The organism is Pseudacidovorax sp. 1753, assembly GCF_040544975.1.
Classification (GTDB): Bacteria; Pseudomonadota; Gammaproteobacteria; order Burkholderiales; family Burkholderiaceae_C; genus Xenophilus.
Genome location: NZ_JBEPKY010000004.1, coordinates 224,440 through 281,001, shown reverse-complemented (window position 1 = coordinate 281,001; position 56,562 = coordinate 224,440). Strand labels below are relative to the sequence as shown.

Annotated in this window: 48 protein-coding genes (2 of these 48 cut by a window edge); 18 read left to right on the top strand and 30 right to left on the bottom strand. The window is 70.4% G+C overall.

From position 1 onward, the window contains the following. The 3 genes from ABIC63_RS07070 to ABIC63_RS07060 form a co-directional block, all read right to left on the bottom strand. Positions 1 to 217, bottom strand: partial view of an ammonium transporter gene (locus ABIC63_RS07070; RefSeq protein WP_354319199.1) — the beginning only. Its footprint begins 1,322 nt before the window's first position; only the first 217 of its 1,539 coding nucleotides appear in the window; it begins with the start codon at positions 215 to 217; the stop codon falls past the left edge of the window. 36 nt (positions 218 to 253) lie between these two features. Further along, positions 254 to 592 (bottom strand): P-II family nitrogen regulator, encoded by a 339-nt coding sequence (gene glnK / locus ABIC63_RS07065; protein WP_017762018.1) that lies wholly within the window; start codon positions 590 to 592, stop codon positions 254 to 256. A 70-nt stretch (positions 593 to 662) separates the two neighbouring features. After that, a complete protein-coding gene (locus ABIC63_RS07060; protein ID WP_294376794.1) occupies positions 663 to 1,520 on the bottom strand; it encodes a TorF family putative porin in 858 nt (285 codons plus the stop codon). A 207-nt stretch (positions 1,521 to 1,727) separates the two neighbouring features. On the opposite strand from ABIC63_RS07060, the gene ABIC63_RS07055 reads away from it, so the two are divergent. Next, positions 1,728 to 3,266, top strand: a complete 1,539-nt coding sequence (locus ABIC63_RS07055) for a YifB family Mg chelatase-like AAA ATPase (protein WP_295379039.1) — start codon at positions 1,728 to 1,730, stop codon at positions 3,264 to 3,266. Between the two features lie 11 nt (positions 3,267 to 3,277). Here the strand turns inward: ABIC63_RS07055 and ABIC63_RS07050 are convergent, their stop codons facing one another. The 11 genes from ABIC63_RS07050 to ABIC63_RS07000 form a co-directional block, all read right to left on the bottom strand. Beyond that, positions 3,278 to 7,210, bottom strand: coding sequence for a molybdopterin cofactor-binding domain-containing protein (locus tag ABIC63_RS07050; RefSeq protein ID WP_354319198.1), 3,933 nt, complete (start codon positions 7,208 to 7,210; stop codon positions 3,278 to 3,280). After that, on the bottom strand, positions 7,207 to 7,698 hold the full coding sequence (locus ABIC63_RS07045; RefSeq protein WP_354319197.1) for a (2Fe-2S)-binding protein: 492 nt from the start codon (positions 7,696 to 7,698) through the stop codon (positions 7,207 to 7,209). The genes ABIC63_RS07050 and ABIC63_RS07045 overlap by 4 nt, the downstream gene beginning before the upstream one ends. Before the next feature lie 20 nt (positions 7,699 to 7,718). Further along, complete coding sequence (pncA, locus tag ABIC63_RS07040; protein WP_294376771.1) at positions 7,719 to 8,453, bottom strand: bifunctional nicotinamidase/pyrazinamidase; 735 nt, start codon at positions 8,451 to 8,453, stop codon at positions 7,719 to 7,721. 30 nt (positions 8,454 to 8,483) lie between these two features. Continuing rightward, positions 8,484 to 9,218: an ABC transporter ATP-binding protein gene (locus ABIC63_RS07035; protein WP_234193469.1), complete on the bottom strand. Its 735-nt coding sequence runs from the start codon at positions 9,216 to 9,218 to the stop codon at positions 8,484 to 8,486. Between the two features lie 865 nt (positions 9,219 to 10,083). Beyond that, entirely contained in the window at positions 10,084 to 10,848 is a 765-nt protein-coding gene (locus tag ABIC63_RS07030; RefSeq protein ID WP_354319196.1) for an ABC transporter ATP-binding protein, read from the bottom strand. A 52-nt stretch (positions 10,849 to 10,900) separates the two neighbouring features. Beyond that, a complete protein-coding gene (locus tag ABIC63_RS07025; protein WP_354319195.1) occupies positions 10,901 to 12,856 on the bottom strand; it encodes an ABC transporter permease in 1,956 nt (651 codons plus the stop codon). A gap of 30 nt (positions 12,857 to 12,886) precedes the next feature. Continuing rightward, complete coding sequence (locus ABIC63_RS07020) at positions 12,887 to 14,101, bottom strand: ABC transporter substrate-binding protein (RefSeq protein WP_354319194.1); 1,215 nt, start codon at positions 14,099 to 14,101, stop codon at positions 12,887 to 12,889. Positions 14,102 to 14,171: 70 nt separating this feature from the next. Further along, positions 14,172 to 14,756, bottom strand: coding sequence for an amino acid synthesis family protein (locus ABIC63_RS07015; RefSeq protein ID WP_294365982.1), 585 nt, complete (start codon positions 14,754 to 14,756; stop codon positions 14,172 to 14,174). Positions 14,757 to 14,793: 37 nt separating this feature from the next. Continuing rightward, complete coding sequence (locus ABIC63_RS07010) at positions 14,794 to 15,435, bottom strand: amino acid synthesis family protein (RefSeq protein ID WP_354319193.1); 642 nt, start codon at positions 15,433 to 15,435, stop codon at positions 14,794 to 14,796. A gap of 24 nt (positions 15,436 to 15,459) precedes the next feature. After that, on the bottom strand, positions 15,460 to 16,350 hold the full coding sequence (locus tag ABIC63_RS07005; protein WP_354319192.1) for a UPF0280 family protein: 891 nt from the start codon (positions 16,348 to 16,350) through the stop codon (positions 15,460 to 15,462). 21 nt (positions 16,351 to 16,371) lie between these two features. After that, positions 16,372 to 18,000 carry a 6-hydroxynicotinate reductase gene (locus ABIC63_RS07000; RefSeq protein WP_354319191.1) on the bottom strand — a complete coding sequence of 543 codons (1,629 nt, stop codon included), beginning with the start codon at positions 17,998 to 18,000 and terminating at the stop codon, positions 16,372 to 16,374. 289 nt (positions 18,001 to 18,289) lie between these two features. Between ABIC63_RS07000 and ABIC63_RS06995 the strand changes: the two genes are divergently transcribed. Genes ABIC63_RS06995 through ABIC63_RS06985 form a run of 3 tightly spaced genes read left to right on the top strand, consistent with a single transcriptional unit; the run spans position 18,290 to position 20,975 of the window. Further along, entirely contained in the window at positions 18,290 to 19,063 is a 774-nt protein-coding gene (locus tag ABIC63_RS06995) for a ferredoxin--NADP reductase (protein WP_017758775.1), read from the top strand. 5 nt (positions 19,064 to 19,068) lie between these two features. Beyond that, positions 19,069 to 19,830, top strand: a complete 762-nt coding sequence (locus ABIC63_RS06990) for a TetR/AcrR family transcriptional regulator (RefSeq protein WP_294366010.1) — start codon at positions 19,069 to 19,071, stop codon at positions 19,828 to 19,830. Continuing rightward, positions 19,776 to 20,975, top strand: a complete 1,200-nt coding sequence (locus tag ABIC63_RS06985) for an amidohydrolase family protein (protein WP_294366012.1) — start codon at positions 19,776 to 19,778, stop codon at positions 20,973 to 20,975. Before ABIC63_RS06990 ends, ABIC63_RS06985 begins: the two co-directional genes overlap by 55 nt. Positions 20,976 to 20,993: 18 nt before the next feature. On the opposite strand, the gene ABIC63_RS06980 is transcribed toward ABIC63_RS06985, so the two are convergent. The 5 genes from ABIC63_RS06980 to ABIC63_RS06960 all read right to left on the bottom strand — a co-directional run bounded on the left by ABIC63_RS06980 (position 20,994) and on the right by ABIC63_RS06960 (position 27,669). Then, entirely contained in the window at positions 20,994 to 21,389 is a 396-nt protein-coding gene (locus ABIC63_RS06980; protein WP_234193479.1) for a GtrA family protein, read from the bottom strand. Between the two features lie 34 nt (positions 21,390 to 21,423). Then, positions 21,424 to 22,371, bottom strand: coding sequence for a glycosyltransferase family 2 protein (locus tag ABIC63_RS06975; protein WP_294366017.1), 948 nt, complete (start codon positions 22,369 to 22,371; stop codon positions 21,424 to 21,426). A 49-nt stretch (positions 22,372 to 22,420) separates the two neighbouring features. Then, positions 22,421 to 24,190, bottom strand: a complete 1,770-nt coding sequence (locus ABIC63_RS06970; protein WP_354319190.1) for an ArnT family glycosyltransferase — start codon at positions 24,188 to 24,190, stop codon at positions 22,421 to 22,423. Positions 24,191 to 24,239: 49 nt separating this feature from the next. Further along, on the bottom strand, positions 24,240 to 26,957 hold the full coding sequence (metH, locus tag ABIC63_RS06965; protein ID WP_354319211.1) for a methionine synthase: 2,718 nt from the start codon (positions 26,955 to 26,957) through the stop codon (positions 24,240 to 24,242). Between the two features lie 271 nt (positions 26,958 to 27,228). Then, entirely contained in the window at positions 27,229 to 27,669 is a 441-nt protein-coding gene (locus ABIC63_RS06960) for a PACE efflux transporter (RefSeq protein WP_294366021.1), read from the bottom strand. Positions 27,670 to 27,777: 108 nt separating this feature from the next. Here ABIC63_RS06960 and ABIC63_RS06955 point away from each other — a divergent pair, with 108 nt between their 5' ends. Next, positions 27,778 to 28,686 (top strand): LysR family transcriptional regulator, encoded by a 909-nt coding sequence (locus tag ABIC63_RS06955; RefSeq protein ID WP_354319189.1) that lies wholly within the window; start codon positions 27,778 to 27,780, stop codon positions 28,684 to 28,686. Positions 28,687 to 28,881: 195 nt separating this feature from the next. On the opposite strand, the gene moaC is transcribed toward ABIC63_RS06955, so the two are convergent. Next, on the bottom strand, positions 28,882 to 29,364 hold the full coding sequence (gene moaC / locus ABIC63_RS06950; protein WP_354319188.1) for a cyclic pyranopterin monophosphate synthase MoaC: 483 nt from the start codon (positions 29,362 to 29,364) through the stop codon (positions 28,882 to 28,884). A 92-nt stretch (positions 29,365 to 29,456) separates the two neighbouring features. On the opposite strand from moaC, the gene ABIC63_RS06945 reads away from it, so the two are divergent. Then, a complete protein-coding gene (locus ABIC63_RS06945; RefSeq protein ID WP_502935852.1) occupies positions 29,457 to 31,064 on the top strand; it encodes a M48 family metalloprotease in 1,608 nt (535 codons plus the stop codon). 167 nt (positions 31,065 to 31,231) lie between these two features. Here the strand turns inward: ABIC63_RS06945 and ABIC63_RS06940 are convergent, their stop codons facing one another. The 3 genes from ABIC63_RS06940 to ABIC63_RS06930 form a co-directional block, all read right to left on the bottom strand. Further along, on the bottom strand, positions 31,232 to 31,579 hold the full coding sequence (locus ABIC63_RS06940; protein WP_043114101.1) for a phage holin family protein: 348 nt from the start codon (positions 31,577 to 31,579) through the stop codon (positions 31,232 to 31,234). Between the two features lie 61 nt (positions 31,580 to 31,640). Next, positions 31,641 to 32,114, bottom strand: a complete 474-nt coding sequence (locus ABIC63_RS06935) for a hypothetical protein (RefSeq protein ID WP_354319187.1) — start codon at positions 32,112 to 32,114, stop codon at positions 31,641 to 31,643. Positions 32,115 to 32,196: 82 nt separating this feature from the next. Continuing rightward, entirely contained in the window at positions 32,197 to 32,922 is a 726-nt protein-coding gene (locus ABIC63_RS06930; protein ID WP_354319186.1) for a TerC family protein, read from the bottom strand. 396 nt (positions 32,923 to 33,318) lie between these two features. On the opposite strand from ABIC63_RS06930, the gene ABIC63_RS06925 reads away from it, so the two are divergent. Together ABIC63_RS06925 and ABIC63_RS06920 are read left to right on the top strand one after the other, a co-directional pair. Then, on the top strand, positions 33,319 to 33,795 hold the full coding sequence (locus tag ABIC63_RS06925; RefSeq protein ID WP_294366036.1) for a DUF3717 domain-containing protein: 477 nt from the start codon (positions 33,319 to 33,321) through the stop codon (positions 33,793 to 33,795). Positions 33,796 to 33,813: 18 nt separating this feature from the next. After that, positions 33,814 to 34,119, top strand: a complete 306-nt coding sequence (locus ABIC63_RS06920; protein ID WP_294366037.1) for a putative signal transducing protein — start codon at positions 33,814 to 33,816, stop codon at positions 34,117 to 34,119. A 164-nt stretch (positions 34,120 to 34,283) separates the two neighbouring features. Here the strand turns inward: ABIC63_RS06920 and ABIC63_RS06915 are convergent, their stop codons facing one another. Both ABIC63_RS06915 and purB read right to left on the bottom strand, forming a co-directional pair. Then, positions 34,284 to 34,844 carry a YaeQ family protein gene (locus ABIC63_RS06915; protein WP_354319185.1) on the bottom strand — a complete coding sequence of 187 codons (561 nt, stop codon included), beginning with the start codon at positions 34,842 to 34,844 and terminating at the stop codon, positions 34,284 to 34,286. Beyond that, a complete protein-coding gene (gene purB / locus ABIC63_RS06910; protein WP_076504976.1) occupies positions 34,844 to 36,238 on the bottom strand; it encodes an adenylosuccinate lyase in 1,395 nt (464 codons plus the stop codon). The genes ABIC63_RS06915 and purB overlap by 1 nt, the downstream gene beginning before the upstream one ends. Before the next feature lie 114 nt (positions 36,239 to 36,352). Between purB and ABIC63_RS06905 the strand changes: the two genes are divergently transcribed. Both ABIC63_RS06905 and ABIC63_RS06900 read left to right on the top strand, forming a co-directional pair. Next, positions 36,353 to 36,967, top strand: coding sequence for a glutathione S-transferase N-terminal domain-containing protein (locus ABIC63_RS06905; protein WP_294366043.1), 615 nt, complete (start codon positions 36,353 to 36,355; stop codon positions 36,965 to 36,967). 416 nt (positions 36,968 to 37,383) lie between these two features. Then, on the top strand, positions 37,384 to 38,247 hold the full coding sequence (locus ABIC63_RS06900; protein ID WP_294366045.1) for a ferritin family protein: 864 nt from the start codon (positions 37,384 to 37,386) through the stop codon (positions 38,245 to 38,247). 58 nt (positions 38,248 to 38,305) lie between these two features. Here the strand turns inward: ABIC63_RS06900 and ABIC63_RS06895 are convergent, their stop codons facing one another. Both ABIC63_RS06895 and glnE read right to left on the bottom strand, forming a co-directional pair. Next, positions 38,306 to 39,559 (bottom strand): septal ring lytic transglycosylase RlpA family protein, encoded by a 1,254-nt coding sequence (locus tag ABIC63_RS06895; RefSeq protein ID WP_354319184.1) that lies wholly within the window; start codon positions 39,557 to 39,559, stop codon positions 38,306 to 38,308. Between the two features lie 31 nt (positions 39,560 to 39,590). Next, entirely contained in the window at positions 39,591 to 42,326 is a 2,736-nt protein-coding gene (gene glnE, locus ABIC63_RS06890; protein ID WP_354319183.1) for a bifunctional [glutamate--ammonia ligase]-adenylyl-L-tyrosine phosphorylase/[glutamate--ammonia-ligase] adenylyltransferase, read from the bottom strand. A gap of 127 nt (positions 42,327 to 42,453) precedes the next feature. Here glnE and ABIC63_RS06885 point away from each other — a divergent pair, with 127 nt between their 5' ends. The 4 genes from ABIC63_RS06885 to ABIC63_RS06870 are packed head-to-tail and all read left to right on the top strand — an operon-like array spanning position 42,454 to position 50,048. Further along, complete coding sequence (locus ABIC63_RS06885) at positions 42,454 to 46,503, top strand: YhdP family protein (protein ID WP_354319182.1); 4,050 nt, start codon at positions 42,454 to 42,456, stop codon at positions 46,501 to 46,503. Beyond that, on the top strand, positions 46,500 to 47,318 hold the full coding sequence (locus tag ABIC63_RS06880; RefSeq protein ID WP_354319181.1) for a carbon-nitrogen hydrolase family protein: 819 nt from the start codon (positions 46,500 to 46,502) through the stop codon (positions 47,316 to 47,318). Before ABIC63_RS06885 ends, ABIC63_RS06880 begins: the two co-directional genes overlap by 4 nt. 16 nt (positions 47,319 to 47,334) lie before the next feature. Beyond that, a complete protein-coding gene (locus ABIC63_RS06875) occupies positions 47,335 to 49,407 on the top strand; it encodes an ATP-binding protein (RefSeq protein WP_502935851.1) in 2,073 nt (690 codons plus the stop codon). 5 nt (positions 49,408 to 49,412) lie between these two features. Next, the gene (locus ABIC63_RS06870) at positions 49,413 to 50,048 is read left to right on the top strand and encodes a response regulator transcription factor (protein ID WP_354319180.1); all 636 of its coding nucleotides are present in this window, start codon (positions 49,413 to 49,415) and stop codon (positions 50,046 to 50,048) included. Between the two features lie 110 nt (positions 50,049 to 50,158). On the opposite strand, the gene ABIC63_RS06865 is transcribed toward ABIC63_RS06870, so the two are convergent. After that, a complete protein-coding gene (locus tag ABIC63_RS06865; protein ID WP_294366055.1) occupies positions 50,159 to 50,827 on the bottom strand; it encodes a YiaD family glycine zipper/OmpA-like lipoprotein in 669 nt (222 codons plus the stop codon). Positions 50,828 to 51,079: 252 nt separating this feature from the next. Then, positions 51,080 to 51,208 carry a hypothetical protein gene (locus ABIC63_RS06860; protein WP_354319179.1) on the bottom strand — a complete coding sequence of 43 codons (129 nt, stop codon included), beginning with the start codon at positions 51,206 to 51,208 and terminating at the stop codon, positions 51,080 to 51,082. Here ABIC63_RS06860 and mltA point away from each other — a divergent pair. Continuing rightward, on the top strand, positions 51,207 to 52,487 hold the full coding sequence (gene mltA, locus ABIC63_RS06855; protein ID WP_354319178.1) for a murein transglycosylase A: 1,281 nt from the start codon (positions 51,207 to 51,209) through the stop codon (positions 52,485 to 52,487). The genes ABIC63_RS06860 and mltA overlap by 2 nt on opposite strands. Before the next feature lie 156 nt (positions 52,488 to 52,643). Then, on the top strand, positions 52,644 to 54,647 hold the full coding sequence (locus ABIC63_RS06850; protein ID WP_354319177.1) for a PhoX family protein: 2,004 nt from the start codon (positions 52,644 to 52,646) through the stop codon (positions 54,645 to 54,647). Between the two features lie 79 nt (positions 54,648 to 54,726). On the opposite strand, the gene ABIC63_RS06845 is transcribed toward ABIC63_RS06850, so the two are convergent. Then, on the bottom strand, positions 54,727 to 55,023 hold the full coding sequence (locus ABIC63_RS06845; protein WP_244917632.1) for a hypothetical protein: 297 nt from the start codon (positions 55,021 to 55,023) through the stop codon (positions 54,727 to 54,729). A gap of 259 nt (positions 55,024 to 55,282) precedes the next feature. Between ABIC63_RS06845 and ABIC63_RS06840 the strand changes: the two genes are divergently transcribed. Together ABIC63_RS06840 and ABIC63_RS06835 are read left to right on the top strand one after the other, a co-directional pair. Beyond that, complete coding sequence (locus ABIC63_RS06840; protein ID WP_043117100.1) at positions 55,283 to 55,786, top strand: hypothetical protein; 504 nt, start codon at positions 55,283 to 55,285, stop codon at positions 55,784 to 55,786. 212 nt (positions 55,787 to 55,998) lie between these two features. Continuing rightward, positions 55,999 to 56,562: the beginning of a metallophosphoesterase gene (locus tag ABIC63_RS06835; RefSeq protein ID WP_354319176.1), read on the top strand. 621 nt of this gene lie beyond the right edge of the window; the window shows 564 of its 1,185 coding nt (coding positions 1-564); its start codon is at positions 55,999 to 56,001; its stop codon lies beyond the right edge, outside the window.

The following is a 56,562-nucleotide window of genomic DNA, read 5'->3' as shown; positions in this document are numbered from 1 at the left end:
TCTTGGGAGCAGGTGCGGCAGCAGCGGCGGCATCGGCCGGTGCTGCAGCGGGTGCTGCGGCGGCGGGCGCGGCCGGAGCGGCGGCTGCAGGCGCAGCGGCGGCCGGCGCGGACGCCGCCGGGGCCTCGGTGCTGGCGGCGGGCGCCTGCGCGAAGCTGGACACGCCAGCCGTAAGGACGCTCAGGCCGAGCGCCAGGGATACAAGGAACTTCTTCATCTTGGTCTTTCTTGTGCCTTCTTCTGCTGCGTCGGTTTAGAGCGCCTCGCGGCCGGTCTCACCCGTGCGGATGCGGACGACCTGCTCCAGGTTGAACACGAAGATCTTGCCGTCGCCGATCTTGCCGGTGCGCGCAGCGCTTTCCACGGCCTCGATGACGCGGTCGACCAGCTCGTCGGCAACCGCCGCCTCGATCTTGACCTTGGGCAGGAAGTCGACGACGTATTCGGCACCGCGGTAGAGCTCGGTGTGGCCCTTCTGGCGGCCGAAGCCCTTCACCTCGGTCACGGTGATGCCCTGCACGCCGATGGCGGAAAGGGCCTCGCGCACCTCGTCGAGCTTGAAGGGTTTGATGATGGCTGTGATCAGCTTCACGATTTCTCTCCTCTGGGATGAACCGGGCGCGGCAGCCGCCGCGCCCACCTGTCGGCTGGCTGGCGCGACCTCAGAAGGTCTTGGTCAGCGTGGCGATGAAGCGTGCCTTGTTGGGCGACTCGCTGTAGGTGAAGGTGCCCAGGCCGATGGCGCTGTAGTCGTAGACGGCGGTGGTGGCCTGGTAGGCATCCTTCTTGTTGGCACCCACGATGGCGCCCGTCAGGCTCAGGCCGCCACCGAAGTCGTAGGTGGCACCCACGTTGTAGTCGACGTAGCTCTTGTAGGGCGTGTTGCGGCGGATGTCGCTGGACAGGTGCGTGTAGCCCACGGCGGCCTTGAGCGTCAGGTTGGGCAGCACGGCCTTGCTGTACGACACGTTCAGATAGCCGGTGCCGCGGCCCTTCCAGCCCGTGGTGCGGTTGCTGGCGAAGCCGAAGTAGTCCTTGGAGACGGTGCTGGAGTACTTGACGGTGAACGAGCCGATGGCGTCGTCGCTCCAGGTGGCGGCGCCGTACAGCTCGGTGGTGTTGCCGTTGCGGTTGCCCGGGTAGATGTAGGTCAGGGCACCGAAGTCGAGGTCGAAGGGGCCGGCCTTGAACTTGTAGCCGCCGTAGATGTCGCTCTCGATGGAATTGCCGGCGAGCCAGTTGACGCTGGAGTTCCAGTTGCCGACGTAGAAGCCGCTTTCGTGGGCGTAGTCAAAGCCGCCCTGGATGGCGGGCTTGAGGGCCTTGGTCTTGTAGTAGCCGTTGTTGCCGATGACGTCCTGGTCCTGGCCCCGGAACTTGTAGTTGGTGGTCAGCGAGATGTTGGCAGTGATGGGCGAGGCCTCGGGGGCAGCGGCGGGCGCCGTCTGGGCGCTGGCCGCACCGGCGGCAGCAGCCAGGCAGAAGGCAATCGTTGCCGTCTTGATCGTGGCCGGACGGATCTTCATCGGGTAACTCCTCGCAAGTGGTGTTCGTTGGAGTTCCCCTCAAAGCAGGGAGCGTGCCAAAAGACAGCCGCGTCCTACGCATGTGAAGTGCTCCACACCCCCACAAGAAAAATTCGCGAGCGCTTCATGCAGGGGCCGGGCTCCTGTTCAATGCATGAAACAGGATCGGTGCAACGCACCAAATCAGGGAGAAGATGAGCGATGAGCCTTTCTTTGGTGCAGACGCGCGCTTTGGTGGCGCTTGAATCGGCGCCAGTCACCGTCGAGGTGCATCTGGCCAATGGCCTGCCCAGCTTCACGCTGGTCGGATTGGCCGATGTGGAGGTCAAGGAGGCCCGCGAGCGGGTCCGCTCCGCCATCCAGAACTCGGGGCTGGCCTTTCCGCACGACCGCCGCATCACGGTGAACCTGGCGCCGGCCGACCTGCCGAAGGATTCCGGCCGCTTCGACCTGCCCATCGCACTGGGCATCCTCGCGGCGAGCGGGCAGATCGATGGGGCGCGACTCGCGGGCCACGAATTCGCGGGTGAGCTGTCGCTTTCGGGTGACCTGCGCCCCGTGCGCGGCGCCCTGGCCACCGCGCTGGCGGCCGAGGGCCCGTCGCCACGCCCCGTCCTGGTGCTGCCACTGGCCAGCGCGCGGGAGGCCGCGCTGGTCCCCGGCGCCGCGGTCTATGGCGCGGCGCACCTGCTCGATGTGGTGCGCCCCTTCCTGCCGCCCGACACGCTGGCGCAGGTGGAAGACGGCCCGGGCTGGGTGCGCATGGTTCCGCCAGAGCTGGCCGGTCATGCGCCCGACGGACCGGACCTGGCGGACGTGAAGGGCCAGGCCGCCGCTCGCCGCGCGCTGGAGATCGCGGCCGCCGGCGGCCACAGCCTGCTGATGGTCGGCCCACCCGGCGCCGGCAAGTCGATGCTGGCGCAGCGGCTGGCCGGCCTGCTGCCACCGATGGACGTGCAGGAGGCGCTGGAGAGCGCCGCCATCGCCAGCCTGGCCGGTCGCTTCGACCCGCAGCGCTTCATGCAGCGGGTGGTGGCCAGCCCGCATCACACGGCCAGCGCGGTGGCGCTGGTGGGGGGCGGCTCGCCGCCAAGGCCGGGCGAGATCTCGCTGGCGCACCATGGCGTGCTCTTCCTGGACGAACTGCCCGAATTCCCCCGCGCGGCCCTGGAAGCGCTGCGCGAGCCGCTGGAGAGCGGCACCATCTCCATCGTGCGCGCCGCGCGGCGGGCGCAATTCCCGGCGCGCTTCCAGCTGGTGGCGGCGATGAACCCCTGTCCCTGCGGCCATCTGGGCTCGCGCCTACATGCCTGCCGCTGCTCGCCCGACCAGGTGGCGCGCTACCAGGCGCGCATCAGCGGCCCGCTGCTGGACCGCATCGACCTGCATGTGGACGTGCAGGCCATCGACCCGCGGGAGCTGCTGGGCGCCCCCGCCGGCGAGTCGAGCGCCGCCGTACGCGAACGCGTGGCCGCGGCGCGCGCCATCGCGCTGCAGCGCCAGGGCAGTGCCAACCAGGCCCTGGCCGGCCAGGCGCTTGATGCCCATGCCGGCGCCGATGCCGCCGCCCTCGCCTTCCTGCAGAAGGCGGCCACGCGCCTGGGCTGGAGCGCACGGGCCACGCACCGCGCCTTGCGGGTGGCCCGCACCATCGCCGACCTGGCAGGTGCCGAGACCATCGGCGCCCTGCACGTGGGCGAGGCGATGCAATACCGGCGCACGCTGAGCGCGGCGCCCTGATCCGGCCGGCGTCAGTGCCCGGCCGGCGCGCCATGCCCCGGCGCCGCCCGCACCCGCGCCACCTGCGCGGGCAGGTCGGCCCAGGCCGGCGCCTGCGGGGCGAAGCGGGCGCGCATGTAGCCCGCCAGTTCGGCGACCTGCGCATCGTCCAGCGCGTCGCGGAAGGCGGGCATGAAGCCGATGTCCCGCGTGGGCGGCGTGCGCACGCCGTCGAGGATGGTGCGGATCAGGTTGTCGGGCCGGGTGCTGGTGAGCTGGCTGTTGAGGGCCAGCGGCACGTTGGCGCCCAGCAGCGTGGGGCCGTCGCCGTCGTGGTGGCAGGCGGCGCAGGCCGACTCGAACATGCGCTGGGGCGCGCCCAGCAACGCACCCTGCCCGGCCGCGGCACGCTGCACCGCCTGCGTGGCGATGGCCTGCGGATCGGCCGCGGGCGCCGGGTTGAAGCTGGCCAGGTAGGTGGCCATGGCACGCACGTCGGTGTCGGGCAGCTCCTGCAGCCCGTGGACGACCTCGGCCATGGGCCCGCCCGCGATGCCGTGCCGCGGCGAATGGCCGTGGCGCAGGTAGGCGTAGAGGCTGTCCGCATCCCAGGGCACGGCGTTGGTGGAGCGGGCCGTGAGGGCCGGCGCCTCCCAGCCGTCGATCAGCGCGCCGGACAGGAAGTCAGCGCCGGCTTTCTCCGCACCCAAGGTGTTGCGCGGGCTGTGGCAGGCGGCGCAGTGGCCCAGGCCGTTGACCAGGTAGGCGCCGCGGTTCCATTCGGCGCTCTGGCCGGCGACGGGCTGGTAGGGCGTGGCGTCGTGGAACAGGCCGTTCCAGCCGGCCATGAGCGGGCGCAGGTTGAAGGGGAAGCGCAGGTCGTTGGCCGGCATGAGGGCCGGACCGCCATCCTCGCGCGCGCCGGCCTTCACCGGCGGCAGGGACATGAAGTAGGCGTAGAGCGCCTGCAGGTCGTCGTCGCTGGTCTTGGCGAAGGCGGTGTACGGGAAGGCCGGGTACAGGTGGCGGCCGTCGCGCGAGATTCCCTCACGCATCGCGCGCTGGAAGGCGGTGAAGGACCAGCGGCCCAGGCCCGTCTCGGCATCGGGCGTGAGGTTGGTCGTGTGGATCGTGCCGAAGGGGGTGTGCATGGCCCGGCCACCGGCATTCGGCAGGCCGCCGTCGGCCGTGTGGCAGACGGCGCAGTCGCCGGCCGCGGCCAGTTGGCGGCCGCGTTCGATGGTCTGGGCGCTGTAGGCGGGTGCGCTGAAATTGACGGGCGCGATGGCCGGCCGCCAGCCGAGCAGGCCCGCCACCGCGCCGATGGCGCCGACGAGCAGGCCGGCAATGAGGGCCGGCCAACCTTTGCGACGCGGGGCGAGGGTCTGGCTCCTTCCCCCGCTGGGGGAAGGCTGGGATGGGGGCTGCGGCGCTCGATCAGGCGACGGCGTGGTGGACTGGCCCCCACCCCCGCCCTCCCCCAGCGGGGGAAGGAGTGAAGACAGCGCCGCCAGCACCTTCTCCGGCGTGAACGGCGGCTCGCGCAGACGCACGCCCGTCGCATCGAAGATGGCATTGGCGATGGCCGCCGTGCCCGGCACCGAGGCCGATTCGCCCGCGCCCAGCGGCGACTCGCCGGGGCGCGGCATCTGCAGCACCTCGATGACCGGCACCTCGCGGAAATGCAGGATCGGATAGCTGCCCCATTCGCGCGCGGCGACCACACCCGCAGGCGGCATGCCGGGCAGTGGCGTCTTCATCGGGAGCTGGGAGGCCGCACTGCCGGCCGGCGGCGCGGCGGGCGCGAAGCGCACCTCCTCCTTCAGCGCGCGGCTGGTGGTCTGGATGACATTGCCGTGCACCTGGTGCTCGACGCCGGCCGGGTTGACCGTCAGACCCGCATCGTGGCCGACGACCACGCGGCGCACATGCACCTCGCCGGTCCGGCGGTTGACCTCCACGTCGGCCACCCAGGCCGCCCAGGCCGCGCCGAAGCCGGGCCACTTGCTGTGGATGTAGCGGGCGTACGCGAAGCCCTGTCCAAAAAGGATGTCGCCCCCCGGGCCCACCCGGGACTGCACCGGCCGCGAGGGATGGTCCCCATGCGCATCCTCCTGCGGCCCGGTGCGCCAGCGCCAGCCGGCTTTCTGCGCCGTGGCCTGGATCAGCTCGCGCGCCCGCTCGTCGGGCAGGTGGCGCAGACGGAACTGCACCGGGTCCACGCCCGCGGCCGTGGCCAGCTCGTCGATGAAGCTCTCGTGCGCGAAGGAATTGGGCAGGGCCGAGACGCCGCGCAGCCACGAGGCGCGCACGATGGGCGCCATGTCGCGCACCTGCACCCGCAGGTGGTCGTAGGCATAGGGCGGCCGCGCGGTGCGGTCGCCCATCTCGTAGGCCTGGGCCAGCGGCTCCACGGTGCGGGTGAGCAGCAGGGCCAGTGTGGGCGCACCGTTGCTCGGGTAGCTGGTCTGGAAGTCGTAGGCCGCGATGCCGCCTTCGGGCGACAGGGCGCCGGCCACTTCCATCAGTTGGGCCGTGCCCTTGGGCTCCCACAGGTGCTCCTGCTCGCGGCTGAGCTGCACACGCACCGGCGCGCGGGCCGCGCGGGCCAGCAGCGCGGCATCGGCCGCCACGTCGTCGGCGCCGTTGCGGCCGTAGCAGCCGGCGGCCTCCAGGCGGACCACGTCGACTTCGACGTCCTGCAGGTCCAGCAGGCGGGCGAGGTCGGCACGCAGCACATGGGGGTTCTGCGTGCCGGCCCAGCAGCGCAGGCGCACGCGGCCGGGTCCGGCGCTGGGCCCGCCTTCGCGGCCGGCGCCCTTCTGGCCGTCACCTGCGCCACGCCCATCGGCGCCGCCCTGGCTGCTGCCGTCGCCGTCGTCCGGCTCCCACTGCGCCACCGCGCATGAAGGCCCGATGGACGCATGCAGCTGGTACGGCCACAGGTAGGTGCGGCGCAGCGTGCCCTCGCCCGCCAGGGCGGCCTCGACATCGCCCTCGTCCACCAGCGTGCGCGTGGTGGCGGGGTTGGCGCGGATGGCATCCGCCACCTTGCCCGCGCCAGCCAGATCGGGCATGCCGGGCCAGGCCTTCCAGCGGACGCGCAGCTCGCGCATGGCCTGCTCGGCGTGTTCCTCGCGCTCGGCCACCACGCCGACGAAGTCGCGGATGACCACCACGGCGCGGATGCCGGGGATGTGGGCGATGGACGACTCGTCCACCGACTCCAGCGTGTTGCCGATGAAGTCGCCATGGTCCGCGCCGGCATAGGGCGGGCGGATCACGCGGCCGTGCAGCATGCCGGGCAGGCGCATGTCGTGCACGAAGGCCAGCTCGCCAGCCAGCTTGGCGGGGATGTCGATGCGCGGCTGCGGCGTGCCGACGATGCGGTAGTCCTGGGGACGTTTGAGCGGCGTGGTCGGGTCCAGCCGCAGCAGGGTGCGCTGGCCGGCCAGCAACTCCGCGAAGGGCAGCGCCACACCCTCGGCCACGATGCGTCCGCCGTCGATGGCGAGTTCGTCCGCCGGCCGGCCGAGCCGCTCGGCGGCGCGCGCCAGCAGCCACTGCCGCGCCTGCGCCGCCGCCAGCCGCAGCGGTTGCGCATGGATCTGGATCGACGCGCTGGCAATGGTGGCGCCCTGGTTGGGCACCTGCGCCGTGTGGCCCAGCGCCATGGCGATGCAGGCCATGGGCACGTCCAGTTCCTCGGCCACGATCTGGGCCAGGGCCGTCTGGATGCCCGTGCCCAGGTCCACATGGCCGTTGAGGGCCGTGACGCTGCCGTCGTCCCAGACGGCGAGCAGGACTTCGTCGCCCTCCGCCGGATTGCCGGGCACGGCGGCGGGCTGGCCCTTGGCGGGCGGCGGCGGGAGCGGCGTGTCGCGCACGACGACCAGCACGCCCTCGGCGCCGAGGAAGTCGGCGCGCGTGCGGGGCTGGGCGGCGCGGCGCGGGTCGGCGGTCAACGCGGCGCCTCCGGCATGGCCGCGGCGCCGAGCCGGGCCGCGGCCAGGCTCACCGCACGCAGGATCTCCACATGCGTGCCGCAGCGGCACAGATTGCCCGACAGCTCGCTGCGGATGCGGGCCTCGTCGGCCTGCGGCTCACGCGCGAGCAGTGCCGCGGCCTGCATCACCATGCCGTTGAGGCAGTAGCCGCACTGGGCGGCCTGCGCCTCCTCGAAGGCCTGCTGCACGGGATGGAAGTGCCCGCGCCGGCCCAGGCCTTCCAAGGTGGTGATGGCGCGCCCCGCCACGCCATGCGCGGGAATGACGCAGGCCCGCGCCGCGGTGCCGTCCACATGCACCGTGCAGGCGCCGCACTGGCCCAGGCCGCAACCGTACTTGGGCCCGTTCAGGCCGAGGTCGTTGCGCAGCAGGTGCAGCAGCGAGGCCTGGCGTGGCACCTCGCCCGCGAAGGGCTGGCCGTTGACGGTGAGCTGAAGCGCGGGCAAGGCAGGTCGCTCGAACCTTCTCAGGCGACGTCGGCCGACTGGATGCGCTTGACGCCCTTGGCCTGCATCTGCTGCCAGGCCTTGGCGAGCGAGCCGTTGAGGTCGATGGCGCGGGTCGCGTCCTCGATCACGTAGACGTTGAAGCCGGCGGCCCGCGCGTCGAGCGCCGTCCAGGCCACGCAGAAGTCCGTGGCCAGGCCCGTGACGTACACGGTCTTGATGCCGCGCGCCTTGAGGTAGCCCGCCAGGCCGGTGACGGTCTTGCGGTCGGCCTCCTGGAAGGCGGAGTAGCTGTCCACGCCCTTGTTGTAGCCCTTGCGGATGATGAGCTGGGCGGTGGGCAGCTTCAGGTCCTTGTGCAGGGCCGCGTCGTCGGTGCCCTGCACGCAGTGGTCGGGCCACAGCACCTGGTTGCCGTAGTTCAGCTTGATGCTGTCGAAAGGCTTGGTGCCGTTGTGGGCGCTGGCGAAGGAGGTGTGGCCGGGCGTGTGCCAGTCCTGCGTGACGACGATGTTCTGGAACTTGGGCGCCAGCGCGTTGATGACGGGCACCACGTCGGCGCCGCCCTTGACCGGCAGCGTGCCGCCATCGACGAAGCAGTTCTGCACGTCGACCACGATCAGCGCGGCCTGGGCGCTGGGGCTGATCTTCTTCGCGTCGGCCGCCAGCAGCGGCGGCGCGATGGCGGCCGCGCCGAGGGCGGCGGCGGCCTGCAGGAAATGGCGGCGTGGGTTGGCGGTGCGCAGCATGGTCATCATCGGTCCCTCCGAGGACAGGTTTGGAAATCAGACGCTGAGGTAGGCCCGTCGCACTTCATCATTGGCCGCCAGCTCGTCCATGGTGGCCTGGTAGCGGATCTGGCCTTTTTCCAGCACGTAAGCACGGTCCGAGACGAGTTCGGCGAAGTGCATGTTCTGCTCCGACAGCAGGATGGACACGCCCTGGGCCTTGAGCTCCAGGATCATCTGCGCCATCTGCTCCACGATGACCGGCGCGACGCCTTCGGAGGGCTCGTCGAGCAGCACGAGGTAGGGGTTGCCCATGAGCGTGCGCGCGACGGTGAGCATCTGCTGCTCGCCGCCGCTCATGCGGCCGCCGGGGCGGTCGGGCATCTCGCCGAGGTTGGGGAAGAGCTTGAACAGCTTCTCGGGCGTCCACAGCGGCGCGGCGCCGCCGTCGGCCCATTGGCGGCCGGCCTGGCGGCCCACTTCGAGGTTCTCCATGACCGTGAGGTCGGTGAAGACACGCCGGTCCTCGGGCACGAAGCCCAGGCCCAGGCGGGCGGCGTGGTGCGGCTCGGTCTTCGAGATGTCGTGGCCCAGGAAGCGGATGCTGCCGCGGCGCTTGGCGAGCATGCCCATCAGGGCCTTGAGCGTGGTCGACTTGCCGGCGCCGTTGCGGCCCATGAGGGCGACGACTTCGCCGCGGCGCACTTCCAGGTCCACGTCGTAGAGGATCTGGGCAGCGCCGTACCAGGCGCAGAGGGACTTGGCTTCGAGCAGGACGGGCGGGGTGCTCACTGGTGGGGCCTTGTTGTGGGTGTCGTTGCGAACGGTGGGAGCGTCCGGTTCTGAATGACTTTCGCAGTGGTGCGCGTGCTCGCAGCTTCACTGGCGGTGGGGGCGGCGCGGCGGGGCCGGGCTGCCAGGGGCTCAGACGGTGGCGGTCGATGCTGCGCATCGACTCCGCTGCGATGCGCGGTCAGGGGGCGCGTCGCATAACTCGCTGCGCTGCCTGCGGCAGCTCCGCTCAGACAAATGCGACAAGTCAGATCACGAAGCGCGCGTGTCTTCGCACGCGCGCCGCCCCCTGCCCTGCGCTTCTCGCCACCACCGAAATCGCCCCTGGCAGCCCAGCCCCGCCGCGCGGATACGTTGCGCTCGATGGGGCGCACAACTGCCTGCGCCTCTGGCGAGGCAACAGCGCGAACTGAGGTCGGGGCCGGGGCGCAGGTGGGGGCGGAGGAGGAAGCGCCGATGGGGATGGAGATGGCGGCGAACGCAACGGCCCGCGCCGACGCACGCACATGCACACGCACCTGGGCGCAGGCAGAGGCGGAAGCGCCAGCGTCACCGCCGTCACTGACCACCGCGTGTCCCGCCCTGGTCGGGGCCTGGCCTGGGGCGGCTGCGTGTGCGTCGCCGAGAAGCGCAGGGTGGCCGGGCTGCGGGCCTGCCGGAGGACAGGCCCGCTTCGTGAACTGACTCGCGGCGTTTGTTTGAGCGGAGCTGCCGCAGGCAGCGCAGCGAGTTATGCCGCGGCCCGGCTGCCCGAGCATCGCAGGGGAGTCGGCCCGCTGGGCCGACCGACGAACTCGCAGCCGCCCCAGGCCAGGCCCCGGCCAGGGCGCGCCCCGAACAGTCCCGACGACGAGGCCCAAAAACATCAAGCCGCCTTCTTCTCGAAAGTCTTGCCCGAGCCGAAGTACACCTCCTGCACCTTCGGATGGTCCCGGATCTCCAGCGGCTTGCCTTCGGCGATCAGGCGACCGCGCGCCAGCACGATCATGCGGTCGGCGTACGCGAACACCACGTCCATGCTGTGCTCGGTGAACAGCACCGCCATGCCGCGGTCGATCACCAGCTGCTTGGTCAGCGCCATCAGCGAATTGCGCTCCTTCGGCGCCATGCCGGCCGTGGGCTCGTCCATGAGCAGAAGCTTGGGGTCGTTGGCCATGGCGATGGCCAGCTCCACCCGCTTGACGTCGCCATAGGCCAGCACGCTGCAGGGCCGGTCGGCCTGCGACTTCATGCCCACCTGGTCGAGCAACGCCAGCGCCTCGTCGCGCTTGTGGTCGGACGCCCGCCGCCACATGGCGAACAGCTTGGCGTCGTGCGACAGCAGCGCCATCTGCACGTTCTCGGCCACCGTCAGCGACGAGAAGGTCTCGGCGATCTGGAAGGTGCGGCCCACCCCCAGTCGCCAGATCTCGCGCGGCCTCTTGCCGACCAGCTCGGTGCCGTCCAGCGTGATGGAACCCTGGTCGGCCTTGAGCTGGCCGTTGACCATGTTGAAGGTGGTGGACTTGCCGGCGCCATTGGGCCCGATCAGCGCCAGCAGCTCGCCCTTGGCCAGCGTGAAGCTGATGCCGTCGACGGCCTTCACGCCGCCGAAGGACTTGCCCAGGTTCTGGACATGCAGCAGGGACATCAGAGCACCTCCAGGCCGATGAAGAACACGAAGAAGCAGGACGACAGGCGGCTCATCGCGCACCCTCCCCCGCCGCAGCTGCGGCCTGCATCGGCGCCTTGGCCGCCTCGTCGGCCGCCACATCGTCGCGCCGGCCACGCCACTTGTCGGCCAACTGCTTGATCGAGCCTGCGATGCCCTGCGGGAACAGCAGCACCAGGATCAGGATGATGGCGCCCAGCATGGCACGCCAGTAGTCGGTGTTGCGCGCCACCATGTCGTGCAGCCAGGTGAAGGTGAAGGCACCCACCACCGGGCCGGCCAGCGTCTGGATGCCGCCCAGCAGCACCATCACCAGACCATCGACCGAGCGGCCCACCGCCAGCGTCTCCGGCGAGATGCTGCCCTTGGAATACGCGAACAGCCCGCCCGCCAGGCCCGCCACCGCACCGGCCACCACGAAGGCCGCCCATTGCATGCGCTTGACGTCGATGCCGATGGCGTCGGCGCGCAGCACCGAGTCGCGCCCGGCCCGCAGCGCATAGCCGAAGGGCGAGAACAGCACGCGGCGCAGCCACCACAGGCCGCCGCCCACCAGCACCAGCGTGAGCCAGTAGTAGGCGCGCTTGTCATTGAGCCATTCCGATGGCCACACGCCCGTGAGGCCGTTGCTGCCGCCGGTGAAGCTGTCCCACTGGTAGACGATGGCCCAGGTGATCTGCGCGAAGGCCAGCGTCAGCATGGCCAGGTACACGCCCGACAACCGCACGGCGAACCAGCCATAGACCAGCGCCCCGAGGCCCGCCACCACCGGTGCCAGCACCAGCGTGAGTTCCATCGGCAGGCCGGCGGCGCGCGCCAGCAGCGCCGCGCCATACGCGCCCAGGCCAAAGTACGCCGCATGGCCGAAGGAATGCATGCCCGCCGGGCCCATGATGAAGTGCAGGCTGGCCGCGAAGAGCGCCGCGATCAGCAGGTCGATCATCAACACCGTGGTGTAGGGCGAGCTGGCCGTCAGCACCGGCATGGCGGCCAGCACCAGGGCCAGCACGCCCACGGCCGCCACGTAGGAGCCGCCCGCGCGGCGCAGCGGCTCTTCCTGCATGCCCACATAGCGGCTGGGCGCCTGCGGTCGGCCCATCAGGCCCCAGGGCCGCCAGACCAGCACCGCGGCCATGACCAGGAAGTCGACCACGAGCGTGAGCTTGGAAAAGGAAATGGCGATGCCCGCGATCTCGACCACGCCCAGCCAGATGCACAGGGCCTTGATCTCGGCGATGAGCAGGGCGGCCACATAGGCGCCGGGCAGCGAGCCCATGCCGCCCACCACCACCACCACGAAGGCGGCGCCGATGGTGTTGAGGTCCATCTCCAGCGTGGCGGGTTCGCGCGGCAGTTGCAGCGCGCCGCCCAGGCCGGCCAGCAGGGCGCCCAATGCGAACACGGCGGTGAACAGCCAGGCCTGGTTGACACCCAGGGCGCTCACCATCTCGCGGTCCTGCGTGGCGGCGCGCACCAGCGTGCCGAAGCGGGTGCGGGTGAGCAGCAGCCACACCAGGCCCAGCACGACCGGACCGACGACGATCAGGAACAGGTCGTAGGCCGGGAACTGCCGGCCCAGGATCTCGACCGAGCCACGCAGGCCCGGCGCCCGCGGGCCCAGCAGTTCGTCGGGGCCCCAAAGCCACAGCACCGCGTCCTTGATGACCAGCACCAGCGCGAAGGTGGCCAGCAGCTGGAAGAGCTCGGGCGCCTTGTAGATGCGCCGCAGCAGCAGCACCTCGATGGCCGCACCGAGCACGCCCACCGCGACGGCCGCCAGCGGCAGCGCCACCCAGAAGCCCGCGCCGCCCAGCTTGTCGGCCAGGGTGTAGGCGACGTAGATGCCCACCATGAAGAAGGAGCCATGCGCGAAGTTGACGATGCGCGTCACACCGAAGATCAGCGACAGGCCCGCCGCCACCAGGAACAGCGAGGACGCAGACGCCAGCCCGTTGAGGAGCTGGACGATCAGGCCGGAAAAACTCATGGCAAGGCTCTCTTCAGGGGGCAGCAGTGGTCAGTCCGCGCTGCGCGACTTCTTCACGTCGGCGGCGGGCGGCTGGAAGCGCGCATCGGCGCCGTCGTAGTAGACGTAGTCCACCATCACGCCCTTGCCGCCGTCGTTCTTGGTCTTGCCCACGAAGGCGCCCATGGTCGATTGATGGTCTTCGGCGCGGTAGCTGATCTTGCCGAAGGGGCTGTCCACCTGCAGGCCCTTGAAGGCGGCGACGAGCTTGTCGGCGTCGGTGCTGCCGGCCTTGGCAATGCCGGCGGCGGCCGACTTGATCATCGAATAGCCCACCACCGAGCCCAGGCGCGGATAGTCCTTGAACTTGGCCTGGTAGGCATCGAGGAAGGCCTTGTGCTCGGCGGTCTTGATGCCGTAGTACGGGTAGCCGGTCACGATCCAGCCGTCGGGCGCCTCGTCCTTGAGCGGGTCGAGGTACTCCGGCTCGCCGGTCAGCACGCTGACCACGGTGCGGTCCTTGAACAGGCCACGGGTGTTGCCCTCGCGCACGAACTTCGACAGATCGGCGCCGAACAGCACGTTGAAGATGGCGTCGGGCTTGGCATCGGCCAGGGCCTGCACCACGCTGCCGGCGTCGACCTTGCCCAGCGGCGTGGCCTGCTCGGTGACGAACTCCACGTCGGGCTGCGCGGCCTTCAGCAGGTTCTTGAAGGCGGCCACGGCCGACTGGCCGTATTCGTAGTTGGGGTAGACCAGCGCCCAGCGCTTCTTCTTCTGCTTGACGGCCTCGGGCACCAGCATGGCAGCCTGCATGTAGGTGCCGGGGCGCAGGCGGAAGGTGTACTGGTTGCCGCCCTGCCAGGTCATCTTGTCGGTCAGCGGCTCGCCGGCCAGGTAGAAGAACTTCTTCTGCTTGGCGAAGTCGGCCAGCGCCAGGCCGGTGTTGGACAGGAAGGCACCGGCCAGCACGTCCACCTTCTCGCGCGAGACCAGCTCCTCGGCCATGCGAACGGCGTCGCCCGGGTTGGCGTTGTCATCGCGGGTGATCAGCTCGATCTTCTTGCCGTTGACGCCGCCCTTGGCGTTGATCTCGTCCACGGCCAGCTCCATGCCCTTCTTGTAGGGCTCCAGGAAGGCCGGCTGGGCCTTGTAGCTGTTGACCTCGCCGATCTTGATGACGTTCTGGGCGTGGGCCGGCATCAGCGTGCCGGCAGCCAGGGCCAGCGCCGCGGCGGCACCGAAATGGAGGCGGAAGGGTTGCATGGGGAACTCCTCGTCGGATGGGATGGAAAACCGGGGGAAATGAAGCAGGCGAAGAATAGCCGCGCCGCGTTCAGCGAAGACCGTCCACGCCCTTGATCTCGGACACCTGCAGCCCGCCGATGCGCGGCAGCGGCCGGCCGCTGTCGGTCACCGCCACGGCCACCACGATCTCGCCCGCGCGCGGCGCGTCGCTCACGCGGGCCTCGACGGCGTCGAAATGGCTGCGCACGAAGGCTGCATCCTTATGGCCCAGCGGCACGTCGATGGCCGTGCCCAGCGTGCCCTGCTTCTTGGCCGAAGGCACCAGCGCGGCACCCTTCTCGACCGCCACGCGCAACGGCGCGCCCAGCTTGGGATGCAGGATGGCGGCGGCATGCTCCAGCTCGCCGGCCTCGCCGACGATGGCGGCCTTGCCGTAGCTCTGGGCCTGGCCGGGCTCGATGCCCAGCGCGGCCACGGCCTTCTGGCCGAGCAGGCCGCCGAGCTCCTCGCCGATGGCGATGAGCTCGTCCAGGTTCTCGCTGTAGCGGCCGGCATAGGGGTTGGCGATGACGGCGATGGCGACGGCACGGCGCGTGGGCGGGTCGATGGTCTGACCCATCTCCTTGCGCGTCTCATCGACTTGCACGATCAGTTTGCGAATGTCTGCTGGCATGGGTGCTCCTCGTTCTGCGGGATGTGTGGCCAGCGCCTCAGCGCAGGCCGTTCCATTGGCTGATGTCCTCGGCCTTGAGGCCGCCGACGCGGGCATGCACACGGTAGCCGGTGCTCATGGCGAGGATGAAGACGATCTCGTCGGCCGCAGGCGCGCCGGGCACGCGTACCTCGATGGCATCGAACTGGCCGCGCACATAGCTGGCGTTGATGTTGGTGAGCGGCACATCGAGCGCGGCGCCAGGCGGACCGACCTTCTTGGTGGACGGCACGATGGACAGCGCGTTGCCGGGCTGGCCGCTCTTGGCCTCGCCCTGGCCGGCGGTGTAGGCCGCACGGTCGCCCTTCCAACCCAGCAGCTCGCGCATGGCGTAGCCGCCGGGCACATGCCAGAGGGCACCATGCTCCAGCTCGCCCGCCGCGCCGACGATGGCGCCCTTGCCGTAGGTGGCGATGGCCTCGCGGGGCACGTCCATGGCGGCCAGCAGGCGCTGGGCCATGTCCACGCCCACCGGGTCCAGCAGCGCCATCATGGGCAGGATGTCCGGCTCGTAGCGGCCGGCGAACGGGTTGGCGAGCACGGCTGCGATGGCGCCGCGCACCAGCGGCTGCTCGGCGCGGGGGCCGAACTCGTGGTGGATGTGCTCGACCTGGGTGAAGACGCGGCGGATGTCGATCATCGTGGTGAAGGGGTGTGCAATTCGTTAAGCAAATACTGAACCAACGGCCGGCGCCAGGACGGCCTCGTCGCGTGCCGACAGCACTCTCCATTGCCCTTGGCACACGATCACGGCGGCGTGGATGAGGCCGTGCGACTGCAGTTCCGTCGCGCGTCGCAGCCCCGATTCGACCGCATCGCGCACCACGGTGGTGGGCAGCGGCGGCACCTGCACGGTGACGGGCAGCGCACCGAGGTCGCTGTCGTCCTTGCATTCGTTGGCGGGGCAACGCTCGATGGCGGGGTGGTCCGCATCGACGGCGTTGGCGACGATGGATGCCGCCGCATCAGCCTGCGCGGCAGTCGCCGCCAGGATGGTCACGCTGTCGGCGATGCCCAGGGAGAAGCTGCGGCCGCGCCAGCCACTGGTGGCGATGCCCCGCACCGGGTCTGCGGCGGCAACGCGGAACTGCCCGTCGGTGCGCAGGCGCTCGGCGTCGCGCGGGTCGAAGCGGGCGAGGTCCGCGTAGAGGCCGACCCGCACCTCGGTGCCGGGCGCGAGATGCAGTGCGATGTCACCGCCGTTGTTGATCCAGGCCCGCGCAATGTCAGGCCGCTGGTAGAAGGCGATCAGCTCCTGCGCCACCGAGCCCGCCACGGCCGCCATCGGCGTAATGAAGGCGGGCAGGAAGGGCAGGCAGGCCGCCTGCATGCGTCGCGCCACGGGTCCATGCAGGCTGGCATGCTCGGATACCGGGCGACGCAGCGCGGGCAGCTCGGCCACCAGTTCGTCCAGCAGGCCTTCGAAGCGCGCCCAGGCCGCCTCGTGCGCCTCGGCCACGGTGCGCGGCTCGCCCTCGGCCTGGACCACGAGGTCCATGGGACCGTGGTGCCAGTGCCAGCGCTGGGCATCGAGGGCTTGGCGTTGGGCGGGCATGCGTGGCTGCGGCGCGAGAGATCAGCCCAGCATGGGCTTGTGGCCCAGCGGCCACGGGTTGTCGCTGGCCTGGCCGACAAAGCGGCGAGCAAGCGGCGCGCCGTCGTCCTGCCAGGCGCCGCGGCGCAGTGCCTGCTCCAGCGACATCACATGCTCCATGTGGCCACCCAGGTCTGCGTAGTCCTGCAGCCGCATGCTGAATTCGATGGGCGCGATGATGGCCGGCGTGGGCACGGTGCCGAAGCTGTTGTCGGGCATGCGCATGACATCGGCCATCACCGTGATGCCACCCCCTGGCCACACATAGGCCGGCGCGCCGCCGCAGGTCACGTTGACCAGCGCGCGCTTGATCGCCCGCGTGAGCAGGATCGGGTTCTCGGTCACGCCCGCACGCAGACTGCCGCCCGCGCCGCCCAGGAAGAGCACCGTGGTAAGCGAGGGCTCGCAGTTCTCGCCGATGCGCTCGACCACCTTGCGCACGGCTTCGGGCATGGGCTGCGGCACGGGGCGCAGCGCGTCGTCCAGCACGTACCACTCGGCCTGCTCGCCGGTGGTGGAGGTCATCAGCAGCTTGAGGCCCGGCCTGGCCACGCCGGGCTCCCAGCCTTCGATGATGGCCAGCGGGTCGGCGATGTCGGTGCCGCCCCAGCCACTGCCCGGATTGGCGACCTGGAAGTAGCGTCCGGGCGTGGACTTGCGCCCACGCATCTGGATGCCCGAGGGCGGCATGGCCAGGCAGCGGCCGGCCTGGTGCTCGGTGAGCACGCCGGTGATGTGGTCGTCGACCACCACCACCTCGTCGGCCAGGCCCAGCAGCTGCTTGGCGAAGATGCCCACCGTGGCCGAGCCGCAGCCCACGCGCATGCGCTGCTCTTCGACGCCGTTGACGATGGGCGCGCGGCCGGCCTGGATCACAAGGCTGGCGCCGCCGTCGATGGTGCATTCGGCCGCCTGCTTGTTGCACAGCCGCTGCATCATCTCCAGCGTCATGCGGCCTTCCTTCTTGCTGCCGCCAGTGAGGTGGTGCACGCCGCCCAGCGACAGCATCTGCGAGCCGTACTCGGCCGTGGTCACATGGCCCACCACCTCGCCCTTGTAGCGCACGTTGGCCTGCTCGCTGCCGAGGAAGCGGTCGGTGTCGATCTTCACCTTCACGCTGCAGTAGCTGAAGATGCCTTCGGTGACCACGGTGACCATGTCCACGCCCTGCGCCTTGGAGGCCACGATGAAGGGCGCGGGCTTGTAGTCGGGGTAGGTGGTGGAACTGCCGATGCCGGTGACGAAGACCTGGTCGGCCAGCAGCAGGTCGCCGTTCCAGTCGTCCTGCGGTGCATCGGCCGCGGCGGCTTCGACGGTGTCGGCCGCCGGCCGGGCGAAGGGCACCAGGGCCGGCTCGGGCGAGTCGAGCTCGCGCCGCAGCATCACCACCGGGTCGGTGCGCACCAGCACGCCCTCGCGGTTGGCGTAGCGGTCGCATGCGCCGGTGCGGCCTTCGGAGATCTGGCACAGCACCGGGCAGGCATTGCATTCGACCTTGCTCGTGCTCATGCGCTCGTTGCGCGCGGGGGCGCGGCCCAGGCCGTCGGGCGTGGTGGGCAGGGCCGGCACGTCGATGCCGGGCAGGCCGTCGGTCTTGGTGTGTTCTGTCATCGTGGGCTTTCGTGCAACGCGGCCTGTGTGTGCAACAAGCATGCCGGAAATCGGCTTGGCGGCGATGCACCGTTTGTGTAGCATCCGCTCCATATTCATGTTGTGATCGCTACATGAAACGAATCTAGCGGCCCGGCGCGATGCTTGCATGGGTGTTTTCCAGAGTGCACGACTCCCCTTCCTGGTGCGTCGTGAACGAAAATGGGCAGCACCAGCCAGTGGCGCCGCAAGCCTGATGCGCATGCCCTCGTGCCACCCGCCAGCTTCCCTTTCATTTGGTTATTAGCTTATGAGTGCCTTCGCCGAAGAACGCGTCCTGACCGTCCACCACTGGACCGACCGCCTGTTCAGCTTCACCACCACGCGCGACCCTGCCCTGCGCTTTTCCAACGGGCACTTCACGATGATCGGCCTCAAGGTCGACGGCAAGCCGCTGCTGCGTGCCTACAGCATCGTGAGCGCGAACTACGAGGAGCACCTCGAGTTCCTGAGCATCAAGGTGCCCGACGGCCCGCTCACCTCCCGGCTGCAGCACATCAAGGTCGGCGACACCATCGTGGTGGGCCGCAAGCCCACAGGCACGCTGCTGATCGACTACACCCTGCCCGGCAAGCGCCTGTACCTGTTCGGCACCGGCACCGGCGTGGCGCCCTTCCTGAGCGTGATCCGCGACCCCGAGACCTACGAGAAGTTCGAGAAGGTGATCCTGGTGCACGGCGTGCGCGAGGTGGCCGAGCTGGCCTACCACGACACCATCACGCAGGACCTGCCGCACCACGAGTTCCTGGGCGAGATGGTGAGCGAGCAGCTGCTGTACTACCCCACCGTCACGCGCGAGCCCTTCCGCAACCAGGGCCGCATCACGGACCTGATCACCAGCAACAAGCTCACCGACGACCTGGGCCTGCCGCCGCTCAACCCCGCGGAAGACCGCGTGATGCTGTGCGGCAGCCCGATGCTGCTGGCCGACATGAAGCTGATCCTGGAGCAGCGCGGCTTCCACGAAGGCAACACGACCACCCCCGGCGACTACGTTGTCGAACGTGCCTTTGTAGAGAAGTAACCCAGGTGGCCACGCGCAAGACGCCCGCCAAGCCGCAGCGCAAGACCGGCGTGCGCGAGGCGCAGGCGCAGGCCTCGCGCGAGGCCATCCTGCGTGCGGCCACCAAGGTGTTCGCCAGGTACGGCTACGAGGGCGGCAGCGTGGAGAAGATCTCGCGCGCGGCCAAGTCGTACGACCGGATGATCTATTACTACTTCGGCAGCAAGGAAGGCCTGTTCGTGGCCGTGCTGGAGGGCATCTACCAGCGCATGGACGAGGCCGAGGCCGCCATGGCGCTGGACATGGCCCGCCCGGTCGAGGCGCTGACCGAGGTGATCCGCTTCGTGCTGGGCTACTACCGGCGCAATCCCGACTTCGTCACCCTGCTCAACACCGAGAACCTGCACAAGGGCCGGCACATCGCCAAGTCGGTGCGCGCGCGCGAATACTCGTCGCGGGCGGTGGCGGTGATCGCCTCGATCCTGGAAAGCGGTGCGGCCCAGGGCCTGTTCCGTCCCGACCTGGCCGCGCGCGACGTGTACCTGCTGATCGCGGCGACGGGCTACTTCTACATGTCCAACCGCTACACGCTCGCCAGCTTCCTGGGCGAGCAGCTCGATGCGCCCGACGCCGCCCAGCACTGGGAGGTCTTCGTGACCGAGACGGTGCTGCGCGCAGTGCGGCAGGACGACACGAACGAATCCCCATCCCCCCACGACAAGGACATCCAAAAATGGCAGAAGTCGCCGCCGCCGGCAAGTCGGGCAAGGTCGTCATCCAGAACATAGGGCTGCTGCTCTCGGGCGACATCGACCAGCCCATCCTGCAGGCCGACACCATCGTGGTCGAGGACGGCCTGATCGCCGCCGTCGGCCGCTACAAGGATTGCGATGTCGAAGGCGCCACCACCGTCATCGACGCGCGCCAGACCTGCGTGGCGCCGGGCCTGATCGACAGCCACGTGCACCCCGTGGCCGGCGACTGGACGCCGCGCCAGAGCCAGCTCAACTGGATCGAGTCCAGCATGAATGGCGGCGTCACCACCATGATCTCCGCCGGCGAGGTGCACTACCCCGGACGGCCCAAGGACATCGTGGGCCTCAAGGCCCTGGCCATCACCGCGCAGCGCGCCTTCGACGCCTTCCGCCCCGGCGGCGTGAAGGTGCTGGCCGGCGCGCCGGTCATCGAAAAGGGCATGGTCGAGAGCGACTTCAAGGAACTGGCCGAGGCCGGCGTCGGCCTGCTGGGCGAAGTGGGCCTGGGCAGCGTCAAGGCCGGCTACGAGGCCAAGGAGATGGTGGCCTGGGCCCGCAAGTACGGCATCCAGAGCACCATCCACACGGGCGGCCCGTCGATCCCGGGCTCGGGCCTGATCGACAAGGACGTGGTGCTGGAGGCCGACGCCGACATCATCGGCCACATCAACGGCGGCCATACCTCGCTGCCCGAGGCGCATGTGTGCGAGCTGTGCGAGAAGAGCACCCGCGGCATCGAGATCGTGCACAACGGCAACGAGCGCGTGGCCATCGCGGCGGCCAGGGCGGCGCTCGAACTCAAGTGCCCGCACCGCGTGATCCTGGGCACCGACGGCCCGGCCGGCTCGGGCGTGCAGCCGCTGGGCATCCTGCGCATGATCGCCATGCTCTCGTCGCTGGCCAACATCCCGGCCGAGCTGGTGTTCTGCTTCGCCACCGGCAACACGGCCCGCATGCGCAAGCTCAACTGCGGCCTGATCGACAAGGGCTATGCGGCCGACTTCGTCTTCCTGGACCGCGCCCAGCACACGGCCGGCCGCACGCTGCTCGAAAGCGTGCAGCTGGGCGACCTGCCGGGCGTGGGCATGGTGATGATCGACGGCATCGTGCGCTGCGGCCGCAGCCGCAACACGCCGCCCGCCACGGAAGTGCCCGTGGTCGTGTCCGGCGCGCATTGAGTCGGCGCGCCGCCCGGCTCAGCGTCTGAAGACCAGGTAGCGCGCCGACAGGTAGTTGACGCCCATGCCGGCGATGCTGCCGGCGGCCACGCCGAGCAGCGGTGCCGCCGGGCCCTGCAGCGCATGCAGCACGGCCACGTAGGCCGCGTAGTTGACGAGGGCGCCGCCCAGCATGGCGGCGAGGTAGCGCAGGTATTCGTGCCACAGCGGCAGGCGCCGCGCGCCATCGGCAAAGGTGAAGCGCCGGTTGATCAGCCAGGTGGCCGTGGCCGCGCCCCAGAAGGACAGCACCCGCCCCGCATACCAGCCCACATGCGGCGCCAGCAGGTACAGCAGGCCGGCATCGACGGCGAAGCCGATGACGCCCGCGATGCCGAAGCTCAGCAGGCGGCGCAGCAGCGGGCCGGAGATCACCGCAGCACTTTCGCCGGACCAGCCGGGCGGACGTTCACTGCACGCTCGCCGGCGTTGCCAGCCGCGCCGCGCCGGGAATGGCGAGGTAGGCGATGCGCTTGACCTCGCGGCGACCCAGCGTGACGGTGCGCAGCACGGCGCCGCAGCTGGCCGACAGCATGGCGGCGAGCATCAGGCCGGTGGCCAGCACCGCGGTGGGCAGGCGCGGCACCAGCCCGGTGTGCAGGTAGGTCAGCAGCAGCGGGAAGGCCAGGCCCAGCGAGGCCAGCGCCAATACCGCCGTCACGATCATGAAGAACAGCAGCGGCCGCTCGCTCACGAACAGCTTGGTGATGGTGACCAGGATGCGCCAGCCGTCGCGGTAGGTCGACAGCTTGCTTTCCGAGCCTTCGGGACGCGCGAGATAGCGCACCGGCAGCTCGTCCCAGGGCATGCGCAGTTCCAGCGCATGCACCGTGAGCTCGGTCTCGGTCTCGAAGCCCTGCGACAGCGCCGGGAAGGACTTCACATACCGGCGCGAGAAGACGCGCAGGCCCGACAGCATGTCGCTGAACTCTCCGCCGAAGAGCTTGACCACGGCCCCCGTCAGCATGCGGTTGCCGAGGCGATGGCCGCGGCGGTAGGTCTGCGCGTCTTGTTGATCGTCCTGCCGGGCGCCCACCACCATGTCGAGGTTGCCCTGCACCAGCATGTCGATCATCTCGGGCAGCCGGGCCAGGTCGTAGGTGGCGTCGCCGTCGACCATGATGTAGATGTCGGCCTCGACGTCGGCGAACATGCGCCGCACCACGTTGCCCTTGCCGCGCAGGCGCACGGTGGTCACCCGCGCCCCATGGGCCCGGGCCACGGCGGCGGTGTCGTCGCTGGACGCGTTGTCGAACACATGCACCTGGGCCTGCGGCAGATGGGTGCGGAAGCCTTCGATCACCTGGGCGATGGCCAGGGCTTCGTTGTAGCAGGGAATGACGGCGGCAATGCGCATGCGGGCAGATCGGTGGTGGTGACGAGGCAGCGGAAGAGCGGCCGAGGCATCAGGACGGGTCCGGGACGATCCGGTACGCCTTCACGCCATCGCGCTCGACCAGCAGCTTGAAGTGGTGCTCGAAGCCGGGCTTGCCATCGACATAGGGCCCGAGCGCCGTCTGGACGACGATGGTACCGAAGCCGTGCTGCACCAACTTGCGCGCCATCTCGGGGGCGGGCAGCAGCAGGAAGTCGACGTAGCGGTAGGGACCGAACACATCGCCCCAGACCGGGTTGGGCGCGAAGTAGATCGCGTCGCTCAGACCCACCTGATAGAGGCGGCCGGGCTGCGGATGCGCGCGCAGCCAGCTCAGCACCACGTAACCCGGCACGTTGCGGGCCAGGAAGGCCTCGCGCGTCTCGGGCGTGGGCGCGATCTGGCGGACGTGGTTCCACAGCCGCACCCCGCCGGCGACGACGAGCACGGACAGAAGGGCGACGCCGAGCCCGGCCACCGACCGGGCGCGCGCCCGGTCGCCGACGTGCCGCTGCAGCGCGGCAGCGGCCCAGCGCCACAGCTGGCACCAGCCGATCGCGCCCAGCCAGGCCAGGATCGGGAACGAGGCCGCCATGTAGCGCGGATAGCGCGAGGTGGCCAGCCACACCAGCACCGACCAGGCGCCGAACAGCGCCGCGGCGCGCACCGCGGGCCGCGTCTTCCAGACCGCCGCGAAGGGCACCAGCAGCGCCGGCCACAGCATGACGTTGGGCAGGGCTGCGTGGGCACGCACGTCGTCGACCTGGCGCTGGTAGTCGTCCAGGCTCCAGTTGGTGAAGCCGAACACCTTGGCGCCGATGGGATTGAACGGATCGCCCGTCTGCAGCCAGTTGCGGCCGAACCAGTAGAGGCACGGCAGCAGGAAGCAGCCCAGGGCCAGGAGCCAGGGCCCTGGCCGGCGCTCGCGCCAGGCCACGCACACGGCCACCAGCGGCAGGAAGGTGAGCGCCTGGTACTTGCTGCCCGCCGCAACGCCCAGGTAGAAGGCGGCCAGGCCCAGCCAGCGCGCCGGCCGCCGCGGCTGCGCCGGCGTGACCGGCGTGCTCCACCACAACCAGAGCACGGTGAAGGCCGCCACCACGAACAGCGCCACGCCCATGTCGATGAGGGCGTTGAAGAACTCGCCCATCATCAGCCACACCGCCGCCGCAATCGCGGCGCAGATGCGGTCGGTGTGCGTCACGGCCAGGCGCCACACCAGCGCAGCCGCCAGCCAGCCGCCCAGTGCATGCAGCAGGTGCGGGAACACGTCGCCCGCCAGCGGCAGCGCGGCCGCATAGAGCAGGTCGTAGTTGTAGGGGAACCAGGGGTAGCGCAGCCAGTCGTGAATGCCCAGCGCGCCGCTCTCCGCCACCTGCCGCGCATAGGGCAGGTGGTACATCATCTCGTCGAAGGCATGCGGCGGTGCCATCGGCTCGAACAGGCTGATGACGAAGGCCCCGATGGCAACCACGGTCGCCACGCGCTCGGCGCGGCCCAGCGGCGGGCCCGGCGGCAGGGTCAGCAGCAGCCGCCACTGGGCAGGCAGGCGCCAGAGGGCCAGCACGAGCCCGATGGCCAGCAGCGCCAGAGTGCCCGGCGGCCGCAGCGCGCCCGCGACGCCCAGCGCCTGCAGCGCCACGATCGCCAGGCCGAGGCCGGTGGCGGCGGACAGCGCCATGCGCAGCCAGGGGTCGTCGCGCCCCGGCGTGCCGGGCGCGCCAGCCCACAGCCGGCGCATGACGGCATCGCCCGCACCCCAGAGCGCCAGCAGCACCACGGCCAGGCCGAGCAGGTGCACGGCCGTGAAGCTCAGCTTCTGCAGCAGGAGAAGAATGGCAGCCTCCGCTTCAGAGGTTCGGCGCCAAGAGCCGCTCTAGCTCGGATTCCGCGAGCCGGCGACGTGCTGCCTGGTCCTGCAGCTGGTCGTGCCCGATCTTGCCGACGTTGAAGTAGGTGCTCTCGGGATGGCTCAGGTAGAAGCCGGACACGCTGGCCGCCGGCGTCATCGCCAGCGATTCAGTCAGGCCCATGCCGATCTCGGCGCACTGCAGCAGCTCGAACATCGGTCCCTTGACGCTGTGATCCGGGCAGGCCGGATAGCCCGGCGCCGGGCGGATGCCGCGGTACTGCTCCTTGATCATCTCGTCATTGCTCAGCTGCTCGTCGGCGGCATAGCCCCAGAGGTCCAGGCGCACGCGGTGGTGCAGCGCCTCGGCAAAGGCTTCGGCCAGGCGGTCGGCCAGGGCCTTGAACATGATGGCCGAGTAGTCGTCCAGGTCGTCGAGGAAGTACTTCTCGCGCTTCTCGGCGCCGATGCCCGCCGTGACGGCGAAGGCGCCCACGTAGTCGGCCACGCCCGAATCGCGCGGCGCCACGAAGTCGGCCAGGCAGCGGCTGGGGCGCATCACGCCGTCCACCGCCTGCTTCTCGGTCTGCTGGCGCAGGCCGTACCAGGTGAGCAGCGGCGTCTGGCGCAACTCGTCGGCATACAGCACGATGTCGTCGTCGCGCTCGGTGTTGGCCGGCCAGAACCCCACCACCGCATTGGCCGTGAGCCAGCGGCCTTCGATCAGCCGCTGCAGCATGCGCTTGCCGTCGCTGAACACGCGCTGGGCCTCGGTGCCGACGATCTCGTCCTTCAGGATCTGCGGGAAGGGCCCGGCCAGGTCCCAGGTCTGGAAGAAGGGGCCCCAGTCGATGTACTTGGCCAGGTCCGCCAGGTCGTAGTTGCGGAACATGCGCCGGCCGATGAACTTGGGCTTGGGCGGCTGGTAGCCCGTCCAGTCGATGGGCGTCTTGTTGGCGCGCGCCTTGGGCAGCGGCCACAGCGGCACCTGCTTCTTGTTGGCATGCTGCTGGCGCACCTTGTCGTAGTCGGCGTTGAGCTCGGCGATGTAGTTCGCCGCCTGCTCCGACAGCAGGCTCTGCGCCACGCTCACGCTGCGCGAGGCATCGGGCACGTAGACCACGGGGCCTTCGTAGTGCGGGGCGATCTTCACGGCCGTGTGCACCCGGCTGGTGGTGGCGCCGCCGATCAGCAGCGGGATCTTCTTGACGCGGAAGTGCTCGTCCTTCTGCATCTCGCCGGCCACGTACTGCATCTCTTCGAGGCTGGGCGTGATCAGGCCCGACAGGCCGACGATGTCCGCGCCCTCGACCTTGGCGCGGGCCAGGATCTCGTGGCACGGGACCATCACGCCCATGTTCACCACCTCGAAGTTGTTGCACTGGAGCACGACGGTGACGATGTTCTTGCCGATGTCGTGCACGTCGCCCTTGACGGTGGCGATGACGATCTTGCCCTTGCTGCGCACGTCGCGGCCCGCGGCCTCGTCGCGCTTCTTCTCTTCTTCGATGTAGGGAATGAGGTGGGCCACGGCCTGCTTCATCACGCGGGCGCTCTTGACCACCTGCGGCAGGAACATCTTGCCGGCGCCGAACAGGTCGCCCACGATGTTCATGCCATCCATCAGTGGGCCTTCGATGACGTGCAGCGGCCGGCCGCCCGGCTGGGCCACGATGGCCTGGTAGGCTTCTTCGGTGTCCTCGACGATGAAGTCGGTGATGCCGTGCACCAGCGCGTGGGCCAGGCGCTCGTCCACGGACTTCGGCTGTTCGGGCGTGCCGCGCCATTCGAGCTTCTTGCTCTCGTCCTTGGCGCCGCTGCGGGCGGTCTCGGCGATCTCGACCAGGCGCTCGCCGGCGTCGGGGCGCCGGTTGAGCACCACGTCTTCCACGCGCTCCCGCAGCTGCGGCTCGAGGTCGTCGTACACGCCCACCATGCCGGCGTTGACGATGCCCATGTCCATGCCCGCCTGGATGGCGTGGTACAGGAAGACCGTGTGGATCGCCTCGCGCACCGGGTCGTTGCCGCGGAAGCTGAAGCTCACGTTCGACACGCCGCCCGACACCTTGGCGCCCGGCAGGTTGGCCTTGATCCAGCGCGTGGCCTCGATGAAATCGACGGCGTAGTTGTTGTGCTCCTCGATGCCCGTGGCCACCGCGAAGATGTTGGGGTCGAAGATGATGTCCTCGGGCGGAAAGCCCACCTCGTCGACCAGCACGCGGTAGGCCCGCTCGCAGATCTCGATCTTGCGGGCATAGGTGTCGGCCTGGCCCTGCTCGTCGAAGGCCATCACCACGGCGGCGGCGCCGTAGCGGCGGATCAGCCGCGCCTCGTGCTTGAACTTGTCCACGCCCTCCTTCATGGAGATGGAGTTGACGATGCCCTTGCCCTGGATGCAGCGCAGGCCGGCCTCGATCACCTCCCACTTGGAACTGTCCACCATGATCGGCACGCGCGCGATGTCGGGCTCGCTGGCGATCAGGTTCAGGAAGCGCACCATGGCCGCCTTGCTGTCGAGCATGGCCTCGTCCATGTTGATGTCGATCACCTGGGCGCCGTTCTCCACCTGCTGGCGGGCCACGGCCAGTGCTTCCTCGAACTGGCCGTTCAGGATCATGCGGGCGAAGGCCTTGGAGCCCGTGACGTTGGTGCGCTCGCCGATGTTGACGAACAGCGTGCCCGCGTCGATGACGACCGGCTCCAGGCCGGACAGCAGCATCGGGGGAACGGAAGGGGCGGAGGAACTCATGGACGGCACACCTGGGGGCGGGAATCAGGTGAGCGTCGTTGCAGCCGGCGCCTGGCGGCCGGCGTCCGGTCCCGCCAAGCCTCACGGTCCGGGCCGCTCGGGCGCCACCGCAGGTGGTGTGCCGGGGCCCGCCGTTGCAACGCTCCTTGCGCGGGGAGCGCGGATTTTATAGGGCTCGACCCGGGATAACCCCGAAAGACCGGCGCGCACCCCGGCCTCCGTCAGCGCGGCGCGGCAGCCCTCAGGTGGCGCTGGCCGGCCGTGCGGCCGCCGAGGCGGGCAGCCCGAACACCGCGTCGAACACCCAGTTGAAGACGAAGGTATAGACCAGGAAGAACACCACCAGCGCCAGGTCCATCACCAACGCGTCCCACAGGCTGATCTCCAGCCACCAGGCGATGGTGGGCACCAGCAGCATCACCAGCCCGCCCTCGAAGCCGATGGCATGCGCCACCCGGCGGCCCAAGCTGCGGCCGCGCTTGGCCTGGCGCGCCTCCCAGCGCTCGAACAGGGTGTTGAACAGCAGGTTCCAGGCGATGGCAATGGCCGAGGCCATCACCGCCACCACGCCGGAATGGCCCACGCCCTGCCCCGACATCCAGGCCAGCCCCAGGCTGGCCACCACGATGGCGATGCCTTCGTAGAGGCTGATGTAGACGACGCGGCGCTTGATGCCCTGCATGGCTTTCTTCTTTCTGTCTGCTCGAAACACGTTGGATGACGGTGTCACTTTATTTCTCCCGCACTGACACATAAAGTCAGCTTCTTTCAGATTTACTGAAAGATCGGCATGCTCAACAGCGACGACGTCGCCCTCTTCCTCGCGGTGCTCGACCACGGTTCCTTCTCGGCGGCCGCCCGCGCCTTGCGGCGCGTGCCCTCGGCGGTGAGCATGGGCATCGCCCAGCTCGAGGCCGAGCTGGACCTGCCGCTCTTCGACCGCAGCGGCCGCGAACCGCGCCCCACCGCCGCCGCCCGCTCGCTGGAACCGCAGGCCCGGCTGCTCGCCGCCCAGCTCAAGGCGCTGGAGGTGCAGGCGCTGGCCCTGACGCAAGGGCTGGAGGAGCGGCTGACGCTCGCCATCGCGCCGGAACTGCTGAGCGGCCCCTGGAGCCAGCCGCTGGCCGCACTGGCGCAGACGCATCCATCCCTGGAGGTGGAGGTGCTCGCGGCCCCGCAGGCCGACGCGCTGGCCCTGCTGCACAGCGGCCGGGCGCAGCTCGCACTGGTCTTCGAGCGGCCCAGCCTCGATGGCCGCGAGGGCTTCCAGGAGGTGGCGACCGAGACGCTGGTCGCCGTGATGGCACCCGACCATCCGGTGCTGGTCGCCGCCGGCGGCCGCCTGCGCGAGCAACACCTGATCGACACCCGCCAGATCGTGGTGGCCGGCCGCGACCCGGCGCAGCGCGATCCGCGCACCGTGTTCGCCCGTCACACCTGGCGCACCGACAACGCGCTGGCGGCGCTGAGCCTGCTGACGGCCGGCCTGGGCTGGGGCTGGTTGCCCCGGCCCTCCGTGCAGCCGCATGTGGCGGCGGGTGCGCTGGTGGAGATCCCCTTCGAGAACCTCAGCAACCGGCTGGACCTGTGGGTGGATGTGGTCTGGTCCAAGGAGCGGCCGCTGGGGCTAGGGGCGCGGCAGGTGATCGAGGCGCTGCGGCGCAAGCGGCCAGACGAGGAGGAACGCGACGGAAGCTGAAGGCGCTCATCCTCCCAGCGGCCTGGCCCTTCGGACTCCGAATGCGAAGCCACGCCTTGCGCTTGCTACGGCCGCGCGCTGACGATCAACAGGCGTCGGAGCAGGCCATGCCCGGGCACCCGAGGAACTGGCTTTGCCAGGCCTCTGGGTGCGCCCCCTCCAAGCCGAAGGCGACCGCGAAGCGGCATGGGGATGTCAGCGCGCGATGTACGAGCCCGACTTCCCGCCGTGCTTCTCCAGCACCTGCACACCGTCGATCACCATGCCGCGGTCGGCCGCCTTGCACATGTCGTAGATGGTCAGCAGCGCCACCTGCACGGCGGTGAGTGCTTCCATCTCGACGCCCGTCGGGCCCACCGTCTCGACCGTCGCGCGGCAGCGCACGGCGGGCACGTCGCCCGGCTCGGTCTCGAACTCGACCGCCACGCGGGTGATGGCCAGCGGATGGCACAGCGGGATCAGGTCGCTGGTCTTCTTGGCCGCCTGGATGCCGGCGATGCGCGCCACGCCCAGCACGTCGCCCTTCTTGGCCGTGCCCGACTCGACCAGCGCCAGCGTGGCCGCCTGCATGCGGATGCGCCCTTCCGCGATCGCGGTGCGGTGCGTGGCCGGCTTGGCCGCCACGTCCACCATGTGGGCCTGGCCCTGGGCGTCGAAATGGGTGAGGGGTGAGGACATGGGGCTGAACGATCCGGCGGGAGGCGCATCATACGGGCCGGAAAAAGCCACCGATGCCGCGTCCGATGCCGTCTTCTGCCACCCTCCGCGACATGCCTGCCCCGCCGTCCGCCGCTGCGCGCGGTATCTCTTCGCTGCCTGGGCCGCGACGACCGCGGCGGGCTGCGCGCGTCGCGCTGGCCGTGGCCCTGGCGGGCGCCCAACTCACTGCTGTGCCCCTCCATGCCCAGACCCTGACGCCGGCCCGCCCGCTGCCCGGCCTGGGCGATGGCGCCGAAATGAGCACCGGCACCGAGCGCGAACTGGGCGACCGCATCGCCCGCGAGCTCTACCGTGACCCGGATTTCATCGACGACCCGGTGCTCGCCGACTACGTCCAGGGCATCTGGCAGCCGCTGCTGGCCGCGGCCCGCCAGCGCGGCGAGCTCACGCCCGAGCTGGACGAACGCTTCGCCTGGGTGCTGCTGATCGGCCGCGACCGCAGCATCAATGCTTTCGCGTTGCCCGGCGGCTACCTCGGCGTGAACACGGGGCTCATCGCCGTGGTGGGCAGCCGCGACGAGCTCGCCTCGGTGCTGGCCCACGAGCTCACCCACGTCACGCAGCGACACATCTCGCGCATGCTCACGCAGCAGAGCCGGCAGATGCCGCTGATGCTGGCGGCCATGCTGCTGGGCGGCCTGGCGATGAGCAAGAGCGGCCGCAGCGGTGGCGACCTGGGCTCGGCCATGATGGTGGGCGGCCAGGCCATGGCCATGCAGAAGCAGCTGGACTTCTCCCGCGACATGGAGCGCGAGGCCGACCGCATCGGCTTCGGCGTGATGAGCCAGGCCGGCTTCGCGCCGCAGGGCGCCGCCGTCATGTTCGAGAAGCTGCAGTACGCCTCGCGGCTGAACGACAACGGCAGCTATCCCTACCTGCGCAGCCACCCGCTGACCAGCGAGCGCATCACCGAGATGCAGGCGCGCGTGCAGTTCCGCGAAGGGGCGCCCCCGCCGACCGTGGCCCTGACACCCGAGCACGCCATGATCGCGGCCCGTGCCCGCGTGCTGGGCCGCCCGGGCGTGGACCTGCTGCGCCAGTGGGTGCAGGCCGCGCAGGGCAGCACGGCACCTGCCAGTGCGGCCACCGCCGGCACCCTCTATGCGGGCGCCATGGCCGCCAGGGAGCTGCGCGATCTGCCCGCTGCGCGCAGCCTGGCGCAGAAGCTGCGCACGCAGGTCGGCACGGCCGGCGAGCCGGCCCGGCTGGCGCGGCTGCTGGCGGCCGAGATCGAGATGGGCGCCGGCAATGCGCCCGCGGCGGTCGCGCTGCTCGACGTGCGCGCCAGGACCCGTGGCGAGATGCTGATGGCCGGCCAGGCCGCCCTGCTGACCCGGACCCATGCCGCGGAGGCCGCGCCGGTGCTGCGCGACTGGGTGGCCACGCATCCGCGCGACGCGACCGTGTGGCGGCTGCTCGGCGGGCTGTACGACGTGGAAGGCGACACCCTGCGCGCCATCCGCGCCGAAGCCGAGGCGCAGGTCGCCCAGCTGGACTACGTGGCGGCACGCGACCGCTTCCGCGCGGCCCAGGACTACGTGCGCGAGACCACCGCCAAGGGCGGCCGCGTCGACCACATCGAGGCCTCGATCGTGGACGTGCGTGCGCGCGAGATCGAACGCCTCGCGCGCGAGCAGATGGAAGAGAAGCCGATGTAGGCTGGCCGCGTCAGCGCCGCAGCAACAAGGATCGAGTGGCCGCGGAGCAGGCCATGCCAGGGCACCCGAGGAACCGGCTTTGCCGGGCCTCTGGGTGCGCCCCCCTCCAAGCCGAAGGCGCCAGTGAGGGGGGGAGCCGCAAAGCGGCATGGGGGGTGTTTCACTATTCAGCGCCGGCTGGCGCCGATGGCGGCCTCGATGATCACGCCGAAGATCGAGTACAGCAGCGAGCCGAACAGCGCCGCCCAGAAGCCGTCGACATGGAAACCGGGGAGCAGTCCCGAGGCCATCCAGAAGATCAGCGCGTTCACGACGAAGAGGAACAGCCCGAGCGTGACCAGCGTGACCGGCAGGGTCAGGATCACCAGCACGGGCCGCACGAAGACGTTGAGCAGCGCGAGCACGGCCGCGGCGATCATCGCGCTGCCGAATCCCGAGATCTGCACCCCGCCATAGAGGTAGGTGACCATCAGCAGCGCCAAGGCGCTGAGCACCCATTTGAGGATCAATCGCATGGCGCCAGCATAGCCGGTGGACCTGACGGCGGGCAGCATGCCGGCCCGGCCGGCACGCCGCTCAGTCAGCCAGGCCGGACGCCAGCAGCAGGAAGGCGGCCAGCCCCGCCAGGCCACCCGGCAGCGCACGTGCGCCCGGAACGAGCGGACGGCGAGGCGCCGAATCCGCCGCCGCCGGCACCAGGGGCTCCATGGCCGAGCCGATGCGGGGACGGCGCGCATCCACCACGCGGGCCGCGCCGTGCTCCAGATGCAGACGCTGCGTCAGTTCGACCAGCGGCCCCTTGGCCAGCACGGCGGTGGTCTGCGCGCCCTCGCGGGCCAGCAGGGGCCCCAGCGCTTCCTGCACGCGGGCGAACCACTTGGCGCGCCAGTTCTCGCGCGCGCTGTGGCTCACCCACTTGCTGATGCGGTGGGTCATGCGCGGCGCGCAGGCCACCACGATCCAGTGCCGGTCCGGCGCGGCCGGTGCCAGCTGGTCCAGGTGTTCCACGGCATAGGCCGCGTCGTCCACGTACAGGATGATCTTGTCCATCGAGGGGCTCCTTGGGCCGGGAAAGTGGGGATGACAGAAGGAGGCCGGCCCACCGAAAAGGTTCAGCCGGCCTCGGGCGCGATCAATGCACGGCCACCTGCTTGCTGCGGCGGGCCAGCACGGCCTTGCCGATGGCCAGCACCAGCAGCGCGCCAGCGATCTGGGCACCATACCTGATCACGTCGGTCTGCGGCAGCTTCAGCATCCACTGCCAGCGGTCGGGGTTGGCCAGCACCGGATCGGTGACCAGCATGCCGCCGGCGATCCAGCCCAGCAGCATGCCGCCGAGGGTGATGATCAGCGGATAGCGCTCCATCAGCTTGATGACCAGCTGGCTGCCCCAAACGATGATCGGGATCGAGATCACGAGGCCCAGCACCACCAGCAGCAGCGAGTGGTCGCCGGCGTTCTGGGCGGCGCCGGCGATGGCGATGACGTTGTCCACGCTCATCACCAGGTCGGCCACGATGATGGTCTTGATGGCGGCGAACAGGCGGTCGCTGCTCGCGACCTCGCCGTGGCCCTCTTCATCGGGCGCCAGCAGCTTGATGCCGATCCACACCAGCAGCAATGCGCCGACCAGCTTCAGGAAGGGCAGATTCAGCAGCGTCATCGCGAAGGCGATGAGCACCACCCGCAGGATGATGGCACCGGCGGTGCCCCAGATGATGCCCTTGGTGCGCTGCGCGGGCGGCAGCTTGCGGCAGGCCAGCGCGATCACGACCGCGTTGTCGCCACCCAGCAGGATGTCGATGATGATGATCTGCCCGAGTGCGACCCAGAACTCGGGAGAAGTCAGAAAGTCCATAGATTCCTCAATACCTGTGACCGATGAGCAGGCGGCTGGCGCCTGCCGGGGAGGGCAGCCCGCTGCGGGCTGATCGAGGAAGGTGCACCGAGGGGTGCACCATGGAACCGAAGGACGGCCTTGATCAGCCCGAAGCGGGCTCATCAAAGGTCTTGCTCGGAACGGCTCCTTTGCGGATACCGGACCCGGAACTGCCGGAAGCTTGCGCTTCGTACTGACGACAGGACCGACAGCGCCGGCGTGGGGCCGGGCCGGGAGCTACTCCCCTTCGAACGGCGCGATTGGAACACAGCGCCCTCGCGAGGCGCAAGGCGGGAACCATGGCGATAAGATCGCCGGCCCTCATTTCGATCAAGACGGCATTCCGGCCGTCGCGGTCGCCACGTTTCCTCCTGCATGGCCGGCATCCACATCACCGACATCGAGGCCGCCATCAACCACTGGCGGCGACTGAAGCCATCGCCCGACGGCATCAGCCTGGCACCCGAGGTGCGCGCGCTGGCCGAGGTCTATGCGCTGATGGTCTTCCACCGCGAGGACGAGGCCGACGAGTTCGGCTTTCCGCCGAAGGCCTGGGCGGCGTGGGCGGCCTGGTATGAGACCACCCCCGACACGCCGTGCATCGCCATCTGCTCGACCAGCCAGGGCGACGACGAATGCAAGGGCTGCGGCCGCAGCTTCGACGAGGTGCAGCACTGGCCTGCGATGAGCCCGGCCGAGAAGCGGCAGACCTGGCGCCGCATCACCATGCAGGACACGGCGTGGCGCTTCAACCGCTATGCCGAACGTGCGCGTGAGGCGGATGCGCCTGCCGCAGACGAGCCGCCGCCCTCGGACCCCGCCGCGCCGGCGGTCGGCGATCCGACACCCTGAGCGAATCCCCGTACGCCCATGCGCCGCCTGGCCCAGGCCCCCAATCTGGCATTGGCCACCCTGTGGGCCGATGCCCTGCGGGCACAGGGGCTGTCGGTGAGCGTGCAGCGCGAGTACCTGGGCGCCGCCGCCGGCCAGTTGCCGCCGGACCAGTGCCTGCCGGAGCTGTGGGTCGAGCACGACGACGACCACAGCCGCGCCCTGCGCCTGCTGGGCGCGCTGCAGCGACCCCCGCAGCGCCAGTGGCACTGCCGCTGCGGGGAGTTCGTGGAAGGCGGCTTCGAGCAGTGCTGGAACTGCGGCGCGCCGATGCCGGGGCTTTGAGCGCCCTACTGCCCCCCAACAGCTCTACGTAGGCAGTCGCCGAGGGCTCTCGGCACGCCACGCCAGGGCACCCGAGGAACTGGCTCCGCCAGGCCTCTGGGTGCGCCCCCCTCCGAGCCGAAGGCGACAGAGAGGGGGGAGCCGCGAAGCGGCATGGGGGGTGTTCATTTCAAGCGCTGGGGTTCGATGTCGACGGAGCGCTCGCCGTCGCCAAGCATCAGCACGCCCTCCTGGACCGTGGCCTGCAACTGCATGCTGCGCTGGGCCAAGGCTGCCAACTGCTGCGACGCAGCCGTCGGAATGCGCCAGACCTGCAGGTTCTGCGGCCGGGTCAGCTTGGTCTCGATGCCGCGCCACCAGACCTCGGCGGAGCTGGCGAAGGCGTAAACCACCACCTGGTCCGCCTTGCCGCAGGCCTTGGTCACCGGCTTGTCCTCGGGCTGGCCCACCTCGATCCACAGCCGCGTGCGACCGGTGAAGTCGCGCAGCCAGACGTCGGGCTCGTCCGGGTCGGACAGGCCGGCGCCGAAGGCCAGCTGGCCGTCGCCGCCGCACATGGCCTGCAGCTGGTGCGCCTGAAGGGCCAGCGCCGCTAGGCGGATCATCATGCGTTCGTCGGTCTCGCTCGGATGGCGGGCCAGGGTCAGCGCATGGTCGGCGTAGTAGCCGTGGTCGATGTCGGCCACGGCCAGGTTGGCCTTGAAGATGGTGGACTTGAGCGCCATCAGGCTTGGCCGCCGCCCACGCGTCGGGCCAGCTCGGCCGCCTTGCCGGTGTAGCTGCCGGGCGTCATCGCCAGCAGTCGCTCCTTCTCGGCCTCGGGGATCTCGAGCGAGCGGATCAGCCCGTGCAGCGCCTCGGCCGTCACCGCCTGGCCGCGGGTCACTTCCTTGAGCTTCTCGTAGGCGCCCGCCACGCCGTAGCGGCGCATCACGGTCTGGATCGGCTCGGCCAGCACTTCCCAGCTGCTGTCCAGATCCTCGGCCAGGGCCGCTTCGTTGAGCTCCAGCTTGCCCAGGCCGGTGGCCAGGCTGGCATACGCCAGCACGGCATAGCCGAAGGCCACGCCAACGTTGCGCAGCACGGTCGAATCGGTCAGGTCGCGCTGCCAGCGGCTGATGGGCAGCTTTTCCGACAGGTGGCGCAGCAGCGCATTGGCCAGGCCCAGGTTGCCTTCGGCGTTCTCGAAGTCGATCGGATTGACCTTGTGCGGCATGGTCGACGAGCCGATCTCGCCCGCCTTGAGCCGCTGCTTGAAGTAGCCCAGGCTGATGTAGCCCCACACATCGCGCGAGAAGTCGACCAGGATGGTGTTGGCCCGCGCCAGCGCGTCGAACAGCTCGGCCATGTAGTCGTGCGGCTCGATCTGGATGCTGAAGGGCTGGAAGACCAGACCCAGGCCCTGCGGCGCCGGCGTCTCGACCACCTTGCGGCTGAAGGCCTCCCAGTCGAAGTCGGGCCAGGCGGCCAGGTGGGCGTTGTAGTTGCCCACGGCGCCGTTCATCTTGCCCATGAGCTTGACCGCGGCGATCTGCTCGCGCGCCTTGGCCAGGCGCACCGCGACGTTGGCGATCTCCTTGCCCACGGTCGTCGGGCTGGCGGTCTGGCCGTGGGTGCGGCTGAGCATGGGCACGGCGGCGAAGTCCCCAGCCATCTTGCGCAGCGTGGCGAGGATGCCGTCCAGCGCCGGCAGCACCACCTGGTCGCGCGCGGCCTGGATCTGCAGCGCATGGCTGGTGTTGTTGATGTCCTCGCTGGTGCAGGCGAAGTGCACGAACTCGGCGGCGGACTCCAGCTCGGGCCGGGCCTCGAACTTGGACTTGATCCAGTACTCCACGGCCTTGACGTCGTGGTTGGTGGTCTTCTCGATCTCCTTGATGGCCAGCGCGTCGGCCTCGGAGAAGTGCGAGACCAGGCCCATCAGGTACTTGCGGGCGCCCGGCGTCAGCGGCTTGAACTCGGCGAAACCGGCATCGGACAGGGCGATGAACCAGGCCACTTCGACCTGGACGCGGCGGTGCATGTAGCCCTGCTCGCTCATCAGCGGGCGAAGCGGCGCGAGCTTGCCGGCATAGCGGCCATCGAGGGGCGAAAGGGCGGAAACGGGCGCGAAACTCATCCCGGGATTGTAGGTGGCGCCTTGGCGGCAGGCGCCTGGGGCGGCCCGGCGGCGCTCCCTCTAGAATCCGCCGCGCCCCGCCTCCCCTGGCCCACTTTCGAGGATCCTGCCTGCATGAAACTCATCGGATCGACGTCCAGCCCCTACGTGCGTAAGGTGCGCGTCGTCATGGCCGAGAAGCGCCTGGACTACGAGTTCGTGCAGGAAGACGTGTGGGCCGACGACACCACCATCGCCACCTCCAACCCCCTGGGCAAGGTGCCCTGCCTGGTGATGGACGGCGGCGACGCCATGTTCGACTCGCGCGTGATCGTCGAGTACCTCGACACCCTGTCGCCGGTGGGCAAGCTCATCCCCGCCTCGGGCCGGGAGCGCGCCGAGGTGAAGACCTGGGAAGCCCTGGCCGACGGCGTGATGGACGCCGGGGTGCTCTGGCGCATGGAAGCCGTCTGGCCCAAGCGCGCCGACAGCGAGCGTAGCCAGGCCTGGATGGACCGCCAGCGCGGCAAGGTCGAGGCCGGCATCGCCGCCATGGCCAAGGGCCTGGGCGACAAGCCCTTCTGCAGCGGCATCCATCTGAGCCTTTCGGACATCGCGGTCGTTTGCGCCCTAGACTGGATCGGCTTCCGCTTTCCCGACCTGGACTGGCGGGCGGAGCATCCTTCGCTGGCCCGCCTGTGCGACAAGCTCCACCAGCGGCCGAGCATCAAGGACACGGCCCCCCGCTGAGCGCCGCCTCACCCGTCGCAGCGGCGCCCCTGCGCCAAAGAAAAAGGCGCGATGGAAATCGCGCCTCGGGGAGGGCACTGCGACGCTGCCGGGCACCGGTGCCAATTGTTAAAAAGATGCTGCGAGATATCCCGACACGAAGGAGGGAGGGAGGGAGGAGGAGAAGAGTCGCCTCGGGATGCTTCGACCGGCTCTGAATCCGGAAGATCTCGCAGCATCGAAAACCGTTGAGCGGAATGGTCCGCGCTCACCCTTTCTCCGAGCGTAGGCCGACTTCCATGGTTCCCGTGGGAGTCTGTAAATTTCCGTAAGCCCGTCTTCGCGGCACGGCGGAAGACCCCGCGGCGGCTCGGACAACGGCACCGATGCGCCCGGGCGACCGGGACAATGCAAGGTTCACCCACAGACCTTCGGACATGCTTTACCCCGATCTCTTCAAGCAGCTCGAATCGGTTCGCTGGGACATGGCGACCGACATCCCCTGGCAAGATTTCGACGGCGCGCGCCTTTCGGACGAACAGGCGCAGACCATCAAGATGAATGCCATCACCGAATGGGCGGCGCTGCCGGCGACCGAGATGTTCCTCCGGGACAACCGGCACGACAGCGACTTCAGCGCCTTCATGTCCATCTGGTTCTTCGAGGAGCAGAAGCATTCGCTGGTGCTGATGGAGTACCTGCGGCGCTTCCGCCCCGACTGCGTGCCCAGCGAGGAAGAACTCCATCAGGTGCGCTTCGACTTCGACCCCGCGCCGCCGCTGGAGACGCTGATGCTGCACTTCTGCGGCGAGATCCGGCTGAACCACTGGTACCGCCGCGCGGCCGAGTGGCACAGCGAGCCGGTCATCAAGCACATCTACACCACGCTCTCGCAGGACGAGGCGCGCCACGGCGGCGCCTACCTGCGCTACATGCGCCGTGCACTCGAGAAGTGCGGCGACGAGGCGCGTGCGGCTTTCGCCAAGGTGGGCGTGCTGATGGCCAGCGCCCGCCGCACCGCCCAGGCGCTCCATCCGACCAACCTGCACGTCAACAAGGCGCTGTTCCCGCGCGACACGGTGCAAAGCCGCATGCCCGATCCGGACTGGCTGGAACACTGGCTCGACCAGCAGATCCGCTTCGACGCCGTGTGGGAAGGCAAGGTGGGCGAGCGCATCCTGCACAACCTGGGGCTGCTGTTCAACCGCAGCTTCAAGACGGTGCAGGACCTGAATCGCTACCGCAAGGAACTGACGAGCCGGATCGGCTCGCCGGCCGGACCCGCCCCGCAGGGCACCTGAGCCGCACTCGGCCGCTGCGCCCGGATCGGCCCGGGGCGGAAGCCGTCGGGGCAGGCCTTCAGCGGCGTTCCACCGCGAAGGGCGACAGGCCCAGCGCACCGCGCAGGGGTCCGACCGCCGCCTGGGCGGCGTCGCGCGTGGCATAGGGGCCGACCTGCACCTTGTGCGCCCCCGCTTCTTCGACGATACGCAGGCGGCCCGCCAGTTCGGGCTGGGAGGCGGCCACGCGCGCCAGCAGCGTCTGCGCCCCATCGCGTTCGCGGAAGGCACCGAGTTGCATCCATACGCCTGCAGCGATGGCTGACGAGGCAGACGCTGCCGCGCCTGCGGCGGACGGTGGCGACACGCCAGGGGCGGCCGCCGAGCCGGGCAGCGTTGCGGTCGGTGCAGCAGGCGAGGCTGGCGCAGCAGCCGCGGGCGCCGGCACAGGCGCTGGCGTCATCGGCGCCAGGGGCGCGACTTCCATGTTGCGGAAACGCGGCGGCGGCTCGGCGGGCAGTGACGCTGCAGGCGCAATGGCTGCTGGCAGTTCGGGCCCCGCTGGTGCAGGTGCCGCATCGCTGGTCACGGCCGTGGACGCCTGGGCCAGCCGCCAGACCGGCACGGGTGCGGATGTCGAAGGCGACGCCGCTGCGTTCGACGGGACCGCCGCGACCGGCTGCACCCAGGCCGCCGGCACTGGCACTGGCACGGCCTCGGCCTGCGCCGACGACGCCACCGCTCGTGACGACGCGACGGCCGTCGGCGCCGCGGCCAGCTGCGTGTCCGACGGCCGGCGCCAGGCGCCGGTGCGGATCGCCTCGTTGGTCAGCCGCTCCACTTCCACCGGCGCCACGCCGCGCAGCAGGTCCAGCCGCAGCGCCGCCGTGTAGCTCAGGTCGATGATGCGGTCGTCGCGGAAGGGGCCGCGGTCGTTCACCCGCACGATCACCTCGCGCCCGTTGGCCGGGTTGCGCACCCGCGCGTAACTCGGCAACGGCATGGTGCGATGGGCGGCCGTCATGGCATACATGTCGTAGGGCTCGCCGTTCGCGGTGGAGCGCGCATGGAAACCCTGGCCGTACCAGGAGGCCAGACCGCGCTCGACCAGCGGCCGGTCGTCGGTGAGGGGCGTGTAGCTGCGGCCGGCGACGGTGTAGGGCCGGCTGGTCCCGCCCTCTGCGCGGATGGGCTCGACGCGAGGCTCGGCATCGGGCGTCTGCGCCAGGCCCGCGGGTGGATTGCGGGGCGGGCCATCGCGCGGCGCACTGGCGCATCCGGCCAGCACGGCGGCGACGCAGGCCGCCGTCCAGGTCGCCCACCGCAAAGGCATGCCGACGGGTGCGTGGCCGCGCATGCCCGCCTCAGCCAAAGACCGCCTCCCACAGCGCCAGCATGGCGGCGCGCTCGCGGGCCGCCAGCTCGGGCGGCACCTGCGTGGGCGCTTCGTCCAGCCGCGCGCGATGCTGCAGGCGGCGCAGCTCGCGGTAGGCATCGCCGGCTGCGCGGCCCACGCCGGCCGGCAGCAGGCCGGCGGCCTCGGCGCGTTGCAGCAGCGCGATGTTGCCCACGTTGTCCAGCAGCGCCGGTACCTCGCCCGAATGGGCCAGCACCAGGTACTGCACGGCGAACTCGGCGTCCACCATGCCGCCCGCGCTGTGCTTGACGTCGAAGCGGCCAGGGCGCACCGGGTGGGCGGCGCGCACCTTCTCGCGCATGGCGACGATCTCCTTGCGCAGGGCGGCACGGTCACGCGGGGCGGCGATGACGGCGTGACGCACCGCGTTGAAGCGCGCGCCCAGCTCCGCGCTGCCCAGCACATAGCGGGCGCGGGTCATGGCCTGGTGTTCCCAGGTCCAGGCGGTGTTGCTGCCGCGGCCCAGCTGGTACTTCTCGTAGGCGTCGAAGGTGATGGTCAGCAGGCCCGAGTTGCCGTTGGGCCGCAGCGCGGTGTCGATCTCGAACAGGTCGCCTTCGCGCGTCTTGATGGTCAGCCAGTTGATGAGCTTGCGCACGTAGGCCGCGTAGACCTCGGGCGCGCGCTCGTCCTCGTCTTCATAGACGAACACGATGTCCAGGTCGCTGCCGTAGCCCAGCTCCTTGCCGCCGAGCTTGCCGTAGCCGATGACGGCGAAGCGTGGCAGTTCGGCGTGCCGGTTGCGCACATGCGGCCAGCACCAGCGCGCGGTGATGGCCAGCACGGTGTCGGCCAGCGCACTCAGGTCGTCGGCCACTTGCTCCACCGTCAGCCGGCCTTCGAGGTCGCGCGCCAGGATGCGGAAGACTTCGGCATGGTGGGCGCGGCGCAACAGGTTCATCAGCGCCTCCTCGTCGGCCTCGCCGGTGCGCGAGAGCGAGCGGTGGCGGGCTTCCAGCTCGCCCTCGAACTCCGGGGCCGAGAAGCGCGCGGCCAGCATGTCGGGGCTGGCGAGTTCGTCGATCACGCCGGGGTGCTGCAGCAGGTAGCGCGCCGGCCACTTGGCCGCGCCCAGCAGGCGCAGCAGGCGCTCGTGCACGCCGGGGCGCTCGACCAGCAGCGCCAGGTAGCTTTCGCGGCGCAGCAGCGGCTCGATCCAGTCGGCCCATCGGAGCGCCGCGTCCACGGGATGGGCACAACGGTCGCCTGCGGTCGAGGCCTCGGCCTCCTGCAGCCAGCGGCCGGTGCGGATCACCAGTTGCCGCAGCCGCGCGCGGGCCTCGTCGCGCAGGGCGGCGATGCGCGGGTTGTCCGCCCAATGGCGCACGCGCTCGGCGAAGGGCGCGGGCAGGCTGGCCAGCAGCTCACCCAGATCCTGCGGCGCCGCACGCTGGCCGGCGCCGCCGCGCTGGCAGCTGCCGCCGCTGCAGCGCTTTTCGCCGCCGAGCAGCGTGTCGAATTCCTGGGCCACGAACTCGCGGTAGGTGTCCAGCTTCTCCAGGAAGGCACAGCAGTCCGGAAAGTCCAGCGTGGCGGAGATCCAGCGCAGGTCTTCGTCGGCCACGGGCAGCATGTGGGTCTGCTGGTCGTCCAGGTACTGGATGCGGTGCTCCACCTGGCGCAGGAAGCGGTAGGCGCGGTCGAGCTCGTCGGCCGTGGCCTGGGGCATGAGGCCGGCACGCGCCAGACGCTGCAGGGCGTCGAGCGTGGGCCGCGTGCGCAGCTCCGGAAACTGCCCGCCGCGCACCACCTGCAGCAGCTGCACGATGAATTCGATCTCGCGGATGCCGCCGCGCGAGAGCTTGACGTCATTGGCCCGCTCGGGTCGGCCAGCGCTGCGGCGCATGGCCTGCTCGCGGATCTGGCGGTGCAGCGAACGCAGCGCGTCGAACACGCTGTAGTCCAGGTAGCGGCGGAAGACGAAGGGCAGCACCACGCCGCGCAGGGCCTGGGCGCTGCCCGATTCGATGGCCGCCGTGGGCGCCACCACGCGGCTCTTGAGCCAGGCGAAGCGTTCCCATTCGCGGCCCTGGACCTGGAAGTACTCCTCCAGGGCATCGAGCGAGACCACGCTGGGGCCCGAGTTGCCGTTGGGCCGCAGCGCCAGGTCGACACGGAAGACGAAGCCGTGCTCGGTGGTGTCGCCCACCAGCTGGTAGATGCGCTTGACCGCGCGGCCGAAGTAGTCCTGGTTGGCGATGCTGCCGCGGCCCTGGGCGTCGCCAGCGGTGTCGCCGTCCTGGTCGTACAGGTAGATGAGGTCGATGTCGCTGGAGACGTTGAGTTCGCGCGCGCCCAGCTTGCCCATGCCCACGATCCACAGCTGGGCCCGCTGGCCGTCGGCGGTGCGTGGCGCGCCATGCACGGCGTCGAGTTCGGCGCAGGCCTCGCGGCAGGCGGTGTCGAGGGCGAACTCGGCCAGCTCGGTGACGGCCAGCAGCACTTCCTCGAGGGGCGCGCGCTCATCGCAGTCGCGGGCGATCAGGCGCTCCATGACCAGCTGGCGCACGATGCGCAGCGCATCGCCCGTGGGCCGGCCGGCCGCGCGCAATGCGGCGAGCGCGCTCTCCATATGGGGGCGGCGGGGCGCCCCGGGGGGCAGCAGCGTCAGTTCGTCGGCATAGCGCCGGCGCAGCCGCTGCACGAAACGAGAGCCCGATGAAAGCCCTCGCGAGGGCGGCATGGCGGCCGACGAGACAGCCGGCTGCGCATGCTCCGAAATCGGACGGTTTGAGGGGCCTTCTCCGCCGGCCGGCTCGGAACCGGGCCAGGGGCGGCCGGTCATAATTTCCGACACAGCGCGATCCTTCATGAATGTCACGACGCCATCTCCTCCACGTCTGCTCAGGATCGCAGCTGCCGCAGCACGCTGGCTGCTGGCCCTGGTGGTGGCCGGCTGGTTGCTCGTCGGCCTGTGCGTCGTCGTCCTACACGCGTGGATTGTGCCGCGGATCGGCGAGTGGCGCGGCGCGCTGGAGGCGCAAGCCAGCCGTCTCGCAGGGGTACCCGTTCGCATCGGCTCGCTGGAGGCGTACTCCAGGAGCCTGTTCCCGACCATCGAGCTGCACGACGTCGTGCTGGAAGACCCCGGCCGCGGCGAGGCGTTGCGGCTGGCGCGCGTCGTGGCCAGCGTGTCGCCGCGCTCCCTGTGGCACCGCGGCTTCGAGCAGCTCTACATCGAGCGGCCCGAGCTCGACGTGCGGCGCGATGCCGACGGCCGGCTGCGCATCGCCGGCGTGGTGCTCAACCCCGACGACCGCAAGGACGACAGCCCGGGCGCCGACTGGCTCTTCTCGCAGCGCGAAGTGGTGGTCGAGCACGGCACGGTGCGCTGGACCGACGAGACACGCGATGCGCCCACGCTCACGTTGGCAGACGTGCGCTTCGTGGTGCGCAACGGCGTGCGCAGCCATGCGATGCGACTGGACGCCACACCGCCGGAAGGCTGGGGGCAGCGCTTCTCCATCAATGGCCGCTTCCGCCAGCCGCTGCTGAGCCTGCGCAGCGGCGACTGGCGCGACTGGAGCGGCCAGCTCTATGCCGACCTGCCCGCCATCGACGTCACCCGGCTGGGCCAGTACGTCAAGCTCGACGCCCGCATCCGCGAGGGCTTGGGCGCCGTGCGGGCCTGGATCGACGTCGAATCCGGCCGGGCCGTGGGCGGCGCGGCCGACCTGGCCCTGTCGCGCATCGACGCCGTGCTCGGGGCCCAGCTCGAGCCCCTGCAACTGCGCGACCTGACCGGGCGCCTCGCGGTACGCGCCACCGACCAGCTGTTCGAGTTCTCGACCCAGAACCTGCAGTTCGCCACCGGCGATGGACAGCGCTGGCCCGGCGGCAACTTCTGGCTGCGCACGCACCCGGCCAACGGCCGCACGCCCGAGAGCGGCGCACTGCGGGCGGACCAGCTGGACCTGGGCGCGATGGCCCTCATTGCCGACCGGCTGCCCATCGGCACCCAGGTGCGGCGCCTGCTCGCGGTGCGGGCGCCGCGCGGCCTGCTCGAACACATCGAGGGCAGCTGGCAGGGCCCGGCCGATTCGCCCACGCGCTACCAGGCCAGGCTGCGCGTGAAGGGCCTGGCAGTGGCGGCGGACGGACGCAACGCCACGCCCGATGGCCACCACCTGGGTTCGCCTGGCGTGCGTGGCCTGGACGCCGAGGTCGACCTGAACCAGGCCGGCGGCACCGCCCGGTTGGCGATCCGCAACGGCGCGGTCGACGTGCCGGGCGTGTTCGAGGAACCCTCGGTGCCGGTCGACCGGCTCGACACCACCGTGCACTGGACCCGCAAGGACGAGGACATCGATGTGCGGCTGCCCGACCTGCGCCTGGCCAATGCCGACGCGGAAGGCAGCGCGCAGATCCGCTGGCACACCGGGCAGCCCGCACCCGCCGGGCAGGGCCGCTTTCCGGGCGTGCTCGATCTCACGGCGCAGCTCACCCGCGCCGACGGCACGCGCGTGCACCGCTACCTGCCGCTGGGCATCCCGGCCGAGACGCGCCACTACGTGCGCGACGCCGTGGTCAAGGGCCGCGCCAGCGACGTGCAGTTCCGCATCCGCGGCGACCTGCACCATGTGCCTTCGGCGGCGCCGCAGGACGCCTTCCGCATCACAGCCCAGGTGCAGGACGTGCACTTCAACTACGTGCCGCATGTGCCCACCGGCCACGCGGCCTGGCCGGCCGTCACCGGCCTGTCGGGCGAGCTGGTGTTCGACCGGCAGACGATGCAGGTGCTGAACGCCCGGGGCCGCATGGCGGGGGCGCCCTCCATCGAACTGGTCAAGGGCGAGGCCCGCATTCCCGACCTCGCCCATGCGCCCCGGCTGCTGCTGCAGTTGCAGGCCCGCGGCCCGGTGGCCGATCTGTTGCGCCAGGGCGCGCCGCTCACCGGCGACGCCCGCAGCTTCATCGGGGGCATCCAGGCCAGCGGCAACGCCGACTACCGCTTCGACATGGACATGCCGCTCACGCAGATGGCGCAGACGCAGGTCAAGGCCAGCGTCGCCCTGCCGGGCAACGACGTGCGGCTGGTGCCGAATTCGCCATCGTTCACGCAGGTCAAGGGCACGCTGCAGTTCACCGACAGCGGCTTCTCGCTGGCCGGCGTGCAGGCCCAGTTGGCCGGCGGCCCCATCCGCATCGAAGGCCAGGGCGGCTACGGCGGCACCACCAAGCCGCTTGCGCTCAAGGCCCAGGGCCAGTTCACGGCCGAAGGCCTGCGCACGGTGGAAGGCCAGCCCGAACTCAACGGTTTGGCCGGCCGGCTGCAGGGCGGCAGCAGCTACACGGCCAGCCTGCAGCTGCAGAACGGCGTCCCCGACTTCCAGTTCGAGAGCAGCCTGCAGGGTCTGGGCATGGACCTGCCGGCACCCCTGGGCAAATCTGCCGAAGCGACGCGCCCGCTTCGCCTCGGCCTGCGCCAGGCCGAGGAAGCGCGCCGCGGCCGCACCGAGACCATCGACGTGCGCCTGGGCGACGTGGCCTCGGCCGAGTACGTGCGCGAGCTCGACACGCCGCAGCCCACCGTGGTGCGCGGCGCGCTGCGTGTCGGCACGGCCGTGGCCGGCTCGAAGACGCTGCCGGCCAACGGCGTGCTGGCGCAGATCCACCTGGACGACATCGACGTGGACGCCTGGCGCGCCCTGGCGACGCAGAAGGCGCCGGCCGCCCCGGCCACGCCCGCACCGCCGGGCACCGCCCAGGCGGTGGCCGCCTCGCCCTGGCTGCCCAACCGCGTTGCGCTGCAGGCCGGCCGCCTGCAGGTGGCCGGCCGCACGCTGCACGATCTGACGGTGGACGGCACCATCGAAGGTAATCTGTACAAGGCCAAGGTGCAGGCCCGCGAGCTGAGCGGCAGCGTCGAGTACCGCAACCAGGCGCCCGCCCAGGTGAAGGCGCGGCTGGCCTACCTGCGCATCGCGCCGGGCGAGTCGCGCGAGCAGGTGGAGTCGCTGCTCGACACCGCCCCGCCCGAGGACCTGCCGGCGCTGGACGTGGTGGTGGACGACCTGGAACTGCTCGGCCGCCACCTGGGCCGGGCCGAGGTCGTGGCGGCCACGCAGTCCGCCGAAGGCGGCCGGCGCGAATGGCGGCTCGACAAGCTGGCCTTCACGCTGCCCGAGGCGCGCCTGGAGGCCAAGGGCCGCTGGGCACCGCCCACCTCCACGGGCGCCAAGCGCCACATGACGCTGGACTTCACGCTCGACATGCAGGATGCCGGCGCGCTGCTCGGCCGCTTCGGAATGCCCGGGGTGCTCGCCTCCGGCAAGGGGCAGCTCGGCGGTTCCGTGAACTGGCAGGGCTCGCCCTTCGACCTGGACCTGGCCTCGCTGGGCGGCCAGCTGCACGTGGACGTGACGAGCGGCCAGTTCCTCAAGGCCGAGCCCGGCATCGCCAAGCTGCTGGGCGTGATCAACCTGCAGGCGCTGCCGCGCCGGCTGACGCTGGACTTCCGCGACCTGTTCAGCGCCGGCTTCGCCTTCGACCAGATCCGCGGCGACGCGCGCATCGCCAACGGCATCGCCAGCACCAACAACCTGCAGATGAAGGGTGTGAATGCCGCCGTCTTCATGGACGGCTCGGCCGACATCGCGCACGAGACGCAGCAGCTGCGGGTGGTGGTGATTCCCGAGATCAACGCCGGCACGGCCGCGCTGGTGGCCACGGCCATCAACCCGGCGGTGGGCCTGGGCACCTTCCTGGCGCAGATGGTGTTGAGCCGTCCGCTGGTGGCCGCCACCACGCAGGAGTTCCTGATCGACGGCACCTGGGCCGATCCGCGCGTGGTCAAGGTGCCGCGCGCGGCGGCACAACCGGGCGCCGGCACTGCCACCGACAACGAAGCCAAACCATGAAGATCGCCGCCATCCAGATGGTCTCGGGCCCCGTGCGCGAGGACAACCTCGCGCGGGCCCGCGCCCTGCTCGCCCAGGCCGCCGAGGCGGGTGCCGAACTGGCCGCGCTGCCCGAGTATTTCTGCCTCATGGGCCACCGCGACACCGACAAGCTGCCGCTGCGCGAAGCGCCCGGCCAGGGGCCCGTGCAGGACTTCCTGGCGGCCTGCGCCCGCGAGTTCGGCCTGTGGATCGTGGGCGGCACGCTGCCCCTGCAGGCGGCGGACGAGGCCCATGTGTTCAACACCTCGCTCGCCTATGCGCCGACGGGCGACTGCGTGGCGCGCTACGACAAGATCCATCTCTTCTGCTTCGACAACGGCCGCGAGCGCTACGACGAGTCGCGCGTCATCGCACCCGGCGGCACGCCGACGCTGTTCGAGCTGCCCTCGCGCGACGGCCACCGCTGGAAGGTGGGCCTCTCGGTCTGCTACGACCTGCGCTTTCCGGAGCTGTACCGCCAGCTGTCGGCCCAGGGCGCCGAGTTGCTGCTGGTGCCCGCCGCCTTCACCCACACCACCGGCCAGGCCCACTGGGAGCTGCTACTGCGCGCCCGCGCGGTCGAGAACCTGGCCTTCGTGGCCGCGCCTGCCCAGGGCGGCCGGCACGAGAACGGCCGGCGCACCTGGGGCCAGACGCTGGTGGCCGAGCCCTGGGGCCAGATGCTGGCCGAACGTCGCGACGAGGGCGAAGGCGTGGTGATCGCCGAACTGGACATCGCGCGCCTGGCCGCCTGCCGCGAACAGCTGCCGGCGCTGGGCCACCGCGTGCTGTGAGCCGGGCCCTTCGTCGATGAGCGCCACCCTGCCCGCCGCCGAGCTGCCGACCGAGGCCGCCGCATTGCCGCCCCCGGGCTGGCGGCGCCTGCGCTCGATGTGGCGCCGCTGGTTCCTGTGGGTGCTGATGGCGCTGCTGGTGATGGGCCTGCTCATCACGGTGGTCTGGCTGGCGGGGCGCCACGAGATCGAGCAGGTGCAGCAGCGGCTGGAGCGCGACACCGCCGACGCCACGTCCGAGCTGCGCTCCGCGCTCGCGCGCAACCTGCAGAGCCTGCAGGCCACCGATGCCGACCCGCAGCGCTTTTCCAACGAAGCGGCGCAGCTGCTGCGCGGGCACCGCGAGTGGCTGCGCATCGAGCGGCGCGACGCCTCGCTGGTGCTGCAGACGGCCGAGGACACGCCCTACCGGCCGCATCCGCTGGACCTGCAGCAGCGCCCGTCCAGCCTGCCGGAGCTGGTTCAGGCCTGCACCGCGGCCGAGCGCCAGCGCGGTGGCGCCTATGCGCCGTCCCACTACCTGCCGCTGCCCGGCGGCGGCGGCATCGAGGTGCTGGAGGTCTGCCTGCCCTCGCGCCACGGCGGCTACCTGATCGCCCTCTATTCGCTGCGCGGCGTGCTCTCCGAGATGCTGGACGCGAGCATGACCCGCGGCCAGGAGGTCTCGCTGCTGGAGCTGGACGGCACGCGCCTGGCCAGCATCGGCACCGCCCGGCGCGCCGGCAACCGCGTGTTCACGGCGCAGCAGGCGCTGGAGCTGCCCGGCCTCACGCTGATGCTGCGCGTGGACGGCTGGCGCAGCGCGCCGGACCTCTTCCCCAACCTGCTCACCGGCCTGGTCACGGCCATGTCCATCGCGCTGGTGTCGGTGCTGGTGCTGCTGGCGCGCGACACGCGCAGGCGGCTGCGCGTGGAACACGACCTGTCGAACACCCTCGCCTTCCGCAAGGCGATGGAGGACTCGGTGCTCACCGGCCTGCGCGCCCGCGATCTGGACGGCCGCGTCACCTACGTCAATGCCGCCTTCTGCGACATGGTGGGCTTCACCGCCGAAGAGCTGCTGGGCCGCGCGGACGAGATGCCCTACTGGCCGCCCGAACTGGCCGCGGAATACCGCAACCGCCAGCACATGCGCCAGGCCAGCGGCGGCACGGCGCGCGAAGGCTACGAGTCGGTGTTCCGCCGCAAGGACGGCAGTCGCTTCCCGGTGCTGATCTTCGAGACGCCGCTGATCGACGACCGGCGGGTGCAGACCGGCTGGATGAGCGCCATCGTCGACCTGAGCGAGCAGCGCCGCATCGAGGAGATGTCGCGCGCCAGCCAGGAGCGGCTGCAGGCCACCGCCCGCCTGGCCACGGTGGGCGAGATGGCCTCGCTGCTGAGCCACGAGCTCAACCAGCCGCTGGCCGCCATCGCCAGCTATGCGACCGGGTCGATCAATCTGCTCGAAAGTCCGCCGCTGCCCGGCCAGGAGGCCGAGGACCGCCATCAGCTGGCGCTGGCCATGCGCCGCATCGCCGAGCAGGCCGAGCGCGCCGGCCGCGTGATCCGCAGCGTGCACGACTTCGTGCGTCGCCGCGAGCGTGCGCGCGAGCCGGTGACGCCGCTGCAGCTGTTCGAAGCCGTGATGCCGCTGGTGCAGCTGCAGGCCCGCAAGCTGGACGTGCGTGTCGAACTGAAGGTGCCCGCCAATCTGCCGCCGGTGTTGTGCGACCGCTCGCTGGTCGAGCAGGTGCTGCTCAACCTCGCCCGCAACGGCATGCAGGCCATGGACCGGCCCGAGCTGCGGCGCCGCGTGCTCACGCTCGGCGCAGAACTTGCGGACGGCGGTGCCGGCGACACCCGCCGCTGGATCGCCTTCAGCGTGGCCGACGAGGGTTGCGGCATCGACGCCGAAGTGCAGGAACGCCTGTTCACCCCCTTCTTCACCACCCGCCGCGACGGCATGGGCCTCGGCCTGAGCCTGTGCCGCACGGTGGTCGAGCAGCACGGCGGCGCCCTCGGACACGCGCCCAACCGCCCGCGCGGCACCGTCTTCCGCTTCACGCTGCCGACGGGCCGCGGCGAGGCGGCGCCCCTTTCCTTCTGACCCCCATGCAACCCCTCATCGACGCCCTCATCTTCATCGTCGACGACGACGCGAGCGTGCGCGAGGCCCTGGCCTGGCTGCTGCGCTCGCGCCGCCTGGCCAGCGAGCATTTCGCCAGTGCCGACGCCTTCACCGCCCGGCTGGAGGAGAGCACCGCCTTCCGCAACCAGCCCCGCTGCCTGCTGCTGGACGTGCGTATGCCCGGCACCAGCGGCCTGGCGCTGTTCGACCGTCTGGCCGGCGCTGGCCAGCTGAACGAGATGCCCGTGATCTTCCTCACCGGCCATGCCGACGTGCCCACGGCGGTCGACGCCGTCAAGCGCGGCGCCTTCGACTTCTGCGAGAAGCCCTTCTCGGACAACGCCCTGGTGGACCGCGTGGAGGAGGCGCTGCGCCTGTCGCAGGCCGCCATCGACGTGCGGCAGGCGCGTCAGCGCATCCAGCAGCGGCTGGAGGAGCTGACAGAGCGCGAGCGCGAGGTATTGCGCCGTGTGGTGCGCGGACTGCCCAACAAGCTGATCGCCGACGAGCTGTCGATCAGCGTGCGCACGGTGGAAGTGCACCGCGCGCGCGTGTTCGACAAGATGGAAGTGAAGTCGGCCGTCGAGCTGGCCAACCTGCTGCGCGGCGCGGACGCCTGAGTGCGCCGCGCCCGGCCGGACGCGACAACGCCGCGGCCAGTCCCGAGGGACCGGTCCACGGCGTTTGGTCGTCCGCCGCCGCCCACGGAGAAGGCAGGCGGCGCTGTGGATCAACCGCGGTTGGGGGCGCGCTCGCCGACGTAGATCTCGACGCGGCGGTTCTGCGCGCGGCCGGCGTCGGTGGCGTTGCTGGCCACGGGCTCGCGCGAGCCGCGGCCGTCGATCTGGATGGCCCGCGCCGGCACGCCGCGCGAAGTCAGGTAGTCCCGGGTGGCGGCGGCGCGCTGCACCGACAGCGGGTCGTTGATGGCATCGGTGCCCGTGTTGTCGGTGTGGCCGATGATGCGCACTTCGGCGTTCGGGTTGTTGCGCAGGCCGGTGGCGAACTGGTCCAGCACGCCCGCCAGGGTCGGGCGGATATTGGCGCGGCCGGTGTCGAAGCCGGCGTCGCTCGGGATGGCCAGCTTCAGCTCGTTGTTGGCGGTCTGGGACACGGCGATGCCGGTGCCCTGGGTGGCCTGCTCCATCTGGCGCTTCTGGTTCTCCATGCGCTGCGACCACAGGTAGCCGCCCAGGGCGCCCACGCCGGCCCCGATGGCCGCGCCGGTGGCGGCCGTGCGGCTGTTGCCGGTGGCGGCGCCGATGGCCGCGCCGCCCAGCGCGCCGATGCCGGCGCCCATGCCGGTGGTACGTTGGGTGTCGCTCATGTTGGCGCAGCCGGTCAGGGCCACGGCCAGGGTGGCGGCACTGAGGACGAGCTTGCCGGAAAGTCTTTGCATGGTTGTTTCTCCTTGAATGGCACCCGCCTGACCATGGCCGGGACGTCCGTCCACCCGGCGGGTTGGCGCCATTATGGGAGGCACCCGGCATGGCGGCGAGGCATCGGAAGCAGCGGGTCCTGCCCCCTCAATATGCGGATCTTTCTTTGTCGGCAAGACTTGATTGCTATCAAAAATGAACCGCCCGACCCTTTGGCGCCCGGCAGGTCGCATGCCCTTCCCACAGAGCGCTGGCCGCCTGTCCGACAGGGTTCAGGGCTTCTGCTCGGGGTCCTCGTCCGGGGGCAGTTCACCCCCGCGACGACCGTGGAACATGGTCCACCACACAATCAGCACCAATACCGCCAATGCGGCGAATGCCTCCAGCAGAATCAAATACATGCGTCCCAATGCTCCACAAGTTTCTCGGCTGTTCACCCTGGAGGGCGGCATTGCCACCGCGCCCGAGCCCATGCCCTCGCGCAGCGGCACGGCCCTGCGCCGGTACGGCCGCGGGCGCTGGCGCAGCCTGGCGGCCCTGGCCGCGGCGGCCATCGTAGCGGTGCTGGCCGGCTGCGCCTCGGCGCCGGTGCCGACCGCGCGCACGGTGGCGCCCACCGCGCCACCACCCCAGCCGCCGCTGGCACCGCTCACGGGGCCGCTCACCCATCCCAAGAGCCGCTGGGTCCCCGTCGATTGGTCCGAATTGCCCGGCGTGCAGGACGACGCCATGCACGAGGCCTGGATCGTGCTCATGGCCAACTGCCAGCGTCCCAACGCCGTGATCTCGCCGCTGTGCCAGGAGCTGCGCCGGCTGTCGATCGGCACCCCCGAGGAGCAGCGCGCCTTCCTGATGGAGCGGCTGCAGCCCTACCGCGTGGAGGCGGCCGATGGCCAGTCGCAGGGCATGCTCACCAGCTACTACGAGCCCGTCTTCGAGGCCAGCCGCACGCCCTCTTCGACCTATGCCGTGCCGCTCTACCAGACGCCGGCCGGCTGGGCGCCGCGCCGGCCCTGGTACACCCGCCAGCAGATCGACACCCTGCCCGAGGCCCAGGCGGCGCTGCGCGGGCGCGAGATCGCCTGGCTGTCCGACCCGGTCGATGCACTGATGCTGCACATCCAGGGCTCCGGCCGGCTGCAGGTCACCGAGCCCGACGGCAGCCGCCGCACGGTGCGCCTGGCCTTCGCCGGCACCAACGAGCAGCCCTACCGCAGCGTGCAGCAGTGGCTGGCCAGCCAGGGCGTGTCGCCCATCGGCCGCTGGCCGGAGGACGTGAAGGACTGGGCGCGCCAGAACCCCCAGCGCGTGCAGCAGATGCTGTGGAGCAATCCGCGCTACGTGTTCTTCCGCGAGGAGCCGCTGACCGAGCTGGATGCCGCCTTCGGCCCGCGCGGTGCCCAGGGCGTGCCGCTGACGGCGGGGCGTTCCATCGCGGTGGACCGCGAGTCCATCCCCTACGGCACGCCGGTGTGGCTGGCCACCAGCGGCCCGGTGGCGCAGATGTCGCGGCTGGTGGTGGCGCAGGACACGGGCAGCGCCATCCTGGGTGCCGTGCGCGCCGACTTCTTCGCCGGCACCGGCGCCGAGGCCGGCCGCTTCGCGGCGCGCATGAAGCAGCCGCTGCGGCTGTGGGCGCTGTGGCCGCGCGGGGTGGATCCCTCGGGCGCCGGATTCTGAGGAGCCCCGGCCGGCCTGGCGCCTATCGCAAAAAACTGCCACCAGGCTGACCATTTCACGCCGCTGTCATCGAGCGGCGCCATCGTCACGGCTTTCGGCCAGCGCCCGACCTCCGCGGCGGCCCGGCCTTGTTCTCCCCCGTTAGAGAGTCCGACGATGACGACCCACGACAGCACCCTTTCCGTCCCCACGCGCCGCAAGGCGCTGAAGCTCTTCGGCACCGCGCCGCTGCTGCCGCTGGGCGGCGCCGCCCTGCTGACCGCCTGCGGCGGCGGCAGCGACGGCAACTTCAACTTCGCGGGCGTGACGCCCAGCCCGGCGCCCGCCCCTGCGCCCGTTCCGGCACCCGCCGCGCAGTACGTGTCCACCGAGTTCAGCAGCATGCCCGCGCCATCGCTCGTCAAGCCAGCCGAGATGGCCACCACGACGACCAGCTCGGTCATGAAGGTCGCGTTCAACGACGGCAGCAGCGTCAGCTACAACCTGGCCTACCAGCCCTACTTCATCAGCGGGCAGATGGTGCCGGACGGCAAGGGCGGCACCGTCCTGGCCGGCGGCTACTACGACATCAACAACAAGCCGATCATCGACAGCTCGGTGGCCGGCAAGGAGCGCCAGTTCTTCTCGGACTGCGCCGATGGCAGCTCGCTGCTGACGGTGCCGGGCGCCAAGGTGAGCGGCGTCAAGGGCAATGCGGTGTTCGCCGTGGTGCAGTTCGAGTACACCAGCCTGGCGCAGGATCGCAAGACCGACATGTATGGCAAGCTGCCCTCGCCCATCGCCGTGCTCACGCTCGATCAGGACCCGAAGACGGGCAAGCTGTCGCTGGTCAAGTACCACAACGTCGACACCTCGGCCGCGCATGGCCTGTGGATCACCTGCGGCGCCAGCCTGTCGCCCTGGGGCACCCATCTGTCGAGCGAGGAGTACGAGCCGGACGCCTTCACCATCGCCTCCAACACGATGTTCCAGGCCTACAGCAAGAACGTGTTCGGCGATGCGACCAAGGCCAACCCGTACCACTACGGCCATCTGCCCGAGATCACCGTCAATGCCGACGGCACCGGCAGCTGCAAGAAGCATTACTGCCTGGGCCGCATCTCGCACGAGCTGATCCACGTCATGCCCGACGAGCGCACCGCGCTGATGGGCGACGACGCCACCAACGGCGGCCTGTTCATGTTCGTGGCCGACAAGGCCCGTGATCTGTCGGCTGGCACGCTGTACGTGGCGCGCTACGACGAGGTGCTGACGGACACCAGCACCGCCAGGCTCACGTGGATCAACCTCGGCCATGCCACGAGCGCGGAGATCGAGGCGCTGGCCAACGCCCTGGTGCCCACGGACATCATGGACGTGCAGACCGCCGATCCGGCCGACGCGACGTACACCCGGATCATGTACAGCGGCAAGGCCAACTGGATCAAGGTCAAGACCAACAAGGACAAGGCCGCCGCCTTCCTGGAAACCCACCGCTATGCCGCCCTCAAGGGCGGCAGCATGGCCTTCACCAAGATGGAAGGCACGACGGTGAACGTCAAGGACAAGGTGGCCTACTCGGCGCTTGCCAATGTGCAGAGCTCGATGGTCAACGGCAACAGCGCCTGGATGAGCAGCGCCAACGTGACCTTCCCCAAGGTGCTGAACTGCGGCGTGGTGCTGGAGCACAAGCTGGGCGGCGGCGCCAAGGATTCCTCCGGCGCGGCCATCGACAGCGAATGGGTGGCGGTGAGCTCGCGCGTGCTGCTCACGGGCGAGGACCTGAGCACCCCCGACAGCTTGGGCAACACGACCAACCCGGACAAGATCTCCAGCGCGGACAACCTGAAGTTCTCCGAGAAGATGCGCACGCTCTTCATCGGTGAAGACAGCGGCCACCACGTCAACAACTTCCTGTGGGCGTACAACGTGGACACGAAGAAGCTGTCGCGCATCCTCTCGACGCCGGCCGGCGCCGAATCCACCGGCCTGCATGCGGTGGACGAGATCAATGGCTGGACCTACATCATGAGCAACTTCCAGCACCCGGGCGACTGGGGAAGCATCCACAACGTCGTCAAGGGCACGCTGGAGCCGCTGATCCGCTCGAACTACGGCGACGGTTGCGCGGTCGGCTACCTCACCGCAGACCCCGTCCAGTACCGACTGGTCAAGGGCTGAGCGCGCAGGGCGGCCCGGCGCGATGCCGCCCGGCCGCCTCGAAGGCGCGTCCGTCGTGGCCTGACGGGCGCGCCCTTCCTCAGGTGACCTTGGAGATGACCCGCGCCACGCGGGCCACGCCGCCGGTGCCGCTGGCGGCGCGTGCCACCAGGGCACCGCCGGCCGCCGCCTTGACCAGCCGGCCCAGGATCGAGCGGCTCCGGCCCGAGGACAGCAGCAGGGCCACCCCCAGGCCCAGCACCACCAGGTGCTCGCCCGGCAGGTCGGGGCGTCGGGCATCGAAGGCCTTCATCGCGTCGAGCCAGGATTGCTGGCCGTCGGTGCGGGCGGGCTCGACGGGCGAGTCGGGCGTCTGGGGGAAACCGGGCTGGGTCATGGCAGGCATCGGAAATAGGCAGAGAAGCGACGCTTGTAGACCGCCGGGCGGCCCCCGCCTGTAGGTGCACGCCCGCTGCCGATGCCCCATGCTGGCGCATTCCGGCGCCAAAGCCCGCCCGTGCCGGCGCCTGCTGTCAAGGGGAGCAGTCCCCAGACTGCGCCCGATTCTTGCTGAGCACAATGGCCCGGCCGCCGTTGCGGCCCGCAAGGCCGGGTCGATCCGGGCCGCGCACCGTCCACCGTTGTTGAAGAAGTCCATGTCCTTCCGGCTCTCCCGTCTTCTTTCCGCCGCCGTCACCGCCGGCGCCTGCGTCCTGTCTGCGGGCCCTGCCTCCGCCGCGCCGCTGCCGGACATCCTCATGGCGCCGCAGGGCACCGAATACATGTGCGGTGGCGTGGGTCGCGAACAGCAGGCCTTCATGGAGATGGTCTCGCCGCGCTGGGGCGCCACCCTCGAGTTCGCGGTCTCGCGCGGCCAGCGCGGCCAGTTCGACGAGCCCGTGAAGGTGCGCGTGGTCAACAAGTACAACGGCGAACAGGTGCTCGATGCGGTGGCCCATGGCCCCTACATGCTGGCGCGGCTGGCTCCCGGCACCTACGACGTGCAGGCGACGCTCGGGCCGTTGACGCTCACGCAGACGCTCAACGTGGCGCTGGGCGCTCCGGGACGGACGCTGTTCCTGTGGCCGTCCAACTTCGACATCGCCGCCGCCACGCATCCGCCGCAGGCCCTGGCCCAAGGTCCGCAGGCCGACCACTGACAAGGTGTGAACGGCCCCGACATGCCCGCTCGTCCACGCCGGATTCATTCACACCTTGTGAGCGCGGGGCGTCCGGGGTCGCCCGCCGGTTGGCTCACACGCCGGCGGTAATTTCTTACCTTTAGCGCTTTTTATTACCCGCTTCTGCAAGGACAGCGGGTTTCCCCACGTGCGCATTTTGCTGCGGCGCAGCAAAATGGCGCCCGCCTGCCATGCCTCTCGCTCCCCTCGCCTTTCTGACCACGCTGCTGCACGTCTTCCTGGCCGTGCGGCTGCTGCCTGCCCTGGCGCAGGCGACCGGCGCCTGGCCGGTCTTTGCGCTGCTGCTGCTGCTGTCGGCCGTGACCATGCCGCTGCCCTTCCTTCGCCGACTGCCCCTGCCCGACGTGCTGCGCGCCCCGGTGCGCTGGGTCGGCCTGCTGGCCATGGGCTGGTTCTCCTCGGTGTTCGTGCTGGCGGTGCTGCGCGACATCGGGCTGCTCTCGGCCTGGGCCGTCACGCGGCTCGCCGATCTGTCCATGGACCGCGCCTCGTGGGAACAGGGCAGCGCCCTGGCCGTCATGGCACTGGCCACGGCCGATTCGCTGGTGGGCTTGTTCTTTGCCCGGCGCACGCCGCCGGTGCGCCGCGTGGAGGTGCCCATCGCCGGGCTGCCCGCGCGCCTGGCCGGCTTCACCATCGCCCAGTTGAGCGACCTGCATGTGGGCCCGACCATCCGCGCCGCCTACATCGCCCGGATCGTGGAGGAGGTGAACCGGCTCGGCGCCGACATGGTG

Bases quoted from the DNA above. Each gene is read 5' to 3' on its own strand.
- ABIC63_RS06985 (WP_294366012.1), top strand. From the start codon at position 19,776: ATGGCAGAAGTCGCCGCCGCCGGCAAGTCGGGCAAGGTCGTCATCCAG.
- moaC (WP_354319188.1), bottom strand. From the start codon at position 29,364: ATGTCCTCACCCCTCACCCATTTCGACGCCCAGGGCCAGGCCCACATG.
- ABIC63_RS06875 (WP_502935851.1), top strand. From the start codon at position 47,335: ATGAGCGCCACCCTGCCCGCCGCCGAGCTGCCGACCGAGGCCGCCGCA.
- ABIC63_RS06945 (WP_502935852.1), top strand. From the start codon at position 29,457: ATGCCTGCCCCGCCGTCCGCCGCTGCGCGCGGTATCTCTTCGCTGCCT.
- purB (WP_076504976.1), bottom strand. From the start codon at position 36,238: ATGAGTTTCGCGCCCGTTTCCGCCCTTTCGCCCCTCGATGGCCGCTAT.
- ABIC63_RS06915 (WP_354319185.1), bottom strand. From the start codon at position 34,844: ATGGCGCTCAAGTCCACCATCTTCAAGGCCAACCTGGCCGTGGCCGAC.
- ABIC63_RS06895 (WP_354319184.1), bottom strand. From the start codon at position 39,559: ATGCCTTTGCGGTGGGCGACCTGGACGGCGGCCTGCGTCGCCGCCGTG.
- ABIC63_RS06880 (WP_354319181.1), top strand. From the start codon at position 46,500: ATGAAGATCGCCGCCATCCAGATGGTCTCGGGCCCCGTGCGCGAGGAC.
- ABIC63_RS06995 (WP_017758775.1), top strand. From the start codon at position 18,290: ATGAGTGCCTTCGCCGAAGAACGCGTCCTGACCGTCCACCACTGGACC.
- ABIC63_RS07030 (WP_354319196.1), bottom strand. From the start codon at position 10,848: ATGTCCCTGCTGCATGTCCAGAACCTGGGCAAGTCCTTCGGCGGCGTG.
- ABIC63_RS06930 (WP_354319186.1), bottom strand. From the start codon at position 32,922: ATGGACTTTCTGACTTCTCCCGAGTTCTGGGTCGCACTCGGGCAGATC.
- ABIC63_RS07020 (WP_354319194.1), bottom strand. From the start codon at position 14,101: ATGCAACCCTTCCGCCTCCATTTCGGTGCCGCCGCGGCGCTGGCCCTG.
- ABIC63_RS06850 (WP_354319177.1), top strand. From the start codon at position 52,644: ATGACGACCCACGACAGCACCCTTTCCGTCCCCACGCGCCGCAAGGCG.
- ABIC63_RS06845 (WP_244917632.1), bottom strand. From the start codon at position 55,023: ATGACCCAGCCCGGTTTCCCCCAGACGCCCGACTCGCCCGTCGAGCCC.
- ABIC63_RS07005 (WP_354319192.1), bottom strand. From the start codon at position 16,350: ATGCCCGCCCAACGCCAAGCCCTCGATGCCCAGCGCTGGCACTGGCAC.
- ABIC63_RS06885 (WP_354319182.1), top strand. From the start codon at position 42,454: ATGAATGTCACGACGCCATCTCCTCCACGTCTGCTCAGGATCGCAGCT.
- ABIC63_RS06925 (WP_294366036.1), top strand. From the start codon at position 33,319: ATGGCCGGCATCCACATCACCGACATCGAGGCCGCCATCAACCACTGG.
- ABIC63_RS06920 (WP_294366037.1), top strand. From the start codon at position 33,814: ATGCGCCGCCTGGCCCAGGCCCCCAATCTGGCATTGGCCACCCTGTGG.
- pncA (WP_294376771.1), bottom strand. From the start codon at position 8,453: ATGACCATGCTGCGCACCGCCAACCCACGCCGCCATTTCCTGCAGGCC.
- ABIC63_RS07015 (WP_294365982.1), bottom strand. From the start codon at position 14,756: ATGCCAGCAGACATTCGCAAACTGATCGTGCAAGTCGATGAGACGCGC.
- ABIC63_RS06870 (WP_354319180.1), top strand. From the start codon at position 49,413: ATGCAACCCCTCATCGACGCCCTCATCTTCATCGTCGACGACGACGCG.
- ABIC63_RS06900 (WP_294366045.1), top strand. From the start codon at position 37,384: ATGCTTTACCCCGATCTCTTCAAGCAGCTCGAATCGGTTCGCTGGGAC.
- ABIC63_RS06975 (WP_294366017.1), bottom strand. From the start codon at position 22,371: ATGCGCATTGCCGCCGTCATTCCCTGCTACAACGAAGCCCTGGCCATC.
- ABIC63_RS07010 (WP_354319193.1), bottom strand. From the start codon at position 15,435: ATGATCGACATCCGCCGCGTCTTCACCCAGGTCGAGCACATCCACCAC.
- ABIC63_RS07025 (WP_354319195.1), bottom strand. From the start codon at position 12,856: ATGAGTTTTTCCGGCCTGATCGTCCAGCTCCTCAACGGGCTGGCGTCT.
- ABIC63_RS06865 (WP_294366055.1), bottom strand. From the start codon at position 50,827: ATGCAAAGACTTTCCGGCAAGCTCGTCCTCAGTGCCGCCACCCTGGCC.
- ABIC63_RS06960 (WP_294366021.1), bottom strand. From the start codon at position 27,669: ATGCAGGGCATCAAGCGCCGCGTCGTCTACATCAGCCTCTACGAAGGC.
- ABIC63_RS07000 (WP_354319191.1), bottom strand. From the start codon at position 18,000: ATGACAGAACACACCAAGACCGACGGCCTGCCCGGCATCGACGTGCCG.
- ABIC63_RS06955 (WP_354319189.1), top strand. From the start codon at position 27,778: ATGCTCAACAGCGACGACGTCGCCCTCTTCCTCGCGGTGCTCGACCAC.
- glnE (WP_354319183.1), bottom strand. From the start codon at position 42,326: ATGCCGCCCTCGCGAGGGCTTTCATCGGGCTCTCGTTTCGTGCAGCGG.
- ABIC63_RS07055 (WP_295379039.1), top strand. From the start codon at position 1,728: ATGAGCCTTTCTTTGGTGCAGACGCGCGCTTTGGTGGCGCTTGAATCG.
- ABIC63_RS06940 (WP_043114101.1), bottom strand. From the start codon at position 31,579: ATGCGATTGATCCTCAAATGGGTGCTCAGCGCCTTGGCGCTGCTGATG.
- metH (WP_354319211.1), bottom strand. From the start codon at position 26,957: ATGCTGCTGTCCGGCCTGGAGCCGGTCGTCATCGACGCGGGCACGCTG.
- ABIC63_RS06860 (WP_354319179.1), bottom strand. From the start codon at position 51,208: ATGTATTTGATTCTGCTGGAGGCATTCGCCGCATTGGCGGTATTGGTG.
- ABIC63_RS06905 (WP_294366043.1), top strand. From the start codon at position 36,353: ATGAAACTCATCGGATCGACGTCCAGCCCCTACGTGCGTAAGGTGCGC.
- ABIC63_RS06840 (WP_043117100.1), top strand. From the start codon at position 55,283: ATGTCCTTCCGGCTCTCCCGTCTTCTTTCCGCCGCCGTCACCGCCGGC.
- ABIC63_RS06935 (WP_354319187.1), bottom strand. From the start codon at position 32,114: ATGGACAAGATCATCCTGTACGTGGACGACGCGGCCTATGCCGTGGAA.
- mltA (WP_354319178.1), top strand. From the start codon at position 51,207: ATGCGTCCCAATGCTCCACAAGTTTCTCGGCTGTTCACCCTGGAGGGC.